Genomic DNA, 57,470 nt, shown 5'->3' on the forward strand with positions numbered 1-57,470 from the left:
TGCCGGCGCTGATCATGCTTAAACGCCGTGTGCCGCTGCCGCTGAGCTGGCTGCGTCCCCAATGGCATCCTGAGCTGGCAGGGAATCTGGCAAAATATACGCTGATGGCGCTGATTACTGCCGTCACCCTGCCGGTCGCCTGGGTGCTCATGCGTAATCTGCTGGCGGAGCAGCAGGGCTGGGCACAGGTCGGATTATGGCAGGGCGTCACCAGCATTTCCGATGCTTATCTGCAGTTTATCACCGCCACCTTCAGCGTCTGGCTGCTGCCGACGCTGGCGCGGCTCGACAATAAGCGCGATATCGCGCGTGAGATTGGCCGTGCGCTGCGCTTTGTCCTGCCCGCCGTCGCGGTTGCCAGCTTTAGCGTCTGGGTGCTGCGCGATTTCGCCATCAGCCTGCTCTTCTCTGAGGCGTTTCGCGGCATGCGCGATCTCTTTGTCTGGCAACTGAGCGGCGATGTTTTTAAAGTTGGCGCCTATGTTTTCGGATATCTGGTGATCGCCAAAGCCTCGCTGCGCTTTTATGTTCTGACTGAGATCAGCCAGTTCCTGCTGCTGACTCTGTTATCGCGCTGGCTGATCCCGCTCAATGGCGCGACGGGGGCAGCTCAGGCTTATATGCTGACCTATATGCTTTACTTTGCCCTGTGTTGTGGCGCTTTTATCGTTTACTGCCGGAAAAAATGACTTTAATTCACGTTTTGGGATCGGACATTCCCCACCACAACCAGACGGTGCTGCGCTTTTTCAACGACGTCCTCAGCGTTGAGCAGCCCGCGGCTTCGCCACGCCATTTTATGGTGGTGACGCCGCAGCCCGAAAGTCTGGCTCCCTTCAGCGCGTTGCAGATCGAATGCTTTGCCAGCAAGAAAGCGCTGGCTCAGGCGGTCATGGCGCGGGCCAGCGATCGTCAGCAGCGGTTTTTCTGTCACGGGCAGTTTAACCCGTGGATCTGGCTGGCACTGCTCAGCGGGAAACTGCGCCGCTCACAGATCTTCTGGCACGTCTGGGGGGCCGATCTCTATGAAGATTCGCGCAGCCTGAAGTTCCGTCTGTTCTATCACATTCGCCGAATCGCCCAGGGCCGCGTCGCTCAGGTTTTTGCGACCCGTGGCGACCTGCATCACTATCAGCAGCGCCATCGCCGCGTGCCCGGTTCACTGCTCTATTTTCCCACCCGCATGCCTGCCGTCGCGGTTACGTCTGTGCCTTCAGCGCGGTTTACGCTGCTGCTGGGTAATTCCGGCGATCCGGGTAACCGGCATATCGAAGGCCTGAAGGCGATTCACGCGCAGTTTGGCGAGCAGGTGCGTATTGAGGTTCCGCTGGGCTATCCGCCGGGCAACGACGCTTATATCAGCCAGATTCAGGGCGCCGCAGAGACGCTGTTTCCGGACGGGCAGGTCAATCTGATCCGCGAAAATCTGCCATTTGAGCACTATCTGGCCCTGCTGGCGCGCTGCGATGTCGGCTATTTTATGTTTGAACGACAGCAGGGGGTGGGAACGCTCTGCCTGCTGATTCAGGCCGGTGTGCCTTTTGTCCTGAGCCGCAAAAATCCCTTCTGGCGGGATGTGGCTGAGCAGCAATTACCGGTCCTGTTCAGCGACGATGCGTTGTCGCCTGCGGTGATTGCTGAGGCGCGGCGTCAGCTGGCGAGCTGCGATAAACAGGCGATCGCCTTTTTTGCGCCGGGCTATCTGGCTGGCTGGCGGGCGGCGTTACAGCTCAGCGAAGGAGAGTTGTCATGAGTCTTATGCAGTTTGGCGGCCTGCTGGTGGTCTATCTGCTGTCGCTGGCTTTTATCCTGACCCTGACCTGGCGGGAGTTTAAGCGTGTTCGTTTTAACTTCCATCTTTTCTTCACGCTGCTGTTCCTGCTGACTTTCTATTTCGGCTTCCCGCTGACCTCGGTGCTGGTGTTCCGCTTTAATGTCGATGTTGTGCCGGTTGAAAATCTGCTGGAGGCGCTGCTGTCGGCGACGGCGTTTTATGCCATCTATTACGTCAGCTATAAAATACGGCTGAAGCCCGCCAGCGCCACGCCGGCGAAACCCTGGCTGCAGATGAATCGTGTCGAGACCCATCTGACCTGCGTCATTCTGGCGCTGGTAGCGGTGGGAACCGTCACAGTGTTTTTTATCCACAACGGCTTTTTACTGTTCCGCCTGACCGCTTACAACCAGATCTTTTCCAGCGAAGTCTCGGGCGTGGCGCTTAAGCGTTTTTTCTACTTCTTTATTCCGGCGATGCTGATCCCCTACTTTTTACGCCCGACACGTCGCAACTGGCTGCTGTTTCTGGTCGTCACCGTGGCCTTTGGTTTACTCACCTATGCGCTGGTCGGGGGCACGCGCGCTAACATTATTATTGCGTTTGCCCTGTTCCTGTTCATCGGCATTACCCGCGGCTGGATCACGCTGTGGATGCTGGCAACGGCTGGTGTGATGGCGATTGCCGGGATGTTCTGGCTGGCATTGCGCCGCTATAACCTGGATGTCATGGGTGATGAAGCGTTCTATACCTTCCTCTATCTGACGCGTGATACTTTTTCGCCGTGGGAAAACCTCGCCCTGCTGCTGGATAACTACGCCAGAATCGAATTCCAGGGGCTGGCTCCGCTGTGGCGCGACTTTTACGTATTTATTCCGACCTGGCTCTGGCCGGATCGGCCGCTGGCGGTGCTGAACAGTGCTAACTACTTTACCTGGGAAGTGCTGAATAACCACTCCGGCCTGGCCATTTCACCTACGCTGATAGGGTCGCTGGTGGTGATGGGCGGCGTCTGGGCGATTCTTCCCGGCGCGGTCGCGGTCGGGATGATTATTAAAGCCTTTGATGCGATCTACCAGCGCGGCTGCCTGGAGACTAATCGCTACAGCGGCGCCATCCTGCAAAGTTTCTGTTTTGGCGCAGTCTTTAACATGATCGTGCTGGCACGCGAAGGTCTTGATGCCTTCGGCTCACGCGTGGTGTTTTTCTGCATCATTTTTGCTGCCTGCCTGGGCATGGCTAAATTACTTTTCTGGTTACTGGATCGCGCAGGTTTAATCCGCGACCGCAGCAGGCGGGTAGCGCACAGCCCGCTCTGATTAACCTCTGGGATTAACGGAAGATATGACAAAGTTAACGGAAACGCCGCAGTACCGGATTCGGGGCGTTGAGCTGTATGGCTTCGAGAACATGCCGTCGGCGGTGAATTTTTTGATGCCGCCACAGCAGGTACGCAGCGGCATTTTGGTGGCAATCAATGCGGAGAAGATCCTGACCGCTGAGCAGAATGAGGGACTGCGCACGCTGCTCACCCAGGCGGAATATGCCTACGCGGATGGCATCAGCATTGTGCGCTCGATTCGCAAGAAGTATCCCCAGGCGCGGGTGCAGCGCATTGCGGGCGCGGATTTGTGGGAAGCGCTGATGGAGCGTGCCGGGCGGGAAGGGACGCCGGTATTTCTGATCGGCGGTCGTCAGCAGGTGCTGGATGAAACCTGCGCTAAGCTGCGTCGCCAGTGGAACGTGAATATTGTCGGGGCGCAGGATGGCTATTTTGCGCCAGCCGAACAGGACGCATTGTTTGCCCGGATTGCGGCCAGCGGTGCAAAGCTGGTAACCGTGGCGCTGGGGTCGCCGCGTCAGGAGCTGCTGATGCTGGCGTGTCGTGCACACTGGCCAGATGCCCTCTATATGGGCGTAGGCGGCACCTATGATGTGTTCACCGGTCATGTGAAGCGTGCGCCGGTAATCTGGCAGCGGCTGGGGCTGGAGTGGCTTTATCGCCTTATTCGTCAGCCCTCACGCCTGCGCCGACAGCTAAAACTGCTGAAATATTTGCGTTATCACTGGCGAGGCGATCTCTGATATTGCTGATAAATGCCGCATTTTTAGTCTCTGTGTATACGCGAATGCGCTTTTTCTCGACAAAATGCACAAAGCGTAATCAAACGCATCTTTTTATTTAAAAAGCACTAGACACGATGGGCGCTTATCTCTAGTATGCACATCCGCAACGGCGCTACGCGCCCGTAGCTCAGCTGGATAGAGCGCTGCCCTCCGGAGGCAGAGGTCTCAGGTTCGAATCCTGTCGGGCGCGCCATATCGTTTGTGCGCATGAGCTTCGGTGGTTGATTTACCGCGGTTGGCAGTAAAGATTTAAATGCTGCAGGTTTGTAATCTGTATCATGAAGAATTGTGGTGGCTATAGCTCAGTTGGTAGAGCCCTGGATTGTGATTCCAGTTGTCGTGGGTTCGAGTCCCATTAGCCACCCCAGATTTTGCTGGGAAACGCGAAGGTGGCGGAATTGGTAGACGCGCTAGCTTCAGGTGTTAGTGTCTTAACGGACGTGAGGGTTCAAGTCCCTCTCTTCGCACCAGGCAAAACAGTTTAAAAAAATCGGCGAGTAGCGCAGCTTGGTAGCGCAACTGGTTTGGGACCAGTGGGTCGGAGGTTCGAATCCTCTCTCGCCGACCATATTTAAGAAACCTGTCTGAAAAGACAGGTTTTTTTTCGTCTGTGGAAAAGAGGATGAGAACCTCCGGAGGAGGTTTGCGCCGGGCGCAGCGAGACAACGTTGCGTCAGCAACGGCCCGCAGGGCGCTGCTCGCAGAGCGGCGTTATCCTCTCTCGCCGACCCTTTTTAGAAACCTGTCTGAAAAGACAGGTTTTTTTTCGTCTGTGGAAAAGGGGGTGATGACTTTTGAAGATGATTCAGGGGGTACAGCGAGATAAGTTTGCTGTAAATCCGAGCCTGCGAAGGGAACTCGGGCAGATCGGAAAGTCGCTTAAGCCATCCATGGCCGCCCGGCCCACGCCGCCCCTGACGTAGGACGCTTTCCTCCTCTGCCCGTGTTTCCTGCGTGTTGAGTTTTGCGCTGTGGTCAGATGCATCCAGGTTTAGATCTGTCATTAGTCTGAAGCGTTCAGATAAGTAACAGATGCGTCTGCCATACATGAAGCAAAGGGAGCATACGCATGTAGCAAAGCAACGCGGGCATGGACGGCCCGCGCTGAGCTCGCCAGGGATAGCGTCTTTTGCGTCTTTGCGAAAGGCGTATGCTCCCTGAGCCCGCACCGTGGTGAGAACGGGCGGTGCGTTTGAGCTTATCCGTGGCAACCAAAGGTACGCTGCTTCTATTTGGCCAACAGTCTGAGCAATGTCGTGAATTGCAGACAAATAAACCATTGTTATTGTTGTGATAACCGTAATAATGATCTCGCCGTCTCCATTCAGAGACAGCATAATTTACGCCTGTCGCTTTATCCCGACGCTTCCTGCCAGGTCTCGCTCAGGAAAGGCTTAGCCACCTTATTAAATTATTGATTATTATCAAATTAAAAAATAAATCTTAACCTGGCATGACTTGTGCAATACTTCTGCTGTAGATGCTCATTCCACCTCTTATGTCGGCTGATGCTACATAAACCTGGGAATGATGCAGAGCCAATTTCAGATACCTGTTGTCTGCCTGCCTGTATCGCGCAAGCCTTACAGGGTTAACAGACACTACGTTGAGTCAGGTATCTCCCGGTTGTCTTACCGACCTGATCTTGCACCTGCCCGTGGCAGGTGTTTTTTTTGCCTGCGGCAGGGTGGGATGAGAGAAGAAGGGCATAAAAAAGCCGGGCAAGCCCGGCTTTTAATTCTCCAGACGGCATCAGCCGTTGGGATTATTCTTCAGCGTCAGCAACAGGCCTTCACGACGCATTTTCGCTGCTTCTTCCGGGCGATGCAGGCGATCATAAACATCCGCCAGCCATGCATAGTCGAAGGCATCGGGACGCTGTTCCAGCGCCTGCTGCAGGGCTTCAGCTGCCTGCTGCCATTCGCCGTGGCGCATCAGCAACTGTCCCAGCGTACTGTGCAATAGCGGTGTCGCGCCATGCTGCTTGATCTGCTGGCGTAGCGCCTTTTCCAGTGCTTCCGGATTACCGCTTTTAATACGAGGCATCAGCAGCACCAGACGATCGTCATAATGGCGCTTGAGGCCCTCCAGCACGATTGACTGCGCAGTGTCGTGATCGTTGCACTCAATCAGATGATCCGCCATTGCCACCTGCAGCGTCGTATCCTGACGGGTTTTACGGCTCAGCGTGTTCCACCAGCGCTTCAGTCCATCACTGCCCTGGTCGGCCATCGCCTGATTCATCAGACCCAGCCAGGCCTGCTGCTGCAGAGCCTCGCGATGCAGTTCATCGCCGACCTGCGCCTTCTGCATGGCGGGCAGAATATCCAGCAGGGCGCTCCAGGCACCGGTACGGATATAGGCCTGTTCAGCCAGACGCAGCACTTCCGGATGACGCGGTGCCACTTCCAGCAGACGATCGATGCTGTGACGCGCCGCGTGATCTTCGTTACGTGCCAGCTGAATCCGTGTGCGGGCAATCTCAACCGGAATGGTGTTGTTTTCAGCAAGCTCCGCAGCCCGTTCCAGATGCTGATTCGCACGGACTTCGTCGCCACGCTGCTGAGCGGCTTCGGCGGCCAGCAGATAGTTCGCGACCGGCACATCGGCGTGGTCGGCATCTTTAGACAGCAGTTTTTCTACCTGACGATGGTCGCCCTCGGCCAGCTTCATCAGCGCCGACTGAGTATGACGCTGGGCACGACGGCGCTTGCGTCCGGTAAACCAGCCACGGGTACGTGCCCCGGTGCGCAGCAGGCGACGCAGCAACCACTCAACGGCCAGAATCACCAGCAGGCTGATGATAAGGATAATGGCCAGGCCGGTGACGCTGGTTTCGATATTCCAGTTATCGGTCTGAATCAGTACATAGCCCTGATGACCGGCGATCATCGGTCCCAGCACCACGCCCGCAATCAGCAGGATAAAGAGGATAAATACCTTAAGCATCCTTAGCCTCCCTGCTGATTAGCAGCGGCAGAAGGTTGCGCTAACAGGTTCCGCACGCGGGTCTGCATCAGCTGCTCCAGCAGCGGCTGACTTTGCAGGTTATCCGGCAGATCCATATTGATGTTCTGCTGGCTCAGTTCATCAAGCTGAGCGAGAAACGCTTTGGTGGCAGCATCGTTGGTGTCGTACCAGGCGCGAACCCAGGCCGAAACGGTATCAATAGACTGCTTGTAGATCTCATCCTGATGACGCGGTACAGCCTGCGCCGCAATCAGCAGACGTGAGCGGATGTTCTCGCGCAGATAAACGTCCTGATTAGGGGCCAGCAGGGGCTGGGCGGTGTTGTCGCGGCGGCGGATGGTAATAAAATCATCCATGAAGTTATGCCAGCTTTTCACCAGGTTCTGCCGCCATTCACGCACGGAACCTGACAGCTCACCACCGTCGCTGTCCATCGGCGCATCGTCACTGTCGTTATCCGCCAGACGCAGATTATCAACGTTATTCGACAGCTGATTCAGCTTAAGGATCACCCCGTCGTAATCGACCTGGGTCACGGCAGAGAGGTTACCGATATCCTGAGTCAGGGCACGGCGTACGTTCATGACGCTGGGGTCGTTCATGTCGGCCAGGCTGGCATCGGCACTTTTCAGCAGCGCCGCAGCGGTCGTGACATCCTGGTCGCTCCAGAGTTTACGACCGGCCAGCTTCACCAGATAGTCCGCCTGTGCCAGCAGCCAGCTGCGCACATCGTTGCCGGAAATGACGGCCATCTTTTCACGCAGCGTTTCCAGCTCTTTTGCTGATGCCGCCTGCTGGGCCTGTGCTGTCTGCAGCGCGGTTTCTGCGCCACTCAGTTGCTGTGTCAGCTGCTGTTTATCGCTGCTGGCCTGCTGCTGCAACGCGCTTAATTGATCGCTCAGCTTCTGATTGGTTTGTGCCTGCAAATCAGCCTGATGTTTCCCGTTAAGGTATAAGCCCGCACCTATTGCCAGCGCAATGACAATCGCCACTGCCCCCAGCACCATGCCACCATTTTTCGCCTGACGCGGTGGTGTGCTGTTGCTGGAAGGAGAGCGGTCGACCGCTGGGGTGGTTTCTTCAACCATGGCGGAGGAGTCTTTTTGTTCCGTCATATGTGGCACATCCCATTATTAAAGTTCAGCGTAACGCGCGCAGCAGCGCATCGTTATCGGCACCATCGGCTACCTGAATATCCTGCCAGCCCAATCCTGCAGCCAGGGTAGCCAAACGTTCACTGACGACGATCAGTCGGCAGTTGAGCAGCCATTCCTCGCGATCAACTGCGGGGAACAGCGAAAAAAGCTGTTGTAACATTTCACCGCTGGTCACCACCACGACAGAGACGCCGCGATCGCGCCAGCGACGGCCTTCAACCGGACCGTCGTAGTGCTTCTGGCAGCGCTGATAGCAGGCAGCAAACGTCACCTCAGCACCGCGCCGGGTTAACGTCTCTGCCAGCAGTTCCCGTCCGGGATCGCCACGCAGGATCAGTGCACGTTTACCGGCTACCTGCTGAAGCGTATTCAGCTGGATCAGCTCTTCACTGGTTTCATGGGCATGAGGCCAGGTCACCTGCTGACCGCTGACGGTATGAAATGCCAGAGCGGTGCTGCGACCAATTGCATAATAGTCCAGCTCAGGAGGCCACGCTTTGATCCGGTGCTGTGCGTAGTGAATAACCTGCTGTGAAAGGAGAAAGACGAGGTCACCGGCGCGCAGTCCGGCCAGCGTCTGAGGCAGAGAGGGGAGGTCAGCGCCCGGCGCAAATTCGATCAGCGGCAGGCTCCACGCCTGTTTACCAATGGCATGCAGGCGTGATACCAGCTCTGCCGCTGCGGGCTCCGGGCGCGTCACCAGGATGGTCATGCTGGCGGCTGCCCCTGATAAACCTCTTTCAGGATTTCACGCGCGCCGCCGTTTAGCAGTTCATCGGCAAGTGAAATGCCCATCTGTTCCGCCTGCGCGCGTGGGCCACGGCGTTCACCGCTGACCATCATCCGGCCATCCGGAGCGCCGACCATGCCGCGCAGCCAGAGATCGTCGCCTTCCAGCACCGCGAAGCTGCCAATCGGCACCTGACAGCCTCCCTCCAGACGGGTGTTCATGGCGCGCTCCGCTCTGACACAGACTTCGGTGTCGGCATGGTTCAGCGCCTGCAGCAGATCAATTAAGGTACTGTCATTGAGACGGCATTCAATGCCGACCGCGCCCTGGCCCACGGCGGGCAGAGACACCTCTGCAGGCAGCGCCTGACGAATGCGATCTTCCAGTCCCAGGCGCTTCAGCCCGGCAACGGCAAGAATAATGGCGTCATAGTCACCGGCATCCAGTTTACCGAGGCGGGTGCCAACGTTGCCACGCAGTGAGCGGATAACCAGATCCGGACGGCGTGCGCTGATCTGACACTGACGGCGCAGGCTCGACGTACCTACAATGGCACCCTGAGGCAGCGCGTCGATAGAATCATAATGATGAGAAACGAACGCATCGCGCGGATCGTCGCGCTCGCAGATGGTCACAAGGCCCAGCCCCTCGGGGAAACTGACCGGCACATCCTTCATGGAATGCACCGCCATATCGGCACGGCCTTCCAGCATCGCCAGCTCCAGCTCTTTGACAAACAGCCCTTTGCCGCCCACTTTAGCCAGCGGCGTGTCCAGGATAATGTCACCTTTGGTGACCATGGGCACCAGCTCAACGCGCAGGCCCGGATGGGCGCTCATAAGGCGTTGCTGAACATAATGTGCCTGCCACAGTGCGAGCGGACTTTGTCTTGTAGCAATTCTGAAAATTTTGTCTAACATGCTGTTAACCATTTTTATCGTTCACTGAATATCCTATCATCTCTGGGCGAATACTGTCAGTTTCAACGGATTGAAAAGGGCGGCGCACGGTTTGCGGCCCGGTTTATCAAGCCGCCGCGTTGGATCCGGTCCTGAAAATGCAGGAAGCGGGTCAGAACGTGCTAAACTGTTAAGTAGCGCAACTTTCTTTACGGTCAATCTGCCGGGTGTTAGATTGATCACGTTTCCAGCAATTATCTGCCCACTTTTTTACGCCATCAGAGGCAGAGCGGGGAAACAGGGTGCTTAAACACTGGGACAATCAGGCGAAACGTCTTGTACCTCTATATTGAGACACTGAAACAGAGACTGGATGCAATCAACCAGCTGCGCGTTGACCGTGCGCTGGCTGCCATGGGGCCCGCTTTTCAGCGTGTCTACAGTCTGCTGCCAACCTTATTACATTATCAACATCCGCAGATGCCGGGTTACCTTGAAGGTAACGTTCCACATGGCATCAGCTTTTTCACGCCTGATGAAAATCAACGCCAGCTGCTGGCCGACCTGACCGGCGATAATGACCTGCGCCATGCTGATGTGCCAAAAGGTGAAAGGCCCATCACGGCCATCTACTCCATGGGCAGTACCTCCTCTGTCGGTCAGAACAGCATCTCGGATCTCGATATCTGGGTCTGCCATCAATCCTGGCTGGATAACGAAGAGCGCCTGAATCTGCAGCGCAAATGTACGCTGCTGCAGAAGTGGTGCGTCTCTATGGGCGTGGAAGTGAGTTTCTTCCTGATTGATGAGAACCGTTTCCGTCATAACGAAAGCGGCAGTCTGGGCGGAGAAGATTGCGGCTCAACCCAGCATATTTTACTGCTGGATGAGTTTTACCGTACTGCGGTTCGCATGGCCGGTAAACGCATCCTGTGGAACATGGTGCCGGGCGAAGAAGAGCATCACTACGACGACTATGTGATGTCGCTGTACGCCAAAGGCGTCCTGACCCCGAACGAGTGGCTCGATCTGGGTGGCCTTGGTACGCTGTCGGCCGAAGAGTACTTTGGTGCCAGCCTGTGGCAGCTCTATAAAAGCATCGACTCGCCTTATAAAGCCGTTCTGAAAACGCTGCTGCTGGAAGCCTACAGCTGGGAATATCCGAATACGCAGCTGTTGGCGATGGATATTAAACAGCGTCTGCATGACGGCGAAATTATCTGTTTCGGGCTCGATCCCTACTGCATGATGCTGGAGCGGGTCACCCATTATCTGACCAGTATCGACGATCAGCCGCGTCTTGATCTGGTGCGTCGCTGCTTCTACCTGAAAGTGTGCGAAAAACTTAGTACCGACGATCATCAGCATCGCAGCGGCTGGCGCCGCGAAATTTTATCGCAGCTGGTCAAAGCCTGGGGCTGGAACGACGAGAAGATTGCCATTCTGGACAACCGTGCAGAGTGGAAAATTGAGCGGGTACGTGAAGCCCATAACGAACTGCTGGATGCGATGATGCAGAGTTATCGCAACCTGATCCGTTTTGCCCGCCGTAATAATTTAAGCGTCAGCGCCAGCCCGCAGGATATCGGCGTGCTGACCCGTAAACTCTATGCGGCCTTTGAGGCGCTGCCGGGAAAGGTCACGCTGGTTAACCCGCAGATCTCACCCGATCTCTCCGAGCCTAATCTGACCTTTATTCATGTGCCACCCGGTCGCGCCAACCGTTCAGGCTGGTATCTCTATAACCAGGCCCCGGATATGGATTCGATCATCAGCCATCAGCCGCTGGAATATAACCGCTACCTGAACAAGCTGGTGGCGTGGGCATGGTTCAATGGTCTGCTGACCCGCAAAACCCGGCTGCATATTAAAGGCAACGAAATCTGCGATCTGGCGCGGCTGCAGGAACTGGTAAATGATGTCTCCAGCCACTTCCCGCTGCGTCTGCCTGCGCCGACGCCAAAAGCGCTCTACAGCCCGTGCGAAATCCGCCATCTCGCCATTATCGTCAACCTTGAGCACGATCCGACGGCGGCCTTCCGCAATCAGGTGGTGCACTTTGACTTCCGCAAGCTGGATGTTTTCAGCTTTGGTCAGCAGCAGCAGTGCCTGATTGGCAGTATCGATCTGCTCTATCGCAACTCCTGGAATGAGGTACGTACGCTGCACTTCAGCGGCGAGCAGGCAATGATCGAAGGGCTGAAAACCATTCTGGGCAAGATGCATCAGGATGCATCGCCGCCCGACACGGTGGAAGTTTTCTGCTACAGCCAGCATCTGCGCGGTCTGATCCGTACGCGCGTGCAGCAGCTGGTTTCAGAGTGCATTGAGCTGCGCCTTTCCAGCACACGTCAGGAGCCGGGTCGCTTCAAAGCCCTGCGTATGGCGGGCCAGACGTGGGGACTCTTCTTCGAACGCATGAGCGTCTCGGTGCAGAAACTGGAAAATGCGGTGGAATTTTACGGCGCGATCTCCAACAACAAGCTTCACGGCCTGTCGATCAAAGTCGAAACCCATCAGACGCCGCTGCCGCCGGTGGTAAACGGCTACGCCAGCGAAGGCATCATTCAGTTCTTCTTTGAGAACACGACCGACGAGCGTGGCTTCAACATCTACATCCTCGATGAAACCAATCGGGTTGAAGTCTATCATCACTGTGAAGGCAGCAAAGAGGAACTGGTGCGAGACGTCAGCCGGTTCTACTCCTCGTCGCACGATCGCTTTACCTACGGGTCGAGCTTTATCAACTTCAACCTGCCGCAGTTCTATCAGATCGTGAATACCGGTGAGCGATTCCAGGTTATTCCGTTCCGCAGTCAGACACTGACGCAGCTCTGCACATCGCAGCCTGACAACGACAACAGCGACTATCAACCGCGCTATCAGGTGCATTGATGCTGACGGGCTGCCTGCGCTCCGCAGGTGGCCGCCTTCTTTCTGGCCTGTCACCCGGTTCACGCTATTTGCGGGGATTTCCTGTTGCTTTTCCACCTTCAACTGCGATGATAAGCATCCAGGTAAAGGACATGAAGAGCATAAAGAATGAAGAAAGTAATAAGCCTGTTGGCCATGACACTGGCAGTAATCAGCCTTACAGGTTGTGGCCTGAAAGGCCCGCTCTACTTCCCGCCGAAGGATCAGCCGAAGAAACAGCAGGCACCGACCGAACGCCAGAAAGCGGACGCCACGAAAGCCGATGTGGGCGGGCTGGTGACCGGCAATGCAGGCGTAAAAGCGAACTAATCTGATGGCTTATCCGGCGGAGCAAAAAATGCAGTTCTCCAAAATGCACGGTCTCGGCAACGATTTTATGGTTGTGGATGCCGTGACACAAAATATCTTTTTTTCGCCGGAATTGATCCGCCGGCTGGCCGACCGCCATCTGGGTATCGGTTTTGATCAGCTGCTGATTGTTGAACCGCCTTACGATCCCGATCTCGATTTCCACTACCGCATTTTCAACGCCGACGGCAGTGAAGTGGCGCAGTGTGGCAATGGTGCGCGCTGCTTTGCCCGCTTTGTTCAGCTGAAAGGGCTGACCAACAAAAGCGATATCCGTGTCAGTACGCAGAATGGCCGCATGGTCCTGTCCGTTACGCCGGATGACCAGGTGCGGGTGAACATGGGCGAGCCCAACTTTGAGCCGCAGCAGGTGCCTTTTCGCGCCAATAAAGCGGAAAACCTCTATCTGCTGCGCGTGGCAGAGCAGACTGTGATGCTGGGTGCGGTGTCGATGGGCAATCCGCACTGCGTTATTCAGGTTGAAAGTGTTAAAACCGCCCAGGTTGAGCTACTGGGGCCGATTCTGGAGAGTCATGAACGCTTTCCGGAGCGCGTCAACGTCGGTTTTATGGAGATCCTGAATCCCGAACATATCCGCCTGCGCGTCTATGAACGCGGCGCAGGTGAAACGCAGGCGTGCGGCAGCGGTGCCTGTGCTGCCGTTGCGTGCGGCATTCAGCAGGGCATTCTGGCCCCGAAGGTCCGGGTTGATCTGCCCGGCGGCACGCTGCATATCAGCTGGAAAGGGGCCGGTCAGCCGCTCTATATGACCGGGCCTGCTACACATGTTTATGATGGGTTTATTCATCTATGAAAAATATCGAAGAGCAGGCTGACAGTTCGGTTCTGCTGGACGATCAGGCCGTCAGTGATTACCTGCGGCAGAATCCCGAATTCTTTATCCGCAATGCCCGCGAAGTCGAACAGATGACTGTGCCACATCCGGTGCGTGGCAGCGTGTCGCTGGTCGAGTGGCACATGGCACGGCAACGTAACCATATCCAGCGGCTGGAAGAAGAGATCACGCTGTTGATGGAACAGGCCAGCGCGAACCACGAACTCTTTGACCGTCTGCTGTCGCTGGAAAGCCATCTGGCCGCGGCGGACTCTCTGCAGGATATGCTCAATCGTCTGCACCGCTGGGCGCGTGAGCTCGGTCTGGCGGGCGCAAATGTGCGGCTGTTCAGCGATAAATGGCTGCTGGGCGCGCCTTCAGATTTCTTTCAGCTGAGCCTGTCGCGCCAGGCGTTTGAGCCGCTGCGCATTCAGCGCTTCGGCAATCAGCATCACTATCTCGGCAACATTAACGGACCGGAACTGCTGCTGCTGTTGCCGCAGGCCAAAGCGATTGGATCGGTGGCGATGTCGCTGATGGGCGAAGAGGGCGATCTCGGCGTGCTGGTGTTCAGCAGCCGCGACAGCCAGCACTATCAATCGGGCATGGGCACGCTGCTGTTGCAGCATCTGTCACAGATGATGCCGGGCCTGCTGGCCCGCTGGGTTGAGCGCGCATGAGTCAGATGCTGCAGGAGGCCATCGACGGGTTTCTGCGCTACCTGAAGGTGGAACGCCAGCTCAGCCCGCTGACGCAGAGCAGCTATGCGCGACAGCTTGCCGCGCTGGTGGCCATTGCCGATGAAATGAAGCTCAGCAGCTGGACCGCGCTGGAACCGGCGCAGGTGCGCAGCATGGCGGCACGCAGCCGTCGCGCCGGACTTTCCGCCAGCAGCCTCGCGCTGCGTCTCTCGGCCCTGCGCAGTTTTCTTGACTGGCAGGTGAGCCAGGGGCTGCTTGCCGCTAACCCGGCCAAAGGGGTGATGACCCCGCGTAAAGCACGTCATCTGCCGAAGAACATCGATGTCGATGAGGTGAATCAGCTGCTGGAGATCGACCTCAGCGATCCGCTGGCCGTGCGCGATCGGGCGATGCTCGAAGTGATGTATGGCGGCGGGTTACGTCTCTCTGAGCTGGTGAACATGGATTGCCGCCACGTCGACCTCGACTCCGGCGAAGTGTGGGTGGTGGGAAAGGGCAGCAAAGAGCGTCGGGTGCCGATTGGCCGCACGGCGGTTACCTGGATCCAGCACTGGCTGCCGCTGCGCGACACCTTTGGCGGCCAGGATGATGCGCTGTTTCTTTCGACGCGCGGCAACCGCATCTCGCCCCGCAACGTACAGAAGCGTTTTGCAGAGTGGGGCATCCGGCAGGGTGTCGCCAGCCATATTCATCCGCATAAGCTGCGTCACTCTTTTGCCACGCACCTGCTGGAGTCCAGTGGCGATCTGCGCGCTGTGCAGGAGCTGCTGGGCCATGCGAACCTGTCGACAACCCAGATCTATACCCATCTCGATTTCCAGCATCTGGCATCGGTGTATGACGCTGCGCATCCCCGCGCCAAACGAGGAAAGAACGAATGAAGTTTTATCGTCCGCTGTCGGCCATTAAAGCCCTGACTTTCGACCTTGATGACACGCTTTACGATAACCATCCGGTGATCCATCGTACCGCCCTGGCGTCGCACGCCGCGCTGCAGGCGTATCATCCGGCGCTGCGTAGCTTTACGCCGCAGGATTATCAGCGGCTGCGCGACGACCTGCTGCTGCGTGAACCGGAGATCTATCACGATGTGTCGGAGTGGCGACGCCGCTCGGTCGAGCTGGCAATGCTGAATGCCGGCCTCTCTGCGGCCGACGCCACTGCCGGTGCGGCAGAGGTGATGGCAGTGTTCCACCACTGGCGCAGTCAGGTGGAGATGCCGGAAGAGACGCATCAGACCCTGAAAGCGCTGGCGGAAAAAGTGCCGCTGGTGGCGATTACTAACGGCAATGCCAGCCCGGAAAAAATGGGGATCGCAGCGTACTTCCGCTTTACCCTGCGTGCCGGACCGGACGGACGCGCCAAGCCGTGGCAGGATATGTATCAGCTTGCCGCGCAACGGCTGGCTATCGCGCCACAGCACATTCTGCACGTGGGTGATGACCTGACCACCGACGTGGCGGGCGCGCTGCGCTGTGGACTGCAGGCGTGCTGGATTAATCTGCGACAGGGCAATCTGATGCATATCCCGGATGCGCGTCTGTTACCGCATGTCGAAATTTCGCGGTTGGCATCACTCACCTCACTGCTATAATGGCTGTAAATTTATCCAGTCGTCATCTTTTTTCTGCTGTGCCGCTGCCTCTGAAGCGGCCTCTGTGTCGTCGTCTTTTCTGCATCGATACGCCCGCGGCAGACAAGCGCCACAGCGCGACGACGGCGTTTTTTCTCTGGTAAACGGTGCTTATGGACGTTTCTGAACTGCTCGATGGTTTAAATGACAATCAGCGCGCTGCCGTTGCGGCACCGCGCAGTAACCTGCTGGTGCTGGCAGGCGCGGGCAGTGGCAAAACGCGGGTGCTGGTGCATCGCATTGCCTGGCTGATGTCGGTCGAGAACTGCTCGCCTTATTCAATTATGGCGGTGACCTTTACCAACAAAGCGGCGGCGGAAATGCGTCACCGTATCGAGCAGCTGATTGGCACCAGTCAGGGCGGCATGTGGATCGGAACGTTTCACGGCCTGGCGCACCGCCTGCTGCGCGCCCACCATCTTGATGCCGGTCTGCCGCAGGATTTTCAGATCCTCGACAGCGAAGATCAGCTGCGGCTGCTCAAGCGCCTGATCAAATCGATGAACCTCGATGAGAAGCAGTGGCCTGCGCGTCAGGGCATGTGGTACATCAACGGCAAAAAAGATGAAGGCCTGCGGCCAAAGCATATCGAAAGCTACGGCAACCCGATTGAGCAGACCTGGCTGCGTATCTATCAGGCCTATCAGGAAGCGTGCGATCGCGCCGGGTTAGTGGATTTTGCCGAGCTGCTGCTGCGCGCGCACGAGCTGTGGCTTAACAAGCCGCATATTCTTAATCACTATCGCGAACGCTTTACCAACGTGCTGGTGGATGAGTTTCAGGATACCAACAACATTCAGTACGCCTGGATCCGGATGCTGGCGGGCGACAGCGGCCGGGTGATCATCGTGGGCGACGATGACCAGTCGATCTACGGCTGGCGCGGCGCGCAGGTCGAAAATATCCAGCGCTTCCTGCAGGATTTTCCGGCTGCAGAAACAATCCGGCTGGAGCAGAACTATCGCTCGACCAACAATATCCTTAAAGCTGCTAACGCCCTGATCGCCAACAACAATGGCCGTCTGGGTAAAGAGCTGTGGACCGAAGGCAGCGACGGCGAACCGATCTCTATCTATTGCGCCTTTAATGAGCTGGATGAAGCGCGTTTTGTGGTGAATCGCATCAAGGTCTGGATGGAGAACGGCGGCGCACTCAACGACTGCGCGATTCTCTATCGCAGCAACGCCCAGTCGCGTGTGCTGGAAGAGGCGCTGCTGCAGAGCAGCCTGCCGTACCGTATTTATGGCGGTATGCGCTTCTTCGAACGTCAGGAGATCAAAGATGCACTCTCCTATCTGCGCCTGATGGCGAACCGTAACGATGATGCGGCCTTTGAACGTGTGGTGAATACTCCGACGCGCGGCGTGGGCGACCGCACGCTGGATGTGGTGCGACAGACGGCCCGTGAGCGTCAGATGACGCTGTGGCAGGCCACCCGCGAACTGCTGCAAAGCCGTGCGCTGGCGGGTCGGGCCGCGTCGGCCCTGCAGCGTTTCTGTGAGCTGGTCGACTCCCTGGCCACCGAAACCGCCGAACTGCCGCTGCATGTTCAGACTGACCGGGTGATTAAAGACTCCGGCCTGTGGCTGATGTATGAGCAGGAGAAAGGCGAGAAGGGCCAGGCACGTATCGAAAACCTTGAGGAGCTGGTGACCGCGACGCGTCAGTTCAGCTATCAGGATGAAGATGAGGATCTGATGCCGCTGCAGGCCTTCTTATCCCATGCGGCGCTGGAAGCGGGCGAAGGTCAGGCCGACAAATGGCAGGATGCGGTTCAGCTGATGACCCTGCACTCGGCGAAAGGGCTGGAGTTCAGCCAGGTGTTTATCGTCGGCATGGAAGAGGGCATGTTCCCGAGCCAGATGTCGCTGGACGAAGGTGGCCGGCTGGAAGAGGAACGGCGTCTGGCCTATGTTGGCGTGACCCGGGCCATGCTCAAACTGACGCTGACCTACGCCGAAACCCGCCGGCTTTATGGTAAAGAAGTGTATCACCGGCCTTCCCGCTTTATCGGTGAGCTGCCGGAAACGTGCATCGAAGAGGTGCGTCTGCGCGCCAGCGTCAGTCGCCCGGTAAACCATCAGCGGATGGGCGCGCCGGTGACCAAAAATGACAGCGGATTCGCGCTGGGCCAGCGTGTTCATCACGCTAAATTCGGCGAAGGCACCATCATCAATCTGGAAGGCAGCGGTGAGCACAGCCGTCTGCAGGTGGCGTTTCAGGGGCAGGGAATCAAGTGGCTGGTAGCGGCCTACGCGAAGCTGGAAACGCTTTAGCGTGCGGTTGACGGCTTTTTCGTCTCAGCGTAACATGCGCCCACTATTATCATGAGAGGACAATGCCTTGGACACGCCCAGTCGATGCTGGCTCAATGACCTGTTTAGCAGGCATAACATCTAAGGCTACCTCTTTACGCGGGTAGCCTTAGCGGTTATCAGCGACCTCCCTTTTTGATTCCGTCGCACGAGTCAGCACTGATTTACCTTTGAAACTCTGTTTCCGTGTTCAGGTTGCCGATTCCTGTTAAGGAACGGCGGACAGCCTTGTCCCATTTAGTCTGCAATGGGGAGTATTGCTATGCTGAGCGCATTTAAACTGGATCGCAGCCGCCTGACGCGACTGGAGCTGGAAGACGAAAACGACAAACTGGCCACGTCGGTCTGGGTCGATCTGATCGAACCCGAAGAAGGCGAACGCGACCGGGTGCAGTCCGAGCTGGGTCAGAGCCTGGCGACACGACCTGAACTGGAAGATATCGAGGCCTCGGCGCGTTTCTTCGAAGATGAAGATGGTCTGCATATCCACTCCTTCTTCTTCTATGAAGATGCTGACGATCACGCCGGTAACTCCACCGTGGCATTCACCATCCGTGAAGATCGACTCTATACGCTGCGCGAACGTGAACTGCCCGCGTTTCGTCTTTACCGCATGCGCGCCCGTAATCAGACCCTGATTGATGGCAATGCCTTTGAGCTGCTGCTCGACCTGTTTGAAACCAAAATCGAGCAGCTGGCGGATGAGATCGAGAACATCTATAGCGCGCTGGAGAAACTCAGCCGGGTGATCATGGAAGGCCAGCAGGGCGAAGAGTACGATCAGGCGCTGTCGCGGCTGGCTGAACTGGAAGATATCGGCTGGAAGGTCCGTCTCTGCCTGATGGATACCCAGCGCGCCCTGAACTTCCTGGTGCGTAAAGCGCGGTTGCCGGGTAACCAGCTGGAGCAGGCGCGGGAAATCCTGCGCGACATTGAATCGCTGCTGCCGCATAACGAATCGCTGTTCCAGAAGGTCAACTTCCTGATGCAGGCGGCGATGGGCTTTATCAACATTGAGCAGAACCGCATCATCAAGATCTTCTCAGTGGTTTCCGTGGTCTTCCTGCCGCCAACTCTGGTGGCCTCCAGCTACGGGATGAACTTTGAGTTTATGCCGGAACTGAAGTGGAGCTTTGGCTATCCCGGTGCGATTGGCCTGATGATTCTGGCCGGACTTGCGCCCTATCTCTACTTTAAGCGTAAAAACTGGCTATAAAACAGGAATGGGCCATCTGAGATGGCCCATTTTACTGGCTCCTGTCCCCATTTCTGCGTAATCTCACCCTTCTGTTTTTACAAATAATTAACTTCTTATGGATGCTCTGTCGTTGCCTGTGCAGTGGACGCTGCTGCTGCTGATCTCAGTGCTGCTCGGCGCAGTGCTGCACGTTTTCCATGTGCCCGCCGCGCTGCTGCTGGGGCCGATGATTGTCGGTGTCGTGATGGGGCTGTCGGGTGCCACGCTGCGGATTGATAAACGGCTGTTTCTGCTGGCTCAGGCCGTGCTGGGCTGCATGATTGCCCAGAGCCTGTCGCCGTCGATCCTGACACCGCTGATTCAGGAGTGGCCGATTATATTGATGGTGCTGCTGCTGACGCTGGCGGCCAGCGGCCTGTCGGGCTTTCTGCTGGTGCGCTTCAGTCATCTGCCCGGCCCGACCGGTGCCTGGGGATCGTCGCCGGGCGGCGCGTCGGCAATGGTGGCGATGGCGGGTGACTTCGGCGCGGACGTGCGGCTGGTGGCGTTTATGCAGTATCTGCGGGTACTGTTTGTTGCGTCAGCGGCGGCGCTGGTGGCGCGCATCGGGCTGGGCGATCAGGCGCACAGCATCTCGTTAGTCTGGTTCCCCGCCCTGAATCACGGCTTTGCGCTGACTCTGGTGGTGATGCTGACGGGCGCGTGGCTGGGTACCCGTCTGCGCATTCCGTCTGGCGCACTGCTGCTGCCTGCGCTGGCTGGCGCGCTGCTCAACGGCAGCCATCTTGTGGCGCTGCAGGTGCCGGAATGGCTGCTGGCGGTAGCCTATGCGCTGATTGGCTGGAGCGTGGGGCTGCGGTTTACCCGGCCGATTTTCCTGCTGGCACTGCGCACGCTGCCGCAGATGCTGGCCTCGATCTTCGGACTGATGCTGTTGTGTGGCGGGCTGGCCTGGATGCTGACGCAGATGCTGGATATCGATCTGATGACGGCCTATCTCGCCACCAGCCCGGGCGGACTGGACACGGTGGCGATTATTGCAGCGGGCACCCAGGTCAATATGGCGTTTGTGATGGCGTTACAGACGCTGCGTCTCTTTACCATCCTGCTGACCGGACCGGCGTTAGCCCGCTTTATTTCACGCTATGCGCGCACGGGAACGGAGTGAAAACGCCACCGCGTCGCAGATAAACACCAGCAGCGCCAGCCAGATAAAGCCGAAGGTGACCATCTTATCCGGGGTGATCGTTTCACCGTAAAACGCGACGGCCAGAATAAACATCAGCGTCGGACCGAGATACTGAAAGAAGCCGACGGTCGAGAGCCGCAGCCGGGTACAGGCTGCGGCAAACAGCATCAGCGGAATCGTGGTCACGACGCCTGCGGCAATCAGCATCAGGTTGAGACTGAGCGGGTTGGCCGAAAGATGACTGGTGCTGCTGTCGGCAAAGCCAAACAGATAAAGCGCCGCCAGCGGAAACAGCCACAGGGTTTCAATCAGCATGCCGCTCTGCGCATCGACCTGAATCTTCTTCCGCATCAGCCCATATACAGCAAAACTCAGCGCCAGACCGAGCGCAATGATCGGCAGCGAGCCAAACTGCCACAGCTGCACCAGCACGCCGACCGCCGCCAGCAGGACCGCCAGCCATTGCAGACGACGAAAACGCTCGCGCAGGAACAGCATGCCGAACACGACATTGATTAATGGGTTAATAAAGTAGCCCAGGCTGGCTTCCAGCATGTGCTGATTGTTAACCGCCCAGATAAACAGCAGCCAGTTGCCACCAATCGTCAGCGCGGTAATCGCCAGCAGCAGCACTTTTTTGGGTTGCCGCATGACTGAACGCACGACCGGCCAGCTGCGGCTGGCGGTAATCAGCAGCAGCATAAAAAGTGCAGACCAGATTACCCGGTGTGTCATGATCTCCGTCGCCGGAACCTGTTTAACCAGTTTGAAATAGGCGGGCGCGATGCCCCAGATAAAGTAAGCACCCAGGGCAAAACCGATACCCTGGCGGGTCTGTTGCGTATCCATGTGAAATCCAGAAGTGATTAGCCGATCAGATAGGTGGCGGTAGCGGTGGCGATATAGTCGCCCTGCTGATTGTGCAGTTCCACGCGCGCCACGGCGACTTTGTTACCGGCACGCAGCAGCGTGCTGGTGGCGGTAAAACGCTCGCCGCGTCCGGGCCGCAGATAGTCGACGCGCATGTCGATGGTGCCCATGCGCGACAGCCGGTGGCGCAGATCCGCTTCGCTGATGCTCTCATGACGGGTTAAGGCATTGCTGACGCAGACCATGCCCGCCGCCACGTCCAGGACGGCAGCAATGACGCCGCCGTGCAGAATCTGCTGCACCTGGTTGCCCACCAGCATGCTTTTGTTATTGAAGCTGATCTCAGCGTAGTCGGCGTCAAGGCGCATCAGCTCCAGGCCCAGCGCCTGATTAAACGGCATGTGATAAACGAAAATTTCGCCGACCAGCTGGCGAGCGTCCTGCGGTGTCAGCACGGGTGATGACATGATGAGATGTCCTGAAAAAATCGGGCCAGAGGGGCGCGGAACGTTAATGAGTTGTGTATTCTATGCCGCCTGCGAAGGGGTTTCCAGTTTAAGAAATCAGCACTCATGCTCACTGCCATTTGCGTGTAGAATGGCCTCCTTTTTACGACACCCTTTCAGTTGTTTTGATACGCAGCGCCTACCGGAGAAATTTATGCGTAAGCATCGCGCCTTGCTGGCGGCAATGTTGATCGTCCCTGCGCTGGCGCAGGCGGATGAAGCCCAGATTAAAGAGGTTCATGACGCGCCAGAGGTTCAGGGAAGCATCATTGCTAACCTGCTGGAGAAGCACGATAACCCGTTTGTTCTCTATCCCTATGAGAACAACTATCTGCTTTACACCTACACCAGCGACATAAACAAAGAGGCGATCTCCTCCTATAACTGGGGGAAAAATGCCCGCAAAGATGAAGTGAAATTCCAGCTCAGCCTGGCGTTTCCACTGTGGCGCGGTATTCTGGGCGACAACTCAGTGCTGGCGGCGTCCTACACCCAGCGCTCGTGGTGGCAGCTGTCGAATCGCGGTGAGTCATCGCCTTTCCGTGAAACCAACTATGAGCCGCAGATTTTCCTTGGCTGGGCCACGGACTATTCGCTGGCAGGCTGGACGCTGCGCGATGTGGAAGTGGGTCTTAATCATGAATCCAACGGACGCAGCGACCCGACCTCACGAAGCTGGAACCGCGTCTATGCGCGTCTGATGGCCGAGAACGGGAACGTTCTGGCGGAGATCAAGCCCTGGTATCGTATCCCTGACGGGGCCAACAACGATGACAATCCCGATATCACCAAATATATGGGCTACTACCGCGCCCGTCTGGGCTATAAACTGGGCGACAACATCTTCAGCGTAGAGGGCAACTATAACTGGAACAGCGGTTATGGCGGCGCCACTCTGGGCTGGAGCTATCCGATAACTGAGCATGTTCGCTTCTATACTCAGGTATTCAGCGGCTACGGTGAATCACTGATCGATTACAACCATCGCCAGACGCGTCTGGGTATGGGTGTAACGCTCAACGACTTGTTCTAATCCCTAACGTAAGACAGGAATCGCGTGGCAACCTCGGCAGTTCTCAATCAGGAAGCGCTGGCGCAGCAGGTATTACATGATACCTTCGGCTACCAGCAGTTTCGTCCCGGTCAGCAGACGATCATCAATGAGGCGCTGAACGGGCGCGATTGTCTGGTGGTTATGCCCACCGGCGGCGGTAAATCGCTCTGTTATCAGATCCCGGCGCTGGTGCGCGAGGGGCTGACGCTGGTGGTTTCCCCGCTGATCTCGCTGATGAAAGATCAGGTCGATCAGCTACTGGCGAATGGCGTGGCAGCCGCCTGTCTCAACTCGACCATGACGCGCGAGCAGCAGCAGGCCGTGATGGCAGACTGCCGCACGGGGCGGGTGAAACTGCTCTATATCGCCCCTGAACGCCTGATGATGGATAACTTCCTGGAGAATCTGGCGCACTGGCAACCCGCAATGCTGGCGGTGGATGAAGCGCACTGCATTTCGCAGTGGGGCCACGATTTCCGACCGGAATATGGTGCGCTCGGCAGGCTGCGTCAGCACTTCCCGGCGTTACCGGTGATGGCGCTGACTGCCACGGCGGATGAAACCACCCGTAACGACATCGTTAACCTGCTGCACATGCAGGATCCGCTGATCCAGATTAGCAGTTTTGACCGTCCCAATATCCGCTATACGCTGGTAGAGAAGTTCAAGCCCACCGATCAGCTGCTGCGCTACGTGCAGGATCAGCGTGGCAAATGCGGCATTATCTACTGCAACAGCCGGGCGAAGGTGGAAGACACGGCCGCGCGTCTGCAAAGCCGGGGATTCAGTGTCGGCGCATACCATGCCGGGATCGACAGCGAACAGCGCAGCCGGGTGCAGGAAGCGTTTCAGCGTGACGATCTGCAAATCGTGGTGGCGACGGTCGCCTTTGGGATGGGCATCAACAAGCCCAATGTCCGTTTTGTGGTGCACTTCGACATCCCACGCAACATCGAGTCCTATTATCAGGAAACCGGGCGCGCCGGGCGTGATGGCCTGCCTGCAGAAGCGATGATGCTCTACGATCCGGCGGATATGGCCTGGCTGCGTAAATGTCTGGAGGAGAAAGTACCCGGACCGCTGCAGGATATTGAACGCCACAAGCTGAATGCCATGGGCGCGTTCGCTGAGGCGCAGACCTGTCGTCGTCTGGTGCTGCTGAACTATTTCGGCGAGGGTCGCCAGCAGCCGTGCGACAACTGCGATATCTGTCTCGATCCGCCTAAGCGTTATGACGGTCTGGTCGAGGCGCAGAAAGCGCTTTCCGGCATCTATCGCGTCGGGCAGCGCTTCGGCATGGGCTACATCGTGGAAGTGCTGCGCGGATCGAATAACCAGCGCATCCGCGAACAGGGCCACGACAAGCTGCCGGTTTACGGACTGGGTAAAGATCAGAGCCACGAACACTGGGTCAGCGTGCTGCGCCAGCTTATTCATCTGGGGCTGGTAACGCAAAACATCGCCATGCATTCCGCGCTGCAGCTCACCGAGGCGGCGCGCCCGGTGCTGCGGGGCGAAGTGCCGCTGATGCTGGCGGTGCCGCGTCTGATTACCGCGAAAAGCAAAAGCAGCAGTCCTGCGAAGTTTCACGGTGGCAACTATGACCGTAAACTGTTCGCCAAGCTGCGTAAGCTGCGTAAAGCGATTGCAGATGAAGAGAACATTCCGCCTTATGTGGTGTTCAACGACGCCACGCTGATAGAGATGGCAGAACAGATGCCGGTCAGCGCCTCAGAAATGCTGAGCGTGAACGGCGTCGGGCATCGCAAACTGGAGCGCTTTGGCAAACCTTTCCTGGTGATGATCAAAGAGCATCTCGATGAAGAGTAAAGGACACTGATTATGCTGATGTTATTTGCAACGGTCGCACTGGTGCATCTGGTGGCGCTGATGAGCCCCGGCCCCGACTTCTTTTTCGTTTCGCAAACCGCCGCCAGCCGCTCCCGCAAAGAGGCGATGATGGGGGTGCTGGGCATCACGCTGGGGATTGTGGTCTGGGCAGGTGTGGCGCTGATGGGCCTTCATCTGATCCTGGAAAAAATGGCGTGGCTGCACCAGATCATCATGGTCGGTGGCGGACTTTATCTGCTGTGGATGGGCTGGCAACTGATGTGCTCAGCCCGCCAGCGTCACAAACAGCCGCAGCAGGATGAGCCGGTGGTTGAACTGCCAAAACGCGGCATGAGTTTCCTCAAGGGGCTGCTGACCAATCTGTCGAACCCGAAGGCCATCATCTATTTCGGCAGCGTCTTCTCGCTGTTTGTCGGCGATGATGTGGGTGCGGCGGAGCGCTGGGGCCTGTTCCTGCTGATTATTGGTGAAACCTTTGCCTGGTTTGCGCTGGTGGCGGCTATCTTTGCGCTGCCGTGGATGCGCGCGAAGTATCAGCGTCTGGCGAAGTGGGTCGATGGCATGGCCGGTGTGCTGTTTGCCGGTTTTGGCATCCACCTTATTATCTCGCGTTAAGCCCGGATTCAGTCTGTTCTGCCGGAACGCGCATGGTGCGACCGGCAGACGTTCCACCCTTTGCCATCTCTTTTTGATTTACCCTCCGCGATTCTGTTCTTTCTCTCTCTGCCGCCGCCGCAGATAAATCGTCACCCTTTGTTAAACAGTGAAACGCTGGCCTCCGGTAGGGTGGCGTGGAAGGCCTGTTGTGAAGAGGAGAACCGGAATCAAACGCCTGTTACTGCTGCTCATCGCGGCCGCGCTCAGCGCCTGTGCTTCGCCGGAATTGATTTCTCCACCGGCAGCGGCACCACCTGGAAGAGACGAGGTGTCGGCGATCCTGGCGCAGGCACCGCCGCTGTCAGCGCCGCAGGGCGAGAGAATCGCGCAGATCTCTGCCGCCTTTCTCGGAACGCCCTATCAGGCGCATACGCTTAAGGGGGCGCCGGACATCCCCGAAACGCTGGTGGCGAATTTTCACGGCGTGGATTGCTTCACGCTGCTGGATTACGTTCAGGCACTGAGCGTCAGCCGCGACCGCGCCAGCTTTGAAGCGAACCTGATCCGCACCCGCTACGCGGGCGGCGAGGTTCGTTACCTGAACCGCCGCCACTTCTTCTCTGACTGGTTCGCGCAAAATCCGCGCAATGCCGATGATGTGACACGCAGCCTCAGCCCGGAAACGGTGACGATCGTGAAGCGGCTGAATCGTGCGATAAGCGGAAAACCGCAGGTGCCCGGTCTCGGCGTGATCTCCCGCCGCATTACCTATCTGCCCGCTAAAGCAATCACGCCCCAGGTGCTGGCGCAGATCCGCACCGGCGATTATGTCGGCGTCTACGCCACCGCGCCGGCGCTGGATGTCACCCATGCCGGCATCGCCGTGCGCCATGATGGCCGGTTATGGTTCAGAAACGCCTCTTCGCTGGCCACGACGCGTAAAGTGGTCGACGTGCCTTTCCGGGAATATATGCGGTCTAAGCCGGGGATGATTGTCCTGCGTGCGCTACCGGTCAGTGCGCCTTAACGGCGAGGCAGGAAGGGGGGAAAAGAGGCGCCGACCGGAGCGGGTCGGCGCGCAGGACTCAGGCGATCTTTCTGGCACTGGCGAGCAGGGCGCCCACCGCCATAAACAGCCCGCCAAAAATGCGGTTCATCAGCTTCATCTGTTTTGGCCCTTTAATCCAGCCGGCAATGCGCGTTGCCAGCGTGGCATAGCCAATCATGACGATGATATCCACCACCACGGTCGTGACACCCAGTACCAGATACTGCATAAAGAGCGGCTGATGCGGCTGGATAAACTGCGGAAACAGCGCGGCAAGAAAGACGATGCTTTTCGGGTTGGTCAGATTAACCAGCACGGCGCGTTTGAATAGACGACGACGCGGCATCGCTCTGGCGACGGCATCCAGATCGATCCCGCCTGTGGAGCGCCACTGTTGAATACCCAGCCAGACCAGATAGGCCGCACCGGCCCATTTCAGGATTTCAAACGCCAGCAGCGACTGAGAAAAGAGGGCGCCCAGGCCGATACCCACCAGCACGATATGCAGCGCCAGTCCGACCTGCAAACCCGAGATCGACGCCACTGTGCCGCGGTAGCCATGGCTGATCCCGGTACTCATGGTGTTAATGGCACCGGAGCCCGGCGACAGGCTGAGAATGGTTGTGGTAAGCAGATAGGTCAGCCACCATTCGATGGTCATGGGTCAGGCTCTCTTTAGTCACGGAATTGTGACACAATACGCCAGAATTAAGCGCGGCGCTACGGCCTGCGCAGAGCATTCAGGACGCGGTATCCGCTCAACAGGAGGGCGAATGGATCAACATAAAGCCAGCTGGCTGAGACGGGAAAAAGCCTTTGCGGCCTTTGCCACCGGGCCGCTGCTCGACTTCTGGCACCGCCGTGAAGAGTGTGAATTCACCGGCGTCGGCAATCTGACGCTGCGCTATGTGCGTTTCACATCACCGCAACATCAGCGTGTGATCCTGATTGTGCCAGGCCGCATCGAGAGCTACATCAAATACCCTGAACTGGCCTACGATCTGTTCCACTGCGGGTTTGACGTGATCATCCTGGATCATCGCGGTCAGGGACGATCCGATCGTCTGCTGGAAGATTCCCATCGCGGCCATGTGGCGGAATTTACCCACTACGTCGACGATCTGGAAACGCTCTATCTGAAAGAGATCGTCAGCGGTCACTACCAGCAGCGTTATGCGCTGGCGCACTCAATGGGGGGAGCCATCTTAACGCTGTTTCTGGCGCGTCAGCCGCAGGCGTTTCATGCGGCGGTGCTGGTGGCGCCGATGTTTGGTATTGCGCTGCCGTTACCCTCTTTTCTGGCTCACCGGATTCTGGACTGGGCGGAAAAGCGACCGGCCGTGCGCGATGGCTATGCGCTGGGGACCGGACGCTGGCGCGCCCATCCGTTTGGTATTAACCGGCTGACTCACAGTGCCGAGCGTTACCGGCGCAATCTGCGTTTTTATGCGGACGATCCGGCTATTCGCGTGGGCGGACCCACCTATCATTGGGTACGTGAAGGCATCCATGCAGGCCGCAATATCCTCAGTCAGGTTGATAAGATCACCACGCCACTGCTGCTGCTGCAGGCCAGCGACGATCGGGTGGTCGATAACCGCTCGCAGGATCTTTTCTGTGCCGCAATGGCCGCGGCGGGTCACCCGTGTGCAGGCAATACGCCACGGGTCATCGACGGTGCGCGTCACGAGATCCTGTTTGAAAAAGATGAAATGCGTGCCGAAGCACTCAATGCAGTGGTCGACTTTTTTTCATCGCATCACTGACGTTATTTATCCGACCGGTAACACCGGCTGAACCAGTTATCCGAGGTTTTCATGTATCACATCGTTGCATCCGATCTGGATGGCACGCTGCTCTCCCCCGAACATCGCCTGACCCCTTTTGCGCGCGAAACGCTGCAGCAGCTGGTCGCGAAAGAGATCCACTTTATTTTCGCCACCGGTCGTCACCATATTGATGTGGGCCAGATGCGCGACAGCCTGGCAATTCCGGCCTATATGATCACCTCAAACGGTGCGCGCGTGCATAACGCCCGCGGTGAGCTGGTGTTCAGCCATAATCTGGATGAGGATATCGCCAGCGATCTGTTCGGCCTGCAATATCATCACAGCGATATCCTGACGCATGTTTACCGCGACGATGAGTGGTTTGTCAGCCGTTCAAGCCCGGCTGAGCAGGACTATTTCCGCGAGTCGGTGTTTAACTATCAGGTCTATGAGCCGGGTCTGCTGCCGACCGATAACATCAGCAAGGTCTTTTTCACCTGCGAAAATCCTGAGCATCTCATCCCGATGGAGCAGGCTATTGAGGCGCGCTGGGGGGATCGGGTGAATGTCAGCTTTTCGCTGCCGACCTGTCTGGAAGTGATGGCGGGCGGCGTGTCCAAGGGCCATGCGCTGGAAGCGGTCGCGAAACAGCTGGGCCACTCGCTGGAAAATTGCATCGCCTTTGGCGATGGCATGAATGACGTGGAGATGCTGAGCATGGCCGGAAAGGGCTATATCATGCAGAACGCGCATCAGCGGCTGAAAGATACCTTGCCAGAGCTGGATGTGATTGGTTCCAATGCCGATGATGCAGTGCCGCAGCTGCTGCGCACGCTCTATCTGGCTTAAGCATTCCGCATAAAAAAGGGCCGGTTATCCGGCCCTTTTTTTATTACCTTCAGGCAAGGTTCTTTTTATGCCTGTTTTCACTGACCATGGTCAGCAGCAGCAGAATCACCGCCAGCACACAGCCGGCAATCATCACTATGAAGCCACCGTCCCAGCCGAAGTAATCAACGGTATAACCGACAATGGCGCTGGCGGCGACAGAGCCCCCGAGGTAGCCGAACAGGCCGGTGAAGCCCGCCGCCGTCCCCGCCGCTTTTTTCGGCGCCAGCTCCAGCGCGTGCAGACCAATCAGCATCACCGGACCGTAGATCAGGAAGCCAATCACGATCATGCAGGTCATATCGACCCCAGGATTGCCCGCCGGATTGAGCCAGTAGACCACGGTTGCGATGGTGACCAGCGTCATAAAGAAGACGCCGGTCGCACCACGGTTGCCGCGGAAGACTTTGTCCGACATCCAGCCGCACAGCAGAGTCCCCGGAATTCCCGCATATTCATACAGGAAGTAAGCCCAGGAAGACTTATCCAGCGTAAAGTGTTTCACTTCGCGCAGGTAGGTCGGCGACCAGTCGAGGATGCCGTAACGCAGCAGATAGACAAACACGTTGGCCAGCGCGATGTACCACAGCAGCTTATTTGGCAGCACATATTTCATGAAAATCTGCTTTGCCGTCAGCTCCTCTTCATGGCTGGCATCATAGTCTGGTGGATAGTCGTTTTTGTACGCTTCAATCGGGGGCAGACCGCAGGACTGGGGCGTATCACGCATCAGCGCAAAGGCCAGAATCGCAATGGCAATGGCACCGAAGGCGGGCATATAGAGTGCCGCCTTCCAGTCATTGAACCACGCCATCCCGAGCAGGAACAGCAGCGGTGGAATACCGCCACCCACGTTATGCGCACAGTTCCAGACCGAGACAATTCCGCCGCGCTCCTTCTGTGACCACCAGTGCACCATGGTGCGTCCGCAGGGCGGCCAGCCCATGCCCTGGAACCAGCCGCAGATAAACAGCAGCACGAACATCACCATGATGCTGGAGGTCGCCCAGGGAACGAACCCCATAATCAGCATGACCGTGGCGGCCAGAATCAGCCCGGCAGGTAAAAAGACGCGCGGGTTGGAGCGGTCAGAAACGGATCCCATGATGAACTTAGAAAAGCCGTAGGCAATAGAAATGCCCGACAAGGCAAAGCCCAGGTCACCGCGTGAAAAACCCTGTTCGACCAGATAGGGCATGGCGAGGGCAAAGTTTTTTCTGACCAGATAGTAGGCCGCATAACCAAAAAAGATCCCGATGAAAATTTGCCAGCGCAGACGTCGGTAGAGAGGATCAATACGATCCTCTGCCACCTGCGGCTGGCGTGGTGCAGGTTTAAAAATACTCAGCATTAGTGAGGCCCTCCAGGGCACATTATGGTTTTAATTCCCAGCAGGTTGGGGCAGGACGTGGACAGAACGAAATGGACAAAAGATGTTCCATTTCGCGCAAAGAATAGTGTTAGTTGCCTGATGTTACTGTGATGAATGGCACATTTGTTACAGTTTTATTACAGTTGAGAGCGAAAGTAATCACGGGATGGATTATTTCGCGCATTTTGTCTGGCTGAACACCTCTTCCGCCGACAGTTATGTCAGGACGTGTAAATAACCACCAAAACGGGATTTCTGACTGCGGTTTTTTTAACCTCATGTCAACCAGATTTTGCAGCCTCGGGGCGGCACATTGTTTACACTGGCGGCCTGTTAATTTCGGGACTGTTACCGTGTTCTTACTGATTGTTACCACTATTCTGTGGGCCTTCTCGTTCAGCCTGATTGGGGAATACCTCGCCGGTCAGGTGGACAGCTGGTTCTCTGTGCTGATGCGACTGGCGCTGGCTGCGCTGGTGTTTTTACCCTTTCTGCGCTGGCGCGGCTATCGTCCGTCAACGCTGCTGCTTTACATGCTGGTGGGAATGCTGCAGCTGGGTGTGATGTACCTGCTGAGTTTCGAAGCCTATCTCTATCTCAGCGTGTCGGAGTTCCTGTTATTTACGGTGATGACGCCGCTCTATGTGACGCTGATCTATGACCTGATCAGCCGTCGTCGCCTGCGCATCGGCTACATTTTCAGTGCGCTGCTGGCGGTGGCCGGGGCGGCGATTATCCGTTATGACAAAGTCAGCGATCATTTCTGGTTAGGTCTGCTGCTCGTGCAGCTCGCTAACATCTGCTTCGCGGCGGGAATGGTAGGGTATAAGCGTCTGCAGGAGACGCGTCCCATGCCACAGCACACCGCCTTCTCCTGGTTTTATCTGGGCGCCGTCGCGATCGCGGTGGTCGCCTGGTCCGCCTGGGGTAATCCGCAGAAACTGCCAACCACTTCACTGCAGTGGGGGATTCTGGTCTGGCTGGGAGTGGCTGCGTCCGGTCTTGGCTATTTTATGTGGAACTACGGGGCAACGCAGGTCGATGCCGGCACGCTGGGCATCATGAACAACATGCACGTTCCCGCCGGACTGCTGGTCAATCTGGCTATCTGGCAGGAGAAACCGCACTGGCCGAGCTTTATTGCGGGCGCACTGGTGATCGTCGCCTCGCTGTGGGTGCACAGGCGCTGGGTGGTCGGTCGGAGTGATCGTACATAAGCGGAAAGGAGCGCGCCGAAACAGAGGATAAGCCGGCGTTGAAAGCGGCAACTGAAGCGGACAGCGGCCCCGGCTGGCGCGTCTGATCACGACGGCATCTCATCTTCCACTGAATCGGCCGGGCCAGAGGGCGTCAGGCCGTACAGCCCGGAGGCGGGTTTTCTTTGCGATCAGAGTCCGGTCTCCGACCACGCAGTAAACCCGCGTGAACGGCAACAGGCCTTAAGCTGGCTTGCCTTTCACCGGGCGCTGAATCATTGCCAGCCCTTTCAGGAAGTTACGCAGAATCTGGTCGCCACACTCGCGATAGTTTTTATGGTCAGGCTTGCGGAAAATCGCGCCCACTTCCGCCTGCGAAACCGTAAAGTTCGCCCGCTTCAGCACTTCAGGAATGTCGGTCGTTTTCAGGTCGAAAGCGATACGCAGCTTCTTCATGAAGATGTTGTTGGTCATTTTACGCTCAATAGAGGGCGCAGGGGCATCTTCACTTTTACCACGACGATAGAAAATCAGGCCATTCAGGAAATAGCCCATCAGCACGTCGGGGCAGGGGCGAAACGCAGCGTCATCCTCTTTTTTCAGCCATGCCTGAATATCTGTCTGCGGCACGTCACACTCTGCCAGCGCAAAAATCTCCACCATTTTCGCATCGCTCAGGTTAAGCATGTAGCGCACGCTGCGCAGAATATCGTTGTTAGTCATGGTGAGATCTTCTCATGGTCGGTCAACAGGCTGCGCATTATAGGGGATTTTGCCCGCGTTCGCGCAGGTTTGTGCCGATCCGGTTAACGCTGCAACACGGCACCCGGTCGCGCGGCATCGCGTACAAAAGGCAGATGCTCACAGGCGTGCTGGCGGGCAAAGCGGATGAACGCTTCCAGCACCGGCTGACGCTGTTCGCCGTCGCGCACGGCGGCATAAAGGCGGCTCCAGAGGCCATCGCCCAGCGTCCGGGTCACGACCAGCCCCTGTTTTTCAAAGCTCTCGACCACCCAGTGCGGCAGTGCGGCAATGCCCATACGTGCGGAAACCATCTGAATCATCAGCAGCGTGTTATCCACATTTTTCAGCGCCGGGCTGACCCCGGCGGGCTGCAGGAAGTGGCGCCAGATATCCAGACGCTGACGCTGCACCGGATAGATCATCAGCACTTCATCGGCCAGATCTTCCGGCGAGATATGCTCCACCTGCGCCAGTGGATGGTCTGTTGCCAGCACCAGCCGTACCTCAAAATCAAACATCGGCGAGTAGAACAGACCTGAGCGCGCCAGAATATCGGAGGTCAGTACCACATCCAGCTCGCCCTGTTGCAGCGCGGGCTGAGGATCAAAGGTGACGCCTGATTTGAAATCCATCACCACCTGCGGCCAGCTCTGACGGAATTTATCCAGCGCGGGGGTCAGCCACTGAATACAGCTGTGGCACTCAATGGCAACCCGCAGCGTGGTCTGATGCGGCTCATCGCAGGCCTGCAGTGCCTGCTGGATCTGCGGCAGTACCTGCTCCGCCAGCTGCAGCAGAATATCGCCCTGCGGGGTAAAACGCAGTGGCTGACTCTTACGCACAAACAGGCGGAATCCCAGACGCTGTTCCAGATCGCTGAACTGATGAGACAACGCCGACTGGGTCTGATGAAGCTGGGCCGCTGCCGCAGCCAGTGATCCCGTATTGCGCAGAGCCTGAAGCGTCCGCAGGTGCTTGAGTTCGATCATGAGTGTCCTTCACATCGAAAATGAACATGTTGCGCTTGAGCTACATACAGTACCCGCAGATTATAGCAGTGTAAACATCTGGACGGCTAAACATCACTGACTTCCGGTTGACCTAACCTGACCCTTTATCTGGAGACTGGTACATGACTATCCTCAATCATACCCTCGGTTTTCCCCGCATTGGCCTGCATCGTGAACTGAAAAAAGCACTGGAGCGTTACTGGGCGGGCGACAGCACGCAGGAGGCGCTTCTGGCGACGGGGCGCGAGCTGCGTGCACGTCACTGGCAGCAACAGAAAGAAGCTGGCGTGGATCTGCTGCCGGTGGGGGATTTTGCCTGGTATGATCACGTGCTGAGCACCAGCCTGATGCTGGGCAATGTGCCTGAACGCCATCAGAACCCATCAGGCACGATTGACCTCGACACGCTGTTCCGCCTGGGCCGGGGGCGCGCGCCCTCCGGTGAACCCGCAGCGGCGGCCGAAATGACCAAATGGTTTAACACCAACTATCACTATATGGTGCCGGAATTCAGCCGGGGTCAGACCTTTACACTGAGTTGGACGCAGCTGCTGGACGAGGTAGATGAGGCGCTGGCGCTGGGGCATAACATCAAGCCGGTGCTGCTGGGCCCGGTGACCTATCTGTGGCTGGGCAAGGTCAAAGGTGAGCCGTTTGAGCGTCTGTCGCTGCTGACGGCGATCCTGCCCGTTTATCAGCAGGTGCTGGCGGAACTGGCAAAACGGGGTATTGAGTGGGTCCAGATTGATGAACCCGCGCTGGCCCTTGAGCTGCCGCAGGCGTGGCGCGACGCTTTTCAACCGGCTTATGAGGCCCTGCAGGACCACTGCAGACTCCTGCTGACCACCTATTTTGACAGCATCGGCCAGAATCTTGAGGTGATCCGTACGCTGCCGGTGCAGGGGCTGCATGTTGATCTGGTTCATGGCAATGATGATATTGAGCAACTGCATCAGCATTTGCCTGCCAGCTGGCTGCTGTCGCTTGGCGTGATCAACGGACGCAACGTCTGGCGCACCGATCTGAGTCGCTGGTTTGATCGCCTGCAACCGCTGGCCGGCCGGCGTCCGTTGCTCTGGATCGGCTCCTCCTGCTCTCTGCTGCACAGCCCGATTGACCTGAACACGGAAACGCATCTGGATGAGGAGGTCAGAAGCTGGCTGGCCTTTGCGCTGCAGAAGTGTGCTGAGCTGTCGCTGCTGAGTCAGGCGCTGAACCGCAACGATGCGGCGTCACTGGACGCCTGGAGTGCGCCGGTTCGCGCCCGGGCGCACTCCCGTCGTGTGCATAATGCAGCGGTGGCGCAGCGCCTGCAGGCCATTACCCCAGAGCAGAGCGCACGCCAGAGCGTCTGGCCGGTGCGAAGCCGCCTGCAGCATCAGCGACTGGCCCTGCCTGCCTGGCCTACGACGACCATCGGCTCTTTCCCTCAGACCACGGAGATTCGCAGCCTGCGCCTCGACTTTAAGCAGGGGCGTCTCGACAGCAGTCATTATCGCACCGGCATCGCGGAGCATATCAGGCAGGCAATCCGCGAACAGGAGCAGCTGGGGCTGGATGTGCTGGTGCACGGTGAAGCGGAACGTAACGATATGGTGGAGTATTTTGGCGAGCATCTGGAGGGCTTTGCCTTTACCCGTAATGGCTGGGTGCAGAGCTACGGTTCGCGCTGTGTAAAACCGCCTGTCATTATCGGCGATGTCAGTCGCCCGGAGCCGATCACCGTTGAATGGGCCCGCTATGCGCAGTCGCTGACCGACAAACCGGTTAAAGGCATGCTGACCGGTCCGGTCACAATCCTCTGCTGGTCATTCCCGCGTGAAGATGTGCCACGGGAAACCCTCGCGAAACAGATCGCGCTGGCGTTGCGGGATGAAGTGGCGGATCTGCAGGATGCAGGTATCAATATAATCCAGATTGATGAGCCTGCCCTGCGGGAAGGTCTGCCGCTGCAGCACTCTGCCTGGGCCCGCTACCTGGACTGGGCGGTGGAAGCTTTCCGGCTGACGGCCGGCGTCGCGCGGGATGAAACGCAGATTCACACCCACATGTGTTACTGCGAGTTCAGTGACATCATGGCGGCGATCGCCGCGCTGGATGCGGATGTCATTACCATTGAAACCGCGCGTTCTGATATGGATCTGCTGGCGTCGTTTGAACATTTTGACTATCCGAACGAGATCGGTCCCGGCGTTTATGACATCCACTCGCCCAACATTCCCGGCGTGGAGGAGATTGAGGCGTTACTGCTGAAAGCGGCGAAGCGTATACCGGCAGCACGTTTGTGGGTGAACCCGGACTGTGGTCTGAAAACGCGCGGCTGGGCGGAAACGCGTCAGGCGCTGGCGAATATGGTGCGGGCGGCGAAGAAACTGCGTGGAGAGACGGCGTAGCCGAAAGTCTGACGGCCGAAAAAAGGGGCGCAGAAGCGCCCGTATTTTATTTATCGTGAGGCGACACCATACTGCCTGAACCAGGCCAGCATCCGCTGCCAGCCATCCTGGGCAGATTCCGCATGGTAGCTCGGCCGGTAGTCGGCGTTAAACGCGTGTCCCGCTTCGGGGTAGACGATAATCTCGGCGGTGGCATTGGCGGCATGCAGCGCCTGACGCATCTGCTCGACACTCTCCAGCGGAATCCCCTCATCCTGACCGCCATACAGGCCCAGCACCGGCGCATTAAGATCCACAGCAATATCAATCGGATGCTTTTGCTGCTTCAGCGTGCGCTCTCCGGTCAGTCGTCCATACCAGGCGACCGCAGCGCGCAGCTGGGGATTGTGCGCGGCATAGAGCCAACTGATGCGACCGCCCCAGCAGAAACCGGTGATGCCCATGCGGCGGATATCTCCGCCATTACGTGCTGCCCAGTTGGCGGCATGATCGAGGTCGGAGAGCACCTGGCTGTCCGGCACTTTGCTGACCAGTTCGCTGAACAGCGTCGGAATATCGTGATACTCCGACGGATCGCCCTCGCGGAAATAGAGCTCAGGCGCGATAGCCAGATAGCCCTCCAGCGCCAGACGGCGGCAGATGTCCCGGATATGTTCATGCACACCAAAGATCTCCTGCACCACCAGCACCACAGGCAGCGGACCGTCTGCGCCCTGCGGTCTGGCGAAGTAAGCTGGCATGTTTTCGCCCTGGCTGGGCACTGAGGTTTCACCCGCATGAATGGCCGGACTGTCGGTCATGATGGTGGTAGCGGCGGTGGGCTGCACGGCAGGGGCAAAGCCGTCCGTCGCCGGTTTTTGTGCCATATTATCACTGGGTTTCATTAGTCTCTCCGTGCAAGCATTTGCGCAATCAGGTAACTATAGCCTGGCGTTAAACCGCGTGCGCCAGGTGCCGGGCCACAGGATCAGCCACGAACAAAATCTTCCCACTCTTTAACATTGCGCTAACGCCGACACAGCCCTGCTGAGCACAGTCCCGACCGGGAAGATGTATTTATGTGACAGTAGTCTCAATATGTATTCTGAAAAATGTAACTTTCATTTTCTTAAGTGAAAGCTGTCACATATTTATCCAGCGCGCTGACGTAAAGTGGCACGATAATTTTTCTTAACAGGAGTCTGAAATGACACAGTCTGACGTTTTCCATCTGGGCCTGACCAAAGCCGACCTGCAGGGCGCTACCCTGGCGATTGTGCCAGGCGATCCGGAGCGCGTGAAGAAAATTGCCGGGCTGATGGAAGAGGCCACACATCTCGCTTCGCACCGTGAATTTACCTCCTGGCTGGCAAAACTGGATGGGAAGCCCGTCGTCGTCTGCTCAACCGGCATCGGTGGCCCTTCCACCTCGATCGCGGTTGAAGAGCTGGCGCAGCTTGGCGTGCGGACCTTCCTGCGCGTCGGCACCACGGGTGCAATCCAGCCTCATATCAACGTCGGCGATGTGCTGGTGACCACCGCGTCGGTTCGCCTGGATGGCGCCAGCCTGCACTTCGCACCGATGGAGTTCCCGGCAGTGGCTGATTTCAGCTGCACCACGGCCCTGGTTGCCGCCGCAGAAGCCTGTGGTGCGAAGACACACATCGGCATTACCGCCTCGTCAGACACCTTTTATCCGGGGCAGGAACGCTACGACACCGTATCAGGGCGCGTGGTCAGTCGCTTTAAAGGATCGATGAAAGAGTGGCAGGAGATGGGCGTCCTTAACTATGAGATGGAATCCGCTACACTGTTAACCATGTGCGCCAGCCAGGGCCTGCGAGCCGGTATGGTGGCAGGCGTGATTGTAAACCGTACTCAGAAAGAGATCCCGGATGCGGTCACCATGAAGCAGACAGAAAGTGACGCCGTGAAGATTGTGGTCGAAGCGGCGCGTCGCTTGCTGTAACGGTCGCGTCAGGCAGCCGGTTTTCCGGGCTCAGAAATCGGCTGCTGGTTATTAACGGCGCGTAACATCAGTCAGACCCGAGGATGTTTATGCGCCATACCTTTCCTGTCCGACGTCCTGCTCCTGGCGTTAATCCGGCCGCACTTAACGCGCGGCTGGAACGCAGTGCTGAACGTTTCCGCGCCGCCATGCAACAGGGCGACTATGCGCTGGCTGCCCGCTGCTGTGAAGAAGTACTGCGGTCAATGCCGAATCAGATGCAGGTGCTGAGCGACTATGCCCTTTGCCTGCTGCGTCTGGGCCAGCACACGAAAGCGTACAAAACCTATCAGAAAATCCTTCATTCACCGCCTGCGGTGCAGGCCACCGCCACCGAAACCTGGCTGGATGGCTTAACCGAGGTGTGTGGCTGGCTCAACAGGCGCGAGGAGGTGGCGCAGTATGGGCTGGCCTCGCTGATGCGTTCTGATGCGCGTTTCAGCCAGGGGCAGCGCGCGGCATTTCCGGCCCCACAGCCCGAACCCGCCGATCTCAGTCAGCCAGAGCAGAACGTTATCGCTTTCTGTCTGTATGGCGATCAGCCTCGCTACTGTGAAACCCTGATTAAAAATGTGGAAGTGGCACCGGCGCTCTATCCCGGCTGGTCCTGCCGTATCTATCTTGATGACAGCGTACCGCAGCATGTCTGGCAGCGTCTGAATCAGCCGCACGTCAGGCTGATCGACATGTCGCACGAGAAAACGCTCTATCCGACCCTGTGGCGTTTTCTGGTGATCGACGATCCGCAGGTAAAGCGCTTTATCGTGCGCGATGCCGACTCGCTGCTCTCGGAGCGCGAAGCGGCCGCGGTTAACGCCTGGCTCGCCTCGCCTTACTGGTTCCACCACATGCGTGACTACTTCTCTCATACCGAACTGCTGCTGGCGGGCATGTGGGGCGGCTGTCACGGCGTCTTCCGGCATGTGGAGCAGGCGATGCGCGATTTCATCGCGCAGTATCAGGGGAGCCAGCGCTTTACCGACCAGTATTTCCTGAAAGTGGCGTTATGGCCAACGGTGCGGGAAAGTCTCCTGAGCCACGATGAACTCTTCCATTTCCACCAGGCCCGGCCCTGGCCTGACCATGCGCCGGTGCGCTGGCAGACACCCCATTTTCATGTGGGCAGCAATGCCGGGTTTGCCAGTATGACCGGCAAATCGGCGGCAGCGGAGGGCAGCCGCCAGCGCGTCGCGATCACCGCCGGAGAGACGACCTGGCACTATCTGGCACCGGTCAGCAAGGGCGAGTGGCGGCTACCCATGCCCTTTTTTCTGATTGAAGAGTGGCAGGCGGGCAGGCTGTCGGTAGCGGCTCTCTAAGGCGCTGAATCCCGGTAAAATTATCTGGACATTCATACAGTGCAACTCTACCTTTTCCCTCAGCAGCCTGAGTCGGGGGAAATCATGGATCAGCACATCATCATCAGCGCCTGTCTGGCGCTTGCCGGGGCAGGGATCGGCTGGATGCTGGCACAGTTACGTGCCGGTCATCAGGTCGCCCGTTTCCAGACCGAACGCCGTCTGCTGGAGGAGGCGCAACAGCGTCAGCAGCAGCAGATCGATCAGCTTCAGCAGCAGGCGCTGCAGCGTGAGCAGGAGCTGCGTCAGCTTCACGGCGCGCTGAGCGGTGCCACGGAACGGCTGCAGCAGCTCGACTACTGGCGTAATGAAAGTGAGCAGCTTAATCGCGAACTGCGCAATCAGCTGGAGGTGAACAGCGCACAGGAAGCGGAGCTGCGCGAAGTGACCATCCGTCTGGAAGAGACCCGCTACGCCGCAGAAGAGAAACAGCGCCTGCTGACCAACAGCGAACAGCGTCTCAGCGCCCAGTTTGAAAACCTCGCCAACCGTATCTTCGAAAACAGCGGCCGTCGCGTTGACGAACAGAACCGCCAGAGCCTTAACGGGCTGATTGGCCCGCTGCGTGAGCAGCTGGATGGCTTCCGCCGGCAGGTGCATGAAAGTTTTGGCGCAGAGGCGCGTGAACGGCATACCCTGACTCATGAAATCCGCCAGCTGCAGCAGCTGAATGCGCAGATGGCGCAGGAGGCGCTTAACCTGACCAAAGCGCTGAAGGGCGACAATAAAATCCAGGGAAACTGGGGAGAAGTGGTGCTGAGCCGGGTGCTGGAAGCCTCGGGACTGCGGGAAGGCTACGAATATGAAACCCAGGTCAGCATTCAGTCAGAGCAGCAGGGCAGGATGCAGCCGGATGTAATTGTCCGCCTGCCGCAGGGCAAAGATGTGGTCGTGGACGCCAAGATGACGCTGGTGGCCTACGAGCGCTATTTCAATGCAGAGGATGAGATCGCGCGTGAGCAGGCAATCCAGGAGCATGTCAGTGCCATGCGTGCACACATCCGCCTGCTGAGCCGGAAAGATTATCAGCAGCTGCCCGGCTTACGATCGCTGGATTATGTGCTGATGTTTATTCCGGTAGAACCCGCTTTTCTGCTGGCGATAGACCGACAGCCTGAGCTGATTAGCGAGGCGCTTCAGCAGAACATTATGCTGGTCAGCCCCACCACACTGCTGGTGGCACTGCGCACGATCAATAATCTGTGGCGCTATGAGCACCAGAGCCGCAATGCCCAGCGCATTGCCGACCGGGCGGCACGGCTCTACGACAAGATGCGGCTCTTTGTGGATGATATGAGCGGCATTGGTCATAACCTGGATAAGGCCCAGAACAGTTATCGCGAGGCGATGAAAAAACTGGCAGAAGGGCGCGGTAACCTGATCGCGCAGAGCGAGGGATTCCGGGCGCTGGGCGTAGAGATCAAACGCCCTATCAACCCGCAGCTGGCCGAACGCGCCATGCCGGAAAACCGGCTGGAGGAGGAGGCCGATGAGGCGAGGGAAGAGGAGGAGAACGAGTCGCGTGTGAGACGCCTCCACGAATAGTATGGGCGCAACGTGCCTGACTTCCGTGACTCTGATACACTTCGGGAAGTATTGTTTGTGGAGCAGGTAAAACCGATGGCAGATGAATCACAGCAGGAAACCACCCATTTTGGCTTTCAGACGGTCGCCAAAAGCGAAAAAGCGGACAAAGTCGCGGACGTTTTTCACTCCGTAGCCGCAAAATATGACCTGATGAACGATTTGATGTCATTTGGCGTCCATCGTATCTGGAAGCGTTTTACCATTGACAGCAGCGGCGTACGTCGCGGTCAGCGCGTGCTGGACCTGGCGGGCGGAACCGGCGATCTGACGGCGAAATTCTCGCGTCTGGTCGGCGAAACGGGTCAGGTTGTGCTGGCCGATATCAACAGCTCGATGCTGAAGATGGGCCGCGAAAAGCTGCGCAATCAGGGCGTGGTTGGCAACGTCAGTTACGTGCAAGCCAACGCAGAAGCGCTGCCTTTCCCCGATAACTATTTCGACTGCATTACCATCTCCTTTGGCCTGCGTAACGTCACGGAAAAAGAGAAGGCGCTGGCCTCGATGTTCCGCGTCCTTAAGCCAGGCGGACGTTTGCTGGTGCTGGAGTTCTCTAAGCCGGTGCTGGACCCGCTGAGCAAAGCGTATGATGCCTACTCATTCCACATTCTGCCGCGTATCGGACAGCTGGTGGCGCAGGATGCAGAGAGCTACCGCTATCTGGCCGAATCGATCCGTATGCATCCCGATCAGGAGACACTGAAAGCGATGATGAACGATGTCGGCTTTGAAAATACCACTTACTCCAATATGACCGGCGGCATCGTGGCGCTGCATCGTGGATTTAAGTTCTGAGTGAGATGGTAATGAACCTGACGCCCCTGATTACCGCAGGTCTGGAAACGGCGCTGAACCGTATTCTTTATCGCGATCGCGGCCTGAAATCAGCGCGGCAACGCCTGAACGGCCGTGTGCTGACGCTGCGCCTGAACGAGTTCTCTCATCCGCTGGTGCTGGTGTTCAGTGAACAGCAGCTTGATGTTCTGGCTGACTGGCAGGACCGCAGTGACTGTACAGTGATCACGTCGCTGAAAACCCTGCCAAAGCTGCGCGATCGCCAGCAGCTGACGCCGCTGATCCGCAGCGGTGAGCTGCAGGTCGACGGCGATCTGCAGGTCGTGCAGCAGTTCTCTGCACTGATGGATCTGGCTGAGCTGGATCCGGCAGAATATCTGGCGCCCTGGGTCGGCGATATCGCTGCGCAGGGCATCAGTCAGCGCTCACAACAGGCTTTACGCTTTTTCAAAGGTGAAATGCAGCGTCGCCAGGACTATCTTGGACAGGCCATCACGGAAGAGTGGCGTGTTGCGCCTGGCTCGCTGGAGTTAGCCTGGTTCTCTGAGGAGGTCGACGCGATGGAACGTTCGCTCGAGGCGCTTGATGCGCGTCTGGCGCAGCTGGAGGCAAAATGAGTTTTGGAGAGATCCGCCGCTTATATCTGATCATGAAGGTCTTTCTGACCTACGGCCTTGATGAACTGATCCCGCAGACACGCCTCACTTTCCTGTTCCGCCTGTGGCGTCGTTCTGTTTTCTGGATCCCGAACCTGCATCAGCATGAACCGGTCGGTGCCCGTATGCGCATGGCGATGGAGCAACTGGGGCCGGTCTGGATCAAGTTTGGCCAGATGCTGTCGACCCGTCGTGATCTCTTCCCGCCGCTGATTGCCGATCAGCTCGCTATCCTGCAGGACCGTGTGGCGCCTTTCGATGGCGTTAAAGCGAAAGCCCAGATTGAAGCCTCTATGGGCGCGCCGATTGAAACCTGGTTTGACGATTTTGATATTAAACCCCTGGCGTCGGCCTCTATCGCACAGGTGCACACCGCCACGCTGAAATCGAACGGCAAGGCCGTGGTGATCAAAGTGATTCGCCCTGACATCCTGCCGGTGATTAAAGCCGACATGAAGCTGATCTATCGTCTGGCTCGCTGGGTGCCGCGCCTGCTGCCGGATGGCCGTCGTCTGCGTCCGGTTGAGGTGGTGCGCGACTATGAGAAAACCCTGCTGGATGAGCTGAACCTGCTGCGTGAAGCCGCCAACGCGATTCAGCTGCGCAGAAATTTCGAAGACAGCCGCATGCTCTATGTACCGGAAGTCTATTCCGACTACTGCAGTGAAACTATGATGGTCATGGAGCGTATCTACGGGATCCCGATTTCCGATGTGGCGACGCTGGAGCGGCATGGTGTGAACATGAAGCTGCTGGCGGAGCGTGGGGTGCAGGTCTTCTTCACCCAGGTTTTCCGCGATAGTTTCTTCCATGCCGACATGCATCCGGGCAACATTTTTGTCAGCTATGAGCATCCCGAAGATCCGCAATATATCGGTATCGACTGCGGAATTGTAGGGTCGCTGAACAAAGAAGATAAACGCTATCTGGCGGAAAACTTTATCGCTTTCTTCAATCGCGACTACCGCAAAGTCGCGGAGCTGCATGTGGATTCCGGCTGGGTGCCGCCCGATACCAACGTGGAAGATTTCGAATTTGCGATTCGCACCGTCTGTGAACCCATTTTTGAAAAGCCGCTGGCTGAAATTTCCTTCGGGCACGTGCTGCTGAACCTGTTTAACACCGCCCGCCGCTTCAACATGGAAGTGCAGCCGCAGCTGGTGCTGCTGCAGAAAACGTTGCTCTACGTAGAAGGGATTGGCCGTCAGCTCTATCCACAGCTTGACCTGTGGAAGACCGCGAAGCCGTTTCTGGAGGAGTGGATTAAGGATCAGGTAGGGCTTTCTGCACTTGTTCGTGCGGTTAAAGAGAAAGCCCCATTCTGGGCTGAAAAGTTACCCGAGCTACCCGAACTCTTTTACGACAGCATGCGTCAGCACAAACTTCTGCGTCACAGCGTCGATAAATTAGTGGGCGATCTGAATGTGCAGCGCGCCCGTCATCATCAGGCACGTTACCTGTTTGGCGTCGGGGCTACACTGCTGTTAAGCGGAACGGCGGTTCTTCTCGCCAGGCCGGACTGGGACTTCTTCCCGGCGGTGCTGATGGCGGCGGGAATCGTCTCCTGGGTTATTGGCTGGCGTAAGACAAACTGATTGTCACGTCCGGCTAAAAAAGGGTAATGTCGCTGGTTCAGGCCCGGTTAAAAAGGGCTCGCTGTGGCGCATTACCTCATCATTTTCACAGAACATCAGAGGCTATCTCATGGGCGGTATCAGTATCTGGCAATTGGTAATCATTGCCGTGATTGTTGTACTTCTGTTTGGTACTAACAAGTTACGTAATCTGGGGTCAGATTTAGGTTCGTCAATTCGTGGTTTTAAAAAAGCCATGAGTGATGAGGATGACAAAAAGGACCTGCCGAAAGATCAGGACGCGGATTTTTCAGCTAAAACACTGGCAGACAAACAGCCCACGTCGGCTAATAAAGAAGAAACCAAGAACGACAAGCAGGTGTAAACCGTGTTCGATATTGGTTTTAGTGAACTGGTTTTGGTGTTCGTTATCGGGCTGATTGTTCTCGGCCCGCAACGATTACCGGTTGCGGTGAAAACCGTGGTTGGCTGGATCCGGGCGATTCGTTCGCTGGCAGCCAATGTACAACATGAACTGGCGCAGGAGCTGAAACTGCAGGAGCTGCAGGACAGCCTGAAAAAAGTGGAAGAGGCGAGCCAGGGCACACTCTCCCCTGAGCTGAAAGAGTCGATGGAAGAGCTGCGTAAAACTGCGGATTCAATGAAACGCTCGGTCAGTCAGAGCATCGACATTGAAAAAGAGGAAGACGAGGCTAACACCATCCATTCTGCCCGGCACAACGTTGCCCCACAGCCAGCTTCTGAGCCTGTGGCGACCCCGGCGACGGCAGAACAGCAGGCCAGCGCACCTGCGCAGGCACCGGCTGCGGCACCCTCCGGTCCCGCTGCGCACGCTTCTGCGGGATCTTCCGGTGCAGCCAGCGCACCTGCGCAGGCACCGGCTGCGGCGCTCTCCGGTCCCGCTGCGCACGCCTCTGCAGGTTCTTCTGGTGTGGCCAGCGCACCTGCCCAGGCCCCCGCAAACGATGTGGCCAGAACAGCCGACGCCGGGCGTCATGCTGCATCCTCCTCTTCTGCAAGTGATGAACGATAATGGCCGTTGAAGATACCCAACCGCTCATCAGTCATCTGATTGAGCTGCGTAAGCGATTACTGAACTGCATCATCGCCGTCTTAGCTATTTTTCTGGTGCTGGTTTTCTTCGCCAACGACATCTACCAGCTGATTGCGGCCCCGTTAATCAGCCAGATGCCGGTCGGTTCCAGCATGATCGCGACCGATGTGGCTTCGCCTTTTTTCACCCCGATTAAGCTGACCATTATTGTGTCGGTGTTTCTTGCGGTACCGGTGATCCTTTATCAGGTCTGGGCCTTTATCGCGCCGGCGCTATACCGGCATGAACGCAGGCTGGTCATGCCGCTGCTGTTTTCGAGCACCTTCCTGTTCTACTTCGGCGTGGCCTTTGCCTATTTCGTGGTCTTCCCGCTGGCATTTAGCTTCTTCACCAAGACCGCACCAATTGGCGTCACCGTTGCGACAGATATTGCTAAGTACCTCGATTTTGTCATGACGCTGTTTATGGCCTTTGGTGTGGCGTTTGAGGTGCCAGTGGCGATCGTGCTGCTCTGCTGGACCGGCATTACCAGTCCGGAAGATCTGAAAAAGAAACGTCCCTATATTCTGGTAGGTGCATTTGTCGTTGGGATGTTGCTCACACCACCGGATGTTTTTTCCCAAACTTTGCTCGCTATTCCGATGTACTGCCTGTTTGAAGTCGGCGTATTCTTTTCCCGTTACTACGTGGGTAAAGGCCGCCGCTTGCAGGATGAGGAAGAGAACACCGACTCCTGACGCGGCCAGTCTTACCCGCCCAGGCGGGAAGCGAACGCTCCAAACCGCCCTGATGGGCGGTTTTTTGTTTTAAAAACTGTGGGAAAAATTATGTTTGATATCGGTGTAAACCTGACCAGCACGCAATTCGCCGCCGATCGGCAAAAGGTGGTTAAACGCGCGCGTGATGCGGGCGTCACCGGCATGCTGATTACCGGCACTAATGCGCTGGAGAGCCAGCAGGCTCAGCGACTGGCTGAAGATCAACCGGGCTTCTGCTGGTCTACTGCGGGCGTTCATCCGCATCACGCCAGCGAGTGGTCCACGGAGATTGCCAGTACCCTGCGCCGTCTGGCAGAAAAACCGGAAGTGGTAGCCATTGGTGAGTGCGGACTCGATTTCAACCGCAATCTCTCCGCTCATGAACAGCAGGAGTATGCCTTTGACGCGCAGCTGGCGCTGGCGGCAGAACTTAATATGCCGGTGTTTCTGCACTGTCGCGAAGCCCATGCGCGTTTCGCTGCAGTCCTGGCGCCCTGGCTGCCAAAACTGCCGGGCGCGGTGATCCACTGCTTTACCGGCACGCGCGATGAGCTGGAAGCCTGTCTGGCGATGGGCTTATCGGTAGGGATTACGGGCTGGGTATGTGATGAACGACGGGGGCTGGAACTGCGCGAGCTGCTGCCGCTGATTCCAGCCGACCGCCTGCTGCTGGAGACGGATGCTCCTTATCTGCTGCCGCGCGATATGCGCCCACGTCCGACCTCGCGCCGTAACGAGCCCTGCTTTTTACCGCATATTGTGAATCAGGTGGCGACATGGCGTGGCGAGAGTGCTGAGGCGCTGGCGGCCCGCGTCGATCAGAATGCGCGGACGCTGTTCAGACTGGCTTAAACCTTGCGGAACTGCTTGTTATCGACGCTGCGCATCACCTGCTTGTTCAGCAGATTGAGCAACAGAATAGAGCGCGTTTCGCCATCCGGTTCGGCAAAGATGGCGCGCAGCCCCTCAAACGTACCTTCGGTGATCACCACTTCATCGCCGCTTTGAGGGGTTTCCGGATCCAGCAGGATTTGCGGGGCGTCGGTTTCCAGCGCTTCAATCACCGCCGACGGCACCGTAGCGGGCGCAGTGCCGAAGCGTACAAAGTGGCTGACACCACGGGTACTGCTGATCGTCGTCGTGTGAATCGCTTCAGGATCGAATTCAATAAACAGGTAATTAGGAAAGAGGGGCTCACTCACCGTGGTGCGTTTACCGCGCACAATCTTTTCCAGAGCGATCATCGGACTGAGGCAATGCACTTCCTGCCGCTCCAGATGCTCCTTCGCGCGTAATAGCTGTCCACGTTTGCAATAGAGTAAGTACCAGGATTCCATAATTGCTCCCATCGAATGGACGCTAAGAATAGCAAACCTGCTGCCAGAGTTATAGCGCAGGGGCAGCGTAAAGCGCCCCCGGACGAAAATAAACTGAGACTTTTCCTAACCTGCCGGATCGCGGCAGAAATGGCGACGGGAAATTGACGTCTGCCACCGCGCTGTATCAGACTCAGTATCCATCACGGCGGCTGTCGTATAAACCTCAGCATCTCCGCCTAATCAGACCTATAATGGCCGATTCACTCTGGCCGGAAAGTTAAAGCCGCATGAAATATCACGATTTAAGAGACTTTCTCGCGCTGCTCGAACAGCGCGGAGAGCTAAAGCGCATTACCCAGTCGATCGATCCCGAACTGGAGATGACCGAAATTGCCGACCGCACCCTGCGCGCTGGTGGTCCCGCTCTGCTGTTTGAAAACCCGAAAGGGTATGACATGCCGGTGCTGTGCAACCTGTTTGGTACGCCAAAGCGCGTAGCCATGGGCATGGGCCAGGAGGATGTCAGCGCCCTGCGCGAAGTGGGTAAGCTGCTGGCTTTCCTGAAAGAGCCGGAGCCGCCAAGAGGCTTCCGCGATCTGTTCGACAAGATGCCGCAGTTTAAGCAGGTGCTGAATATGCCGACCAAACGACTGCGTAATGCACCCTGTCAGGAGGTGGTGTTCAGCGGCGATGAGGTCGATCTGACGCGCATCCCGGTGATGCGGTGCTGGCCAGGCGATGCGGCTCCGCTGATTACCTGGGGCCTGACCGTGACGCGCGGACCGCACAAAGAGCGGCAGAATCTCGGCATCTACCGCCAGCAGGTGATTGGCAAAAACCGGCTGATTATGCGCTGGCTGTCGCACCGTGGCGGCGCGCTTGATTATCTGGAGTGGACAAAGGCGCATCCGGGTGAGCGTTTTCCGGTGTCTGTGGCGCTGGGTGCCGATCCCGCCACTATTCTCGGCGCCGTGACGCCGGTGCCGGATACCCTGTCAGAATATGCTTTCGCCGGTCTGCTGCGCGGTAATAAAACCGAAGTAGTGAAATGTCTGTCGAACAATCTCGAAGTCCCCGCCAGCGCGGAAATCGTGCTGGAAGGGTATATCGAAGCGGGGGATATGGCGCCCGAAGGCCCTTACGGTGACCATACCGGCTACTACAATGAAGTGGATAGCTTCCCGGTCTTCACCGTCACGCATATTACGCAGCGTCGTCAGGCCATCTATCACTCCACCTACACAGGCCGTCCACCGGATGAGCCCGCTGTGCTGGGTGTGGCGCTGAACGAAGTGCTGGTGCCGATTCTGGTGAAGCAGTTCCCGGAAATCGTGGACTTCTATCTGCCGCCGGAAGGATGCTCATACCGGCTGGCGGTCGTCACCATCAAAAAGCAGTACGCAGGACACGCTAAACGTGTCATGTTTGGCGTCTGGTCGTTTTTACGGCAGTTCATGTACACCAAATTTGTTATTGTGTGTGACGATGATGTTAATGCGCGTGACTGGAACGATGTGATCTGGGCGATCACGACGCGAATGGATCCGGCCCGCGATACGGTATTAGTGGAAAATACCCCGATCGATTATCTCGATTTTGCTTCACCCGTCTCCGGACTGGGATCGAAGATGGGGATGGACGCGACCAATAAGTGGCCGGGTGAAACGCAGCGCGAATGGGGCACCCCCATCGTCAAGGATCCTGCGGTGACCGCGCGCATTGATGCTATCTGGGATGAGCTAGGTATTTTTGATCAGCCGCCACAGCGTTGATGGCGAGCACAACCATAAAGACGACCCGACAGAGGGAACGCATGACAACGTTAAGCTGTAAAGTAACTTCGGTTGAGGCGATTACCGACACGGTCTATCGCGTTCGCCTGATCCCGGAAGCGGAATTCACCTTTCGCGCGGGACAGTATCTGATGGTAGTGATGGATGAGCGTGACAAGCGTCCCTTCTCACTGGCCTCCACGCCAATGGAAAAAGAGATCATCGAGCTGCATATCGGCGCCTCCGATCTCAATCTCTACGCCATGGCTGTCATGGATCGGATCCGCAACGATCGTCAGATCACGGTCGACATCCCGCATGGCGATGCCTGGCTGCGCGAAGAGAGCAGCAAGCCGCTGATCCTGATTGCAGGCGGCACCGGCTTCTCCTATGCCCGTTCAATTCTGCTGACGGCGCTGGCGGAACAGCCTGAACGCGATATCGCCATTTACTGGGGCGGACGTGAACTCAAGCATCTGTACGATCTGGATGAGCTGAACGCGCTGGCGGTGAAGCATCCGAATCTGAAAGTCATTCCGGTAGTCGAGCAGCCTGAAGCGGGCTGGCAGGGTCGTTCAGGTACGGTGCTGACGGCAGTGATGCAGGATTTCAGCACGCTGAGTGAGCACGAAATCTATATCGCCGGTCGTTTTGAGATGGCGAAGATTGCCCGCGATCGCTTCTGTGCCGAACGCGGCGCCGTGGAATCACAGATGTATGGCGATGCGTTTGCCTTTATCTGAGGCCAGGTAGCGGCCGGCTGCAGACAGAAAAAACCCGCCGGTAACGGCGGGTAAATCTGACAAAGTAAGACTCAACGTATTACAGACGTTCGAACACGGTGGCGATCCCCTGGCCCAGCCCGATACACATGGTGGCCAGACCAAAACGGGCATCCCGTCGTTCCATAATATTCAGCAGCGTCGTACTGATGCGTGCGCCTGAGCAGCCGAGCGGATGGCCCAGGGCGATCGCGCCGCCGTTCAGATTCACCTTCTCATCCATTATTTCCAGCAGACCCAGATCTTTGATGCAGGGCAGCGTCTGCGCGGCAAAAGCTTCGTTCAGCTCAAAGACATCAATATCGCTGACCTTCAGTCCCGCCCGTTTCAGTGCCAGCTTACTAGCCGGAACCGGCCCGTAGCCCATGATTGACGGATCGCAGCCTGTCACTGCCATACTGCGAATACGGGCGCGGGGTGTCAGCCCCAGTTCACGGGCACGTGATTCGCTCATGACCAGCATCGCGGCTGCCCCATCTGACAAGGCCGACGAGGTACCGGCTGTCACGGTGCCATTCACCGGATCAAACGCCGGCTTCAGTGCGGCGAGACCTTCTGCGCTGGTTTCCTCGCGGATCACCTCATCGAACGTATAGCGTTTAAGGATGCCGTCGCTGTCATGGCCATAAGTCGCAACAATTTCGTTGGCAAAGTCTCCGCGCTGCGTCGCCTGCCAGGCGCGCTGATGCGAGCGCAGGGCGAACGCATCCTGCTGCTCCCGGCTGATATGATGCATACGCGCCAGCATTTCGGCGGTCAGGCCCATCATGCCTGCCGCTTTTGCCACGGTGCGACCCAGGCCGGGATGAAAGTCGACGCCGTGACTCATCGGCACATGCCCCATGTGCTCCACGCCTCCAATCAGGCAGCACTGCGCATCACCGACCATAATGGTGCGGGCCGCGTCGTGCAGCGCCTGCATAGAGGAGCCACATAACCGGTTAACGGTTGTAGCCGGCACCGAATGCGGTATTTCGGCCAGCAGCGCGGCGTTACGCGCGATATTAAATCCCTGTTCCAGCGTCTGCTGAACGCAGCCCCAGACAATATCGTCCAGCGATGCCGGATCCACCGCCGGGTTGCGGCTCAGGATTTCGCGCATCAGATGCGCGGAGAGATCTTCAGCACGGACATGACGAAAGGCGCCGCCTTTTGAGCGGCCCATCGGCGTACGCACCGCATCAACAATCACCACATTTTCCATTTTTATGCCCTCAGGCGCTTTTCAGCGCGGCTTCGTCAATCGGTTTGGCGGCGGGATACCAGCTTTCATGCTGATGGGCTTTCTGTACCAGCAGCGCGGGCAGGACGTACAGGCCACCGAGCGCGCTGTAGCGCCGGGCCTGATCAACGACGTTACTGTTGCCCAGCGTATCGAGGTAGCGGAACGCCCCGCCACGGAAAGGCGGGAAGCCGAGACCGTAAACCAGCGCCATATCGGCTTCTGCAGGCGAAGCGATGATCTTCTCTTCCAGGCAGCGCACGACCTCATTCAGCATCGGCAGCATCATACGGTTCAGGATCTCTTCATCGCTGAAGAGCCGTGCAGGCTGGCAGACCTGCTGCAGCAGCGTATCCACCTCTGCATCTGACACTTTTTTCAGCTTGCCCTTTTTATCATCTTCCCAGCGCCAGAAGCCTTTGCCATTTTTCTGGCCAAAGCGCCCGGCTTCGAACAGCAGGTCGATTGCATCGCGGTAATCATGCTTCATCCGATCCGGGAAACCCTCAGCCATTACGCTTTGCGCGTGGTGCGCGGTATCAATGCCGACCACATCCAGCAGCCAGGATGGTCCCATCGGCCAGCCGAACTGTTTTTCCATGACCTTATCGATCTGACGGAAGTCGGCACCGTCGCGCAGCAGCAGGCTGAACGCGGCGAAGTAGGGGAACAGCACCCGGTTAACGAAGAAGCCGGGGCAGTCATTGACCACAATCGGGGTTTTTCCCATCCGGCTGGCCCAGGCCACCACTTTACTCAGCGTCGCTTCGCTGGTTTTCTCGCCGCGCACCACTTCAACCAGCGGCATACGCGGCACCGGATTAAAGAAGTGCATGCCACAGAAGTTTTCCGGGCGCTGCAACGCCTGAGCCAGCTGGCTGATCGGGATCGTGGAGGTATTAGAGGCGAGAATCGCATCCTCACGCAGATGCTTTTCGGTTTCAGCCAGCACGCGGGCTTTGACCTGCGGGTTCTCTACCACCGCCTCAACCACCACATCAGCCTGGTCAAAACCGGCGTAGTCCAGGGTTGGCTGGATGGTGGCGATCACGCTGGCGAGTTTATTACCGTCGATTTTGCCGCGCGCCAGCAGCTTATTGAGCAGCTTGCTGGCTTCGTTCATCCCCAGCGTTAACGCCTGCGGATTAATGTCTTTCATTCTGACCGGCACACCTTTCCACGCAGACTGGTAGCTGATGCCACCTCCCATGATGCCTGCGCCCAGCACCGCGGCCTGAGCGGGCGCGCCGCTTTCGGCGGCACGCTTTTTCGCCAGACTTTTGACGTATTGATCGTTGAGAAAGATGCCGACCAGGGCACGCGCTTCATCAGACTGCGCCAGCGGCACAAACGCGGCGGTTTCAAGTTTCAGTGCGTCGTCACGGCCCAGCGTGGCTGCTGCTTCGATGGTTTTCACGGCCATCAGCGGCGCGGGATAGTGTTTACCGGCAGTCTGCATCACCATCGCTTTGGCGATCGTAAAACTCATAGCCGCTTCGATCGGGCTGAGTTTTAACGGCGCCAGCTTAGGCGCGCGGCGCGCGCGCCAGCTGCCATCGCTGGCCGCGGCTTTGAGCATGGTGATGCCCGCCTCGTGCAGTTTTTCACGGGTAACGACCGCGTCGACCAGACCGAGTTTAAGGGCTGCGGCCCCGTCAACATCTTTGCCTGCGGCGATGATCTCCAGCGCGCTATCGGCGCCCAGCAGGCGCGGCAACCTGACGCTGCCGCCAAAGCCTGGCATGATGCCGAGTTTTGTCTCCGGCAGACCGATGCGGGCGTCCGCGGTGGCGATACGCAGATCGGTTGCCAGCACGCATTCACATCCTCCGCCCAGTGCATAGCCGTCAATGGCGCACAGGGTCGGCACCGGCAGATCTTCCAGACGGTTAAAGATGCTGTTGGCGTAGCTCAGCCACTGGCTCAGCTTTTCGGTCGGTGCATTAAACAGCGAGAGAAACTCGGTGATATCCGCGCCGACAATAAAGGCGGGTTTAGCGGAGCTCAGCAGCAGGCCGCGCAGGTCGGGCTGCTGTTCCAGTACGGCGATCGCCTCGCCCAGACTGGCGACAGTCTGCGTATCAAGCTTGTTGACCGAGCCGGCAGCGTCAAAAACCAGTTCGGCGATGCCATCGTCCAGCCAGTGAAGAGTAAGGTTAGCGCCTTGGTAGAGCATGTGCGTCTCCTGAAACCGCGAAAAGTGATCTGGTCATACCAGATGATCGTGAGTGTGGGAGTGATGTTAATCTTTTGCAAACGAGTCTTTGCTTATTTGCTAACAAGATCACAGCTGCGCCAGCTTCGTCATCTGTGCAAGGGGTGTGCTAAACTGCGGCCATTTCGCGACACTGGAGAGACGGCAATGGATTCACTGAAGACCTTGTATCACGCGCATATCGCCACGTTGCAACAACGGGCGCAGCAGGTGCTGGCACGCAATAAACTGGATGCGATGTTGATCCATTCCGGTGAGCTGTTGACGGTGTTTCTGGATGATCACACCTACCCCTTTAAGGTGAACCCCCAGTTCAAAGCCTGGGTTCCGGTGACGCAGGTTCCAAACTGCTGGTTATGGATCGACGGGGTGAACAAACCGAAACTCTGGTTCTACTCGCCGGTGGATTACTGGCATAACGTCGAGCCGCTGCCGGAGAGCTTCTGGACCGGCGATGTCGAGGTTATCGGCCTGAAAAATGCGGATGAGATCGGGCAGTTGCTGCCTGCGCAGCGCGACAACGTCGCCTATATCGGCCCGGTCAGTGCGCGCGCCACCCAGCTCGGCATCGCTTCGGGCAATATCAACCCCAAAGCGGTTATCGACTTCCTGCACTTCCACCGCAGCATCAAAACAGATTATGAGCTGGCCTGTATGCGCCAGGCGCAGAAGCTGGCCGTTGCGGGCCATCGGGCAGCGAAAGAGGCCTTTTCGGCGGGTTTGAGCGAGTTCGACATCAATCAGGCCTACCTGACTGCAACCGGACACCGCGATACCGATGTGCCCTACGGCAACATCATTGCGCTGAATGAACATGCCGCGGTGCTGCACTACACCCGACTGGATCATCAGCCGCCTGCGAAGCGCCACAGCTTTCTGATTGACGCCGGCGCCGAGTATCTGGGCTATGCCGCCGATCTGACCCGCAGCTATGCCGCGCAGAGCAGTTCCCTCTATGCGAGAATGGTGGAGGCGATGAATGCTGAAGAGCTGGCGCTGATTGCCACGCTGAAACCCGGCGTGCGTTACACCGATTATCATCTCCAGATGCACCATCGTATTGCGAAGATGTTGCTTAAGTTCGAGCTGGTTCGTGGAATCAGTGAAGAGGCGCTGGTGGCTGAAGATCTGACCGGGCCGTTTATGCCGCACGGTCTGGGGCATCCTCTGGGTCTGCAGGTACACGATGTGGCCGGTTTCATGCAGGATGAGCAGGGCACCCATCTGGCTGCGCCTGCGCAGTATCCTTATCTTCGCTGCACGCGCGTACTGCAACCGGGCATGGTGTTAACCATTGAGCCGGGCTTCTATATTATTGACTCACTTCTGGCACCGCTGCGCGAAGGGCGTTTCAGTCAGCACTTTAACTGGCAGGCGATCGATGCGCTTCGGCCTTATGGCGGCATTCGCATCGAGGATAATGTGGTGATCCATGCGCACCGCGTTGAGAACATGACCCGCGATCTGCATCTGGCCTGATATGGAGGCCTTTGATATTCCCGCTGTGCCAGTGAGCAGCAGCGAAGAGACGATTAAAAAGAGTCGCTTCATTACGCTGCTGGCGCACACCGAGGGCGCAGAGGCGGCGCGTGCTTTTGTTCAGCAGGTGAAAAGCGAGCATCCCACCGCCCGGCATCACTGCTGGGCCTGGGTCGCGGGCGCGCCGGATGATTCTCAGCAGCTCGGTTTCTCTGATGATGGTGAGCCGTCAGGCACGGCGGGGAAGCCGATGCTGGCGCAGCTGATGGGCGCCGGTATTGGTGAGATTACTGCCGTGGTGGTGCGCTATTACGGCGGCATCATGCTGGGAACCGGCGGCTTAGTGAAAGCCTATGGCGGCGGCGTTCAGCAGGGCCTTAAGCAGTTGCCACGACAGCGCAAGGTGCCGATGAAATACTTTACTCTGCAATGCGATTATCCGCAGCTGAGTGATATCGAACGACTGGTACAGCGTTTCGACGCTAAGGTGACAGAGAGCGACTATCAGGATCGTATTGCGTTGACGCTGGCCGTACCCTACGGGCAGATCGACGGTTTCAAACAAAATCTGTCAGACTTTAGCCGGGGAGCCTTATCGCTTATCCCGCTCACACCCTGATCTTCATCTCTTTTATTTAAAGGAACGGCTGAATGCACTTTCGCGCCATTACCCGTATCGTCGGTCTGCTGGTCATCCTCTTCTCAGTGACGATGATTTTGCCTGGCCTGGTCGCATTGATCTATCGCGATGGCGCAGGGCGGGCGTTCAGCCAGACCTTTATGATGGCGCTGGTGATCGGCTCGCTGCTGTGGTGGCCGAACCGCAAAAAGAAAACCGAGCTTAAGCCGCGGGAAGGGTTTCTGATCGTTGTGCTGTTCTGGACGGTGCTGGGCAGCGTAGGGGCAATGCCCTTTATTTTTGCCGAGCAGCCACATCTTTCGGTGACGGATGCGTTCTTTGAATCGTTCTCGGGCCTGACGACCACCGGCGCCACGACGCTGGTGGGACTGGACTCGCTGCCTAAAGCGATTCTCTTCTACCGGCAGATGCTGCAGTGGCTGGGCGGGATGGGGATCATCGTGTTAGCGGTGGCGATTCTGCCGATTCTGGGCGTCGGCGGCATGCAGCTCTATCGTGCTGAGATGCCGGGGCCGTTAAAGGATAATAAGATGCGGCCGCGAATTGCTGAAACGGCTAAAACCCTCTGGCTGATTTACGTTCTGCTGACGGTCGCCTGTGCGCTGGCGTTATGGCTGGCAGGTATGCCGGCGTTTGATGCCATCGGCCACAGTTTCTCAACCATCGCTATCGGCGGCTTCTCAACCCACGATGCCAGCATCGGCTATTTTAACAGTGGCACGATCAACACGATTGTGGCGGTGTTTCTGCTGATCTCAGGCTGTAACTACGGCCTGCACTTTGCCATGCTCAGCGGACGTAATCCGCGTGTCTACTGGCGCGATCCGGAGTTCCGTATGTTTATTGGTGTGCAGCTGACGCTGGTGCTGATCTGTACGCTGGTGCTCTGGTTCCATAATGTGTACTCAGATGGCTGGCAAACGCTGAACCAGGCTTTTTTCCAGGTGGTTTCCATGGCCACAACGGCGGGATTCACTACCGACAGCATCTCACGCTGGCCGCTGTTCCTGCCGGTTCTGCTGTTGTGCTCTGCCTTTATCGGCGGATGTGCCGGTTCTACCGGCGGTGGCCTGAAGGTGATCCGCATCCTGCTGCTGTGCAAGCAGGGCAACCGTGAACTTAAACGTCTGGTTCACCCGAATGCGGTCTACACCATTAAGCTGGGCAATCGTGCGCTGCCGGAGCGTATCCTCGAAGCCGTATGGGGATTCTTCTCGGCCTATGCGCTGGTGTTTCTGGTCAGTATGCTGGCGATCATTGCTACGGGCGTCGACGACTTCTCGGCGTTTGCCGCCGTCGCCGCCACCCTGAACAACCTCGGGCCAGGCTTAGGGGTAGTCGCTGATAACTTCACTTCGATGAATGACGTAGCGAAATGGATACTGATCTCAACTATGTTATTTGGACGCCTCGAGGTATTCACCTTGCTGGTGCTGTTCACACCGACCTTCTGGCGTGAATAATAAATAAGGATGCTGAAATGAAAGCACTGATTCTCTATTCGACCCGTGACGGACAAACGCAGAAAATTGCCTCTTCGCTTGCTGAAACGATCCGTCAGCAGCAACCCTGTGACCTGATGAACATTCAGGATGGGCCTCAGCCTGTTTGGGCAGACTACGATCGCGTGCTGATCGGCGCCTCCATCCGCTACGGTCATTTTCAGCCGACCGTCGACACCTTTGTGAAGCAACATCTTCAGGCGCTACAGCAGCGTACCAGCGGATTCTTCTCCGTTAACCTGACGGCACGTAAACCGGAGAAGCGTTCTCCCGAGACGAATGCCTATACCCGGAAGTTCCTGGCGGCGTCGCCGTGGCAGCCCGATTGCTGCGCCGTATTTGCCGGAGCGCTCTACTATCCGCGCTATCGCTGGTTTGATCGTGTCATGATTCAGCTGATTATGCGGATGACCGGTGGAGAAACTGATTCGACGAAAGAAGTCGAGTACACAGACTGGGCGCAGGTCCGTGCTTTTGCTCAGCAATTTGCACAGTTACCAGGCAAATCGTAGCGAAATAACGCGATTTGATGAAAATTACTTCGAACGGTAATCTTTTTGCAATAAACGCTTGTCAGGCCGCGCGAACGCCCTATAATGCGCCTCCATCAACACGGCACACCGGCAACGGGAAACGCGCTGAGA

At 57.4% G+C, this 57,470-nt stretch carries 52 protein-coding genes, 4 tRNA genes and 1 other RNA gene (1 of these 57 only partly in view); 43 read left to right on the top strand and 14 right to left on the bottom strand.

Annotation, left to right across the window (positions count from 1 at the left end; genetic code table 11):
- From wzxE to RT657_RS17140, 9 genes are all read left to right on the top strand, one after another.
- Positions 1-689, top strand: the 3' portion of a protein-coding gene (gene wzxE, locus RT657_RS17100) for a lipid III flippase WzxE (RefSeq protein ID WP_313655898.1). 562 nt of this gene lie to the left of the window's left edge; 689 of the gene's 1,251 nt are visible here — the last part of the coding sequence; the start codon falls outside the window, past its left edge; it ends in the stop codon at positions 687-689.
- A complete protein-coding gene (locus RT657_RS17105) occupies positions 686-1,753 on the top strand; it encodes a TDP-N-acetylfucosamine:lipid II N-acetylfucosaminyltransferase (protein ID WP_313655899.1) in 1,068 nt (355 codons plus the stop codon). The genes wzxE and RT657_RS17105 overlap by 4 nt, the downstream gene beginning before the upstream one ends.
- Complete coding sequence (gene wzyE, locus RT657_RS17110) at positions 1,750-3,093, top strand: ECA oligosaccharide polymerase (protein ID WP_313655901.1); 1,344 nt, start codon at positions 1,750-1,752, stop codon at positions 3,091-3,093. Before RT657_RS17105 ends, wzyE begins: the two co-directional genes overlap by 4 nt.
- A gap of 25 nt (positions 3,094-3,118) precedes the next feature.
- Positions 3,119-3,859: a lipopolysaccharide N-acetylmannosaminouronosyltransferase gene (wecG, locus tag RT657_RS17115; protein WP_313655903.1), complete on the top strand. Its 741-nt coding sequence runs from the start codon at positions 3,119-3,121 to the stop codon at positions 3,857-3,859.
- A gap of 158 nt (positions 3,860-4,017) precedes the next feature.
- Positions 4,018-4,094, top strand: a tRNA-Arg gene (locus tag RT657_RS17120).
- A gap of 98 nt (positions 4,095-4,192) precedes the next feature.
- A tRNA-His gene (locus RT657_RS17125) sits at positions 4,193-4,268 on the top strand.
- Between the two features lie 16 nt (positions 4,269-4,284).
- Positions 4,285-4,371 (top strand) — tRNA-Leu (locus RT657_RS17130).
- Positions 4,372-4,392: 21 nt separating this feature from the next.
- Positions 4,393-4,469: transfer RNA gene (locus RT657_RS17135), tRNA-Pro, on the top strand.
- Between the two features lie 33 nt (positions 4,470-4,502).
- Positions 4,503-4,632, top strand: a non-coding RNA gene (locus RT657_RS17140) — RtT sRNA.
- A 1,021-nt stretch (positions 4,633-5,653) separates the two neighbouring features.
- Here the strand turns inward: RT657_RS17140 and hemY are convergent.
- The 4 genes from hemY to hemC are packed head-to-tail and all read right to left on the bottom strand — an operon-like array spanning position 5,654 to position 9,678.
- Entirely contained in the window at positions 5,654-6,850 is a 1,197-nt protein-coding gene (gene hemY / locus RT657_RS17145; RefSeq protein WP_313655905.1) for a protoheme IX biogenesis protein HemY, read from the bottom strand.
- Positions 6,851-6,852: 2 nt separating this feature from the next.
- Positions 6,853-7,986 (bottom strand): uroporphyrinogen-III C-methyltransferase, encoded by a 1,134-nt coding sequence (hemX, locus tag RT657_RS17150; protein ID WP_313655907.1) that lies wholly within the window; start codon positions 7,984-7,986, stop codon positions 6,853-6,855.
- Between the two features lie 25 nt (positions 7,987-8,011).
- On the bottom strand, positions 8,012-8,740 hold the full coding sequence (gene hemD, locus RT657_RS17155; protein ID WP_313655908.1) for a uroporphyrinogen-III synthase: 729 nt from the start codon (positions 8,738-8,740) through the stop codon (positions 8,012-8,014).
- Complete coding sequence (gene hemC, locus RT657_RS17160) at positions 8,737-9,678, bottom strand: hydroxymethylbilane synthase (RefSeq protein ID WP_313655910.1); 942 nt, start codon at positions 9,676-9,678, stop codon at positions 8,737-8,739. Before hemC ends, hemD begins: the two co-directional genes overlap by 4 nt.
- 315 nt (positions 9,679-9,993) lie before the next feature.
- On the opposite strand from hemC, the gene RT657_RS17165 reads away from it, so the two are divergent.
- The 10 genes from RT657_RS17165 (at position 9,994) to RT657_RS17205 (ending at position 20,789) form a co-directional block, all read left to right on the top strand.
- Positions 9,994-12,552 (top strand): class I adenylate cyclase, encoded by a 2,559-nt coding sequence (locus tag RT657_RS17165; RefSeq protein WP_313655911.1) that lies wholly within the window; start codon positions 9,994-9,996, stop codon positions 12,550-12,552.
- 147 nt (positions 12,553-12,699) lie between these two features.
- Positions 12,700-12,900: an LPS translocon maturation chaperone LptM gene (gene lptM, locus RT657_RS17170; protein ID WP_313655912.1), complete on the top strand. Its 201-nt coding sequence runs from the start codon at positions 12,700-12,702 to the stop codon at positions 12,898-12,900.
- Between the two features lie 28 nt (positions 12,901-12,928).
- Positions 12,929-13,753 carry a diaminopimelate epimerase gene (gene dapF / locus RT657_RS17175; RefSeq protein WP_313655913.1) on the top strand — a complete coding sequence of 275 codons (825 nt, stop codon included), beginning with the start codon at positions 12,929-12,931 and terminating at the stop codon, positions 13,751-13,753.
- Positions 13,750-14,454, top strand: a complete 705-nt coding sequence (locus tag RT657_RS17180; protein WP_313655914.1) for a DUF484 domain-containing protein — start codon at positions 13,750-13,752, stop codon at positions 14,452-14,454. The genes dapF and RT657_RS17180 overlap by 4 nt, the downstream gene beginning before the upstream one ends.
- Positions 14,451-15,356 carry a tyrosine recombinase XerC gene (gene xerC, locus RT657_RS17185; protein WP_313655915.1) on the top strand — a complete coding sequence of 302 codons (906 nt, stop codon included), beginning with the start codon at positions 14,451-14,453 and terminating at the stop codon, positions 15,354-15,356. Before RT657_RS17180 ends, xerC begins: the two co-directional genes overlap by 4 nt.
- Positions 15,353-16,069: a 5-amino-6-(5-phospho-D-ribitylamino)uracil phosphatase YigB gene (gene yigB / locus RT657_RS17190; protein ID WP_313655916.1), complete on the top strand. Its 717-nt coding sequence runs from the start codon at positions 15,353-15,355 to the stop codon at positions 16,067-16,069. The genes xerC and yigB overlap by 4 nt, the downstream gene beginning before the upstream one ends.
- Before the next feature lie 152 nt (positions 16,070-16,221).
- On the top strand, positions 16,222-18,384 hold the full coding sequence (uvrD, locus tag RT657_RS17195; RefSeq protein ID WP_313655918.1) for a DNA helicase II: 2,163 nt from the start codon (positions 16,222-16,224) through the stop codon (positions 18,382-18,384).
- Between the two features lie 67 nt (positions 18,385-18,451).
- The gene (ysgD, locus tag RT657_RS19605) at positions 18,452-18,508 is read left to right on the top strand and encodes a YsgD/CorL family protein (protein WP_353887304.1); all 57 of its coding nucleotides are present in this window, start codon (positions 18,452-18,454) and stop codon (positions 18,506-18,508) included.
- Between the two features lie 177 nt (positions 18,509-18,685).
- Positions 18,686-19,639 carry a magnesium/cobalt transporter CorA gene (corA, locus tag RT657_RS17200; protein WP_313655919.1) on the top strand — a complete coding sequence of 318 codons (954 nt, stop codon included), beginning with the start codon at positions 18,686-18,688 and terminating at the stop codon, positions 19,637-19,639.
- A gap of 97 nt (positions 19,640-19,736) precedes the next feature.
- The gene (locus RT657_RS17205; protein ID WP_313655920.1) at positions 19,737-20,789 is read left to right on the top strand and encodes an AbrB family transcriptional regulator; all 1,053 of its coding nucleotides are present in this window, start codon (positions 19,737-19,739) and stop codon (positions 20,787-20,789) included.
- Here RT657_RS17205 and rarD read toward each other — a convergent pair.
- Entirely contained in the window at positions 20,760-21,659 is a 900-nt protein-coding gene (gene rarD, locus RT657_RS17210) for an EamA family transporter RarD (RefSeq protein ID WP_313655921.1), read from the bottom strand. The two genes, RT657_RS17205 and rarD, sit on opposite strands and share 30 nt — an antisense overlap.
- 17 nt (positions 21,660-21,676) lie before the next feature.
- Complete coding sequence (locus RT657_RS17215; RefSeq protein WP_313655922.1) at positions 21,677-22,147, bottom strand: thioesterase family protein; 471 nt, start codon at positions 22,145-22,147, stop codon at positions 21,677-21,679.
- A 193-nt stretch (positions 22,148-22,340) separates the two neighbouring features.
- On the opposite strand from RT657_RS17215, the gene pldA reads away from it, so the two are divergent.
- The 4 genes from pldA (at position 22,341) to RT657_RS17235 (ending at position 26,715) form a co-directional block, all read left to right on the top strand.
- Complete coding sequence (pldA, locus tag RT657_RS17220) at positions 22,341-23,219, top strand: phospholipase A (RefSeq protein WP_313655924.1); 879 nt, start codon at positions 22,341-22,343, stop codon at positions 23,217-23,219.
- 24 nt (positions 23,220-23,243) lie between these two features.
- A complete protein-coding gene (gene recQ / locus RT657_RS17225; protein ID WP_313655925.1) occupies positions 23,244-25,070 on the top strand; it encodes an ATP-dependent DNA helicase RecQ in 1,827 nt (608 codons plus the stop codon).
- Positions 25,071-25,082: 12 nt separating this feature from the next.
- A complete protein-coding gene (rhtC, locus tag RT657_RS17230) occupies positions 25,083-25,706 on the top strand; it encodes a threonine export protein RhtC (RefSeq protein ID WP_111139761.1) in 624 nt (207 codons plus the stop codon).
- A 208-nt stretch (positions 25,707-25,914) separates the two neighbouring features.
- The gene (locus RT657_RS17235) at positions 25,915-26,715 is read left to right on the top strand and encodes a DUF1460 domain-containing protein (RefSeq protein ID WP_313655956.1); all 801 of its coding nucleotides are present in this window, start codon (positions 25,915-25,917) and stop codon (positions 26,713-26,715) included.
- Between the two features lie 58 nt (positions 26,716-26,773).
- Here the strand turns inward: RT657_RS17235 and rhtB are convergent, their stop codons facing one another.
- Complete coding sequence (gene rhtB, locus RT657_RS17240) at positions 26,774-27,397, bottom strand: homoserine/homoserine lactone efflux protein (RefSeq protein WP_313655926.1); 624 nt, start codon at positions 27,395-27,397, stop codon at positions 26,774-26,776.
- A gap of 112 nt (positions 27,398-27,509) precedes the next feature.
- Here rhtB and pldB point away from each other — a divergent pair, with 112 nt between their 5' ends.
- Positions 27,510-28,502 carry a lysophospholipase L2 gene (pldB, locus tag RT657_RS17245; protein WP_313655927.1) on the top strand — a complete coding sequence of 331 codons (993 nt, stop codon included), beginning with the start codon at positions 27,510-27,512 and terminating at the stop codon, positions 28,500-28,502.
- Positions 28,503-28,553: 51 nt separating this feature from the next.
- The gene (gene yigL, locus RT657_RS17250; RefSeq protein WP_313655928.1) at positions 28,554-29,354 is read left to right on the top strand and encodes a sugar/pyridoxal phosphate phosphatase YigL; all 801 of its coding nucleotides are present in this window, start codon (positions 28,554-28,556) and stop codon (positions 29,352-29,354) included.
- Positions 29,355-29,403: 49 nt separating this feature from the next.
- Here yigL and glpT read toward each other — a convergent pair whose 3' ends face one another.
- Positions 29,404-30,744, bottom strand: a complete 1,341-nt coding sequence (gene glpT / locus RT657_RS17255; protein ID WP_313655929.1) for a glycerol-3-phosphate transporter — start codon at positions 30,742-30,744, stop codon at positions 29,404-29,406.
- A 374-nt stretch (positions 30,745-31,118) separates the two neighbouring features.
- Here glpT and RT657_RS17260 point away from each other — a divergent pair, with 374 nt between their 5' ends.
- A complete protein-coding gene (locus RT657_RS17260) occupies positions 31,119-31,982 on the top strand; it encodes a carboxylate/amino acid/amine transporter (protein ID WP_313655930.1) in 864 nt (287 codons plus the stop codon).
- A 222-nt stretch (positions 31,983-32,204) separates the two neighbouring features.
- Here RT657_RS17260 and RT657_RS17265 read toward each other — a convergent pair whose 3' ends face one another.
- Entirely contained in the window at positions 32,205-32,684 is a 480-nt protein-coding gene (locus RT657_RS17265) for a DUF1456 family protein (RefSeq protein ID WP_313655931.1), read from the bottom strand.
- Between the two features lie 83 nt (positions 32,685-32,767).
- Positions 32,768-33,694 (bottom strand): HTH-type transcriptional regulator MetR, encoded by a 927-nt coding sequence (metR, locus tag RT657_RS17270; protein WP_313655932.1) that lies wholly within the window; start codon positions 33,692-33,694, stop codon positions 32,768-32,770.
- A 143-nt stretch (positions 33,695-33,837) separates the two neighbouring features.
- Here metR and metE point away from each other — a divergent pair, with 143 nt between their 5' ends.
- Positions 33,838-36,108, top strand: a complete 2,271-nt coding sequence (gene metE, locus RT657_RS17275) for a 5-methyltetrahydropteroyltriglutamate--homocysteine S-methyltransferase (RefSeq protein ID WP_313655933.1) — start codon at positions 33,838-33,840, stop codon at positions 36,106-36,108.
- Positions 36,109-36,158: 50 nt separating this feature from the next.
- Here the strand turns inward: metE and RT657_RS17280 are convergent, their stop codons facing one another.
- Positions 36,159-36,992: a dienelactone hydrolase family protein gene (locus RT657_RS17280; RefSeq protein WP_313655934.1), complete on the bottom strand. Its 834-nt coding sequence runs from the start codon at positions 36,990-36,992 to the stop codon at positions 36,159-36,161.
- 302 nt (positions 36,993-37,294) lie between these two features.
- Between RT657_RS17280 and udp the strand changes: the two genes are divergently transcribed.
- The 10 genes from udp to tatD all read left to right on the top strand — a co-directional run bounded on the left by udp (position 37,295) and on the right by tatD (position 46,747).
- Positions 37,295-38,056 carry a uridine phosphorylase gene (gene udp, locus RT657_RS17285; RefSeq protein ID WP_313655935.1) on the top strand — a complete coding sequence of 254 codons (762 nt, stop codon included), beginning with the start codon at positions 37,295-37,297 and terminating at the stop codon, positions 38,054-38,056.
- 89 nt (positions 38,057-38,145) lie between these two features.
- Positions 38,146-39,414: a tetratricopeptide repeat protein gene (locus RT657_RS17290; RefSeq protein WP_313655937.1), complete on the top strand. Its 1,269-nt coding sequence runs from the start codon at positions 38,146-38,148 to the stop codon at positions 39,412-39,414.
- An 84-nt stretch (positions 39,415-39,498) separates the two neighbouring features.
- The gene (rmuC, locus tag RT657_RS17295; RefSeq protein ID WP_313655938.1) at positions 39,499-40,998 is read left to right on the top strand and encodes a DNA recombination protein RmuC; all 1,500 of its coding nucleotides are present in this window, start codon (positions 39,499-39,501) and stop codon (positions 40,996-40,998) included.
- Between the two features lie 75 nt (positions 40,999-41,073).
- Positions 41,074-41,832 (top strand): bifunctional demethylmenaquinone methyltransferase/2-methoxy-6-polyprenyl-1,4-benzoquinol methylase UbiE, encoded by a 759-nt coding sequence (ubiE, locus tag RT657_RS17300; protein ID WP_008926452.1) that lies wholly within the window; start codon positions 41,074-41,076, stop codon positions 41,830-41,832.
- 11 nt (positions 41,833-41,843) lie between these two features.
- On the top strand, positions 41,844-42,449 hold the full coding sequence (locus tag RT657_RS17305; RefSeq protein ID WP_313655939.1) for an SCP2 domain-containing protein: 606 nt from the start codon (positions 41,844-41,846) through the stop codon (positions 42,447-42,449).
- Entirely contained in the window at positions 42,446-44,083 is a 1,638-nt protein-coding gene (gene ubiB, locus RT657_RS17310; RefSeq protein ID WP_313655940.1) for a ubiquinone biosynthesis regulatory protein kinase UbiB, read from the top strand. Before RT657_RS17305 ends, ubiB begins: the two co-directional genes overlap by 4 nt.
- A gap of 109 nt (positions 44,084-44,192) precedes the next feature.
- Entirely contained in the window at positions 44,193-44,447 is a 255-nt protein-coding gene (gene tatA, locus RT657_RS17315) for a twin-arginine translocase TatA/TatE family subunit (RefSeq protein ID WP_313655941.1), read from the top strand.
- A gap of 3 nt (positions 44,448-44,450) precedes the next feature.
- Complete coding sequence (gene tatB, locus RT657_RS17320; protein WP_313655942.1) at positions 44,451-45,116, top strand: Sec-independent protein translocase protein TatB; 666 nt, start codon at positions 44,451-44,453, stop codon at positions 45,114-45,116.
- Positions 45,116-45,874 (top strand): Sec-independent protein translocase subunit TatC, encoded by a 759-nt coding sequence (gene tatC, locus RT657_RS17325; protein ID WP_313655943.1) that lies wholly within the window; start codon positions 45,116-45,118, stop codon positions 45,872-45,874. Before tatB ends, tatC begins: the two co-directional genes overlap by 1 nt.
- Positions 45,875-45,964: 90 nt before the next feature.
- The gene (gene tatD / locus RT657_RS17330) at positions 45,965-46,747 is read left to right on the top strand and encodes a 3'-5' ssDNA/RNA exonuclease TatD (RefSeq protein WP_313655944.1); all 783 of its coding nucleotides are present in this window, start codon (positions 45,965-45,967) and stop codon (positions 46,745-46,747) included.
- Here tatD and rfaH read toward each other — a convergent pair.
- Entirely contained in the window at positions 46,744-47,232 is a 489-nt protein-coding gene (rfaH, locus tag RT657_RS17335) for a transcription/translation regulatory transformer protein RfaH (RefSeq protein ID WP_313655945.1), read from the bottom strand. The two genes, tatD and rfaH, sit on opposite strands and share 4 nt — an antisense overlap.
- Before the next feature lie 269 nt (positions 47,233-47,501).
- On the opposite strand from rfaH, the gene ubiD reads away from it, so the two are divergent.
- Positions 47,502-48,986: a 4-hydroxy-3-polyprenylbenzoate decarboxylase gene (ubiD, locus tag RT657_RS17340; protein WP_111139741.1), complete on the top strand. Its 1,485-nt coding sequence runs from the start codon at positions 47,502-47,504 to the stop codon at positions 48,984-48,986.
- A 41-nt stretch (positions 48,987-49,027) separates the two neighbouring features.
- On the top strand, positions 49,028-49,729 hold the full coding sequence (fre, locus tag RT657_RS17345; protein WP_313655946.1) for an NAD(P)H-flavin reductase: 702 nt from the start codon (positions 49,028-49,030) through the stop codon (positions 49,727-49,729).
- A gap of 79 nt (positions 49,730-49,808) precedes the next feature.
- On the opposite strand, the gene fadA is transcribed toward fre, so the two are convergent.
- Together fadA and fadB are read right to left on the bottom strand one after the other, a co-directional pair.
- On the bottom strand, positions 49,809-50,972 hold the full coding sequence (fadA, locus tag RT657_RS17350; protein ID WP_313655947.1) for an acetyl-CoA C-acyltransferase FadA: 1,164 nt from the start codon (positions 50,970-50,972) through the stop codon (positions 49,809-49,811).
- Between the two features lie 10 nt (positions 50,973-50,982).
- Positions 50,983-53,166 (bottom strand): fatty acid oxidation complex subunit alpha FadB, encoded by a 2,184-nt coding sequence (gene fadB / locus RT657_RS17355; RefSeq protein ID WP_313655948.1) that lies wholly within the window; start codon positions 53,164-53,166, stop codon positions 50,983-50,985.
- Between the two features lie 186 nt (positions 53,167-53,352).
- On the opposite strand from fadB, the gene pepQ reads away from it, so the two are divergent.
- From pepQ to hemG, 4 genes are read left to right on the top strand one after another with little or no spacing between them, the layout of a single operon-like run.
- Positions 53,353-54,684: a Xaa-Pro dipeptidase gene (gene pepQ, locus RT657_RS17360; RefSeq protein WP_313655950.1), complete on the top strand. Its 1,332-nt coding sequence runs from the start codon at positions 53,353-53,355 to the stop codon at positions 54,682-54,684.
- 1 nt (position 54,685) lies between these two features.
- Positions 54,686-55,303, top strand: coding sequence for an IMPACT family protein (locus RT657_RS17365; protein ID WP_128086374.1), 618 nt, complete (start codon positions 54,686-54,688; stop codon positions 55,301-55,303).
- A gap of 32 nt (positions 55,304-55,335) precedes the next feature.
- Entirely contained in the window at positions 55,336-56,787 is a 1,452-nt protein-coding gene (gene trkH, locus RT657_RS17370) for a Trk system potassium transporter TrkH (protein WP_313655952.1), read from the top strand.
- A 17-nt stretch (positions 56,788-56,804) separates the two neighbouring features.
- The gene (gene hemG / locus RT657_RS17375) at positions 56,805-57,338 is read left to right on the top strand and encodes a menaquinone-dependent protoporphyrinogen IX dehydrogenase (protein WP_313655953.1); all 534 of its coding nucleotides are present in this window, start codon (positions 56,805-56,807) and stop codon (positions 57,336-57,338) included.
- Positions 57,339-57,470 lie beyond the last annotated feature (132 nt).

The organism is Pantoea sp. (assembly GCF_032114055.1).
In the GTDB taxonomy this organism is placed as follows: Bacteria; Pseudomonadota; Gammaproteobacteria; order Enterobacterales; family Enterobacteriaceae; genus Pantoea.

Excerpts from the sequence above, each read along its gene's own strand:
- rhtC (WP_111139761.1), top strand. The coding sequence starts at position 25,083 with ATGCTGATGTTATTTGCAACGGTCGCACTGGTGCATCTGGTGGCGCTG.
- glpT (WP_313655929.1), bottom strand. The coding sequence starts at position 30,744 with ATGCTGAGTATTTTTAAACCTGCACCACGCCAGCCGCAGGTGGCAGAG.
- tatD (WP_313655944.1), top strand. The coding sequence starts at position 45,965 with ATGTTTGATATCGGTGTAAACCTGACCAGCACGCAATTCGCCGCCGAT.
- pepQ (WP_313655950.1), top strand. The coding sequence starts at position 53,353 with ATGGATTCACTGAAGACCTTGTATCACGCGCATATCGCCACGTTGCAA.
- pldA (WP_313655924.1), top strand. The coding sequence starts at position 22,341 with ATGCGTAAGCATCGCGCCTTGCTGGCGGCAATGTTGATCGTCCCTGCG.
- hemG (WP_313655953.1), top strand. The coding sequence starts at position 56,805 with ATGAAAGCACTGATTCTCTATTCGACCCGTGACGGACAAACGCAGAAA.
- RT657_RS17280 (WP_313655934.1), bottom strand. The coding sequence starts at position 36,992 with ATGAAACCCAGTGATAATATGGCACAAAAACCGGCGACGGACGGCTTT.
- metR (WP_313655932.1), bottom strand. The coding sequence starts at position 33,694 with ATGATCGAACTCAAGCACCTGCGGACGCTTCAGGCTCTGCGCAATACG.
- udp (WP_313655935.1), top strand. The coding sequence starts at position 37,295 with ATGACACAGTCTGACGTTTTCCATCTGGGCCTGACCAAAGCCGACCTG.
- yigL (WP_313655928.1), top strand. The coding sequence starts at position 28,554 with ATGTATCACATCGTTGCATCCGATCTGGATGGCACGCTGCTCTCCCCC.
- trkH (WP_313655952.1), top strand. The coding sequence starts at position 55,336 with ATGCACTTTCGCGCCATTACCCGTATCGTCGGTCTGCTGGTCATCCTC.
- RT657_RS17205 (WP_313655920.1), top strand. The coding sequence starts at position 19,737 with ATGGATGCTCTGTCGTTGCCTGTGCAGTGGACGCTGCTGCTGCTGATC.
- fadA (WP_313655947.1), bottom strand. The coding sequence starts at position 50,972 with ATGGAAAATGTGGTGATTGTTGATGCGGTGCGTACGCCGATGGGCCGC.
- RT657_RS17215 (WP_313655922.1), bottom strand. The coding sequence starts at position 22,147 with ATGTCATCACCCGTGCTGACACCGCAGGACGCTCGCCAGCTGGTCGGC.
- RT657_RS17105 (WP_313655899.1), top strand. The coding sequence starts at position 686 with ATGACTTTAATTCACGTTTTGGGATCGGACATTCCCCACCACAACCAG.
- xerC (WP_313655915.1), top strand. The coding sequence starts at position 14,451 with ATGAGTCAGATGCTGCAGGAGGCCATCGACGGGTTTCTGCGCTACCTG.
- corA (WP_313655919.1), top strand. The coding sequence starts at position 18,686 with ATGCTGAGCGCATTTAAACTGGATCGCAGCCGCCTGACGCGACTGGAG.
- RT657_RS17265 (WP_313655931.1), bottom strand. The coding sequence starts at position 32,684 with ATGACTAACAACGATATTCTGCGCAGCGTGCGCTACATGCTTAACCTG.
- ubiD (WP_111139741.1), top strand. The coding sequence starts at position 47,502 with ATGAAATATCACGATTTAAGAGACTTTCTCGCGCTGCTCGAACAGCGC.
- wecG (WP_313655903.1), top strand. The coding sequence starts at position 3,119 with ATGACAAAGTTAACGGAAACGCCGCAGTACCGGATTCGGGGCGTTGAG.
- uvrD (WP_313655918.1), top strand. The coding sequence starts at position 16,222 with ATGGACGTTTCTGAACTGCTCGATGGTTTAAATGACAATCAGCGCGCT.
- fadB (WP_313655948.1), bottom strand. The coding sequence starts at position 53,166 with ATGCTCTACCAAGGCGCTAACCTTACTCTTCACTGGCTGGACGATGGC.
- RT657_RS17365 (WP_128086374.1), top strand. The coding sequence starts at position 54,686 with ATGGAGGCCTTTGATATTCCCGCTGTGCCAGTGAGCAGCAGCGAAGAG.
- RT657_RS17180 (WP_313655914.1), top strand. The coding sequence starts at position 13,750 with ATGAAAAATATCGAAGAGCAGGCTGACAGTTCGGTTCTGCTGGACGAT.
- hemY (WP_313655905.1), bottom strand. The coding sequence starts at position 6,850 with ATGCTTAAGGTATTTATCCTCTTTATCCTGCTGATTGCGGGCGTGGTG.
- hemX (WP_313655907.1), bottom strand. The coding sequence starts at position 7,986 with ATGACGGAACAAAAAGACTCCTCCGCCATGGTTGAAGAAACCACCCCA.
- fre (WP_313655946.1), top strand. The coding sequence starts at position 49,028 with ATGACAACGTTAAGCTGTAAAGTAACTTCGGTTGAGGCGATTACCGAC.
- hemD (WP_313655908.1), bottom strand. The coding sequence starts at position 8,740 with ATGACCATCCTGGTGACGCGCCCGGAGCCCGCAGCGGCAGAGCTGGTA.
- RT657_RS17290 (WP_313655937.1), top strand. The coding sequence starts at position 38,146 with ATGCGCCATACCTTTCCTGTCCGACGTCCTGCTCCTGGCGTTAATCCG.
- lptM (WP_313655912.1), top strand. The coding sequence starts at position 12,700 with ATGAAGAAAGTAATAAGCCTGTTGGCCATGACACTGGCAGTAATCAGC.
- RT657_RS17305 (WP_313655939.1), top strand. The coding sequence starts at position 41,844 with ATGAACCTGACGCCCCTGATTACCGCAGGTCTGGAAACGGCGCTGAAC.
- pldB (WP_313655927.1), top strand. The coding sequence starts at position 27,510 with ATGGATCAACATAAAGCCAGCTGGCTGAGACGGGAAAAAGCCTTTGCG.
- metE (WP_313655933.1), top strand. The coding sequence starts at position 33,838 with ATGACTATCCTCAATCATACCCTCGGTTTTCCCCGCATTGGCCTGCAT.
- hemC (WP_313655910.1), bottom strand. The coding sequence starts at position 9,678 with ATGTTAGACAAAATTTTCAGAATTGCTACAAGACAAAGTCCGCTCGCA.
- wzyE (WP_313655901.1), top strand. The coding sequence starts at position 1,750 with ATGAGTCTTATGCAGTTTGGCGGCCTGCTGGTGGTCTATCTGCTGTCG.
- tatC (WP_313655943.1), top strand. The coding sequence starts at position 45,116 with ATGGCCGTTGAAGATACCCAACCGCTCATCAGTCATCTGATTGAGCTG.
- ubiE (WP_008926452.1), top strand. The coding sequence starts at position 41,074 with ATGGCAGATGAATCACAGCAGGAAACCACCCATTTTGGCTTTCAGACG.
- rarD (WP_313655921.1), bottom strand. The coding sequence starts at position 21,659 with ATGGATACGCAACAGACCCGCCAGGGTATCGGTTTTGCCCTGGGTGCT.
- rfaH (WP_313655945.1), bottom strand. The coding sequence starts at position 47,232 with ATGGAATCCTGGTACTTACTCTATTGCAAACGTGGACAGCTATTACGC.
- dapF (WP_313655913.1), top strand. The coding sequence starts at position 12,929 with ATGCAGTTCTCCAAAATGCACGGTCTCGGCAACGATTTTATGGTTGTG.
- rmuC (WP_313655938.1), top strand. The coding sequence starts at position 39,499 with ATGGATCAGCACATCATCATCAGCGCCTGTCTGGCGCTTGCCGGGGCA.
- ubiB (WP_313655940.1), top strand. The coding sequence starts at position 42,446 with ATGAGTTTTGGAGAGATCCGCCGCTTATATCTGATCATGAAGGTCTTT.
- yigB (WP_313655916.1), top strand. The coding sequence starts at position 15,353 with ATGAAGTTTTATCGTCCGCTGTCGGCCATTAAAGCCCTGACTTTCGAC.
- tatA (WP_313655941.1), top strand. The coding sequence starts at position 44,193 with ATGGGCGGTATCAGTATCTGGCAATTGGTAATCATTGCCGTGATTGTT.
- rhtB (WP_313655926.1), bottom strand. The coding sequence starts at position 27,397 with ATGACCATCGAATGGTGGCTGACCTATCTGCTTACCACAACCATTCTC.